Source organism: Devosia sp. P3_B2 (genome assembly GCF_056402875.1).
On record NZ_JBFUGO010000003.1, the window covers coordinates 110,658 to 168,328 of the forward strand.

The window sequence follows — 57,671 nt, forward strand, 5'->3', positions numbered from 1 at the left end:
GGCCGCGCTCGCGCTGCAGCTCGTCGAGGAGCTTCAGGATCTGGGCCTGCACGGTGACGTCGAGGGCGGAGACCGCCTCGTCGAGCACCAGCACTTTGGGGTCGAGGATCAGCGCGCGGGCGATGGCGACACGCTGACGCTGGCCGCCGGAGAGGGCGCGCGGGCGGCGGCCGCGGAGCGGTTCGGGCAGGCCGACGCGCTCGAGCAGGGCGTTGACCTTCCTAGCCCGGGCGGCGGCGTCTCGCTCGCCGAAATTGATCAGCGGCTCCTCGACGATCGAGAAGACGGTCTGGCGCGGATCGAGCGAGGAGAAGGGGTTCTGGTAGACCAGCTGGATGGTCTGCCGGAACTTGCGCAGCGCCTCGCCCTTCAGCGAGGCAATATCGGTGCCCTCGATACGGATGGCGCCGGCGGTGGGCCGGCCAAAGCCGACGACGTCGCGAACGGTGGTGGTCTTGCCCGAGCCGCTCTCGCCGACGATGGCATGGGTGGTGCCGCGGCGGACGGTGAAAGAGACGCCGTCGACAGCGCGAAAACCCTTCCGGCCATCGGCGTGATACTCGTGGACGAGGCTGTCGACGATGATGGCGTCGTCGCCCTCCAGCGGTGCGGTACGGAAACTGCCGGTGGCGAGCGAAGGGGCATCGGCGAGGAGCCGCTGCGCGTAGGGGCTGCGTGGGTTGGCCAGCAGCGCCTGGGTCTCGCCGGTCTCGTGGATGCGGCCGCCCTGCAGTACGACGATGCGGTCGGCACGGTCGGCAGCGACGCCCAGGTCGTGGGTCACGAGCAGCATGGCCGTGCCGTTCTCGCGGCGCAGTTCGTCGATTAGATCGAGGATGCGGCGCTGCACGGTGACGTCGAGCGCCGAGGTTGGCTCGTCGGCGATGATCAGCTGCGGCTCCAGCGCGATGGCGATGGCGATCAGCACGCGCTGCTTCATGCCGCCCGAGAGCTCATGCGGGTATTGCTTAGCCCGAAGCGCGGGCTCGGAAAGGCCGACGCGGGCGAGGAGCTCGATGACACGGGCCGCGATGATCTTGCTGTCGCGCTCGCCGTGGATGCGGAGGATTTCGCCGACCTGCGCGCCGACGGTCTTCACCGGGTTGAGCGAGCTGGTGGGGTCCTGCGGGATGAGGCTGATCTGCTTGCCGCGGATGGCATCGAAGCGCTTGCCGGACCAGCGCGAGATGTCCTCGCCGTTGAGCCGGATGCTGCCGGTTTCGATGCGGCCGTTCTCGGGCAGGAGCCCGATCACCGCCTGGGCGGTGGTGGTCTTGCCCGAGCCGGATTCGCCGACCAGCGCCACCACTTCGCCGGGAGCGATGGTGAAGCTCACTTCATGGGTGACGCGGGTGGCGTGGTCGCGCTCGTCGTAGGCGACGGAGAGGTTTTCGACGGCGAGAAGGGGCGTCGTCATCTCAGCGCCCCCTAGCTAGCGACTGGCTGATGCGATTGGCCGAGAGCACCACCAGCACGACGACGATGCCGGGCGCGGTGGTGAGCCACCACGCGGTCGAGATGTAGTTGCGGCCCTCCGCGATCAGCAGCCCCCATTCGGGCGTCGGCGGCGGCGCGCCATAGCCGAGAAAGCCGAGGGTCGAGATGGCGAGGATGGCGCTGCCGAACTGCAGCGCGGCAAAGGCCAGCACCGAGACCAGCGAGTTGGGCAGCACGTGGCGCCAGAGCACGGCAAAGAAAGTGCCGCCCGAGCCGAAGGCGGCCTCGACATAATCGGAGCGGCGAACGCGCACGACTTCGGAGCGCGACAGGCGGGCAAAGCTCGCGACCGAGGTGATGCCGACGGCGATCGCAGCGTTCACCGTGCCGAAGCCGAGAAGGATGATGATCGAGAGCATCAGCAGCAGGCCGGGGATCGACAGCAGCACGTCGACGAGCCGCATGATCGCCTCTTCCACGAGGCCGCCGGTCGAGCCGGCGACGACGCCGAGCGCGGTGCCAAGAACCAGCCCCACCGCCACGGCGACGAACGCGCCGGTGAGCGAGTGCACTGCGCCGTAGACGATGCGGGCAAAGAGGTCGCGGCCGAGCGCATCGGTGCCCAGGATGTGCAGCGCACTCGGGGCCTTCAGTTTTTCGGCCGGCAGGCCCTGCACCGGGTTGAAGCTGGTGAAGAGCTGCGGGAACAGCGCGAAGAGCACGACGACGGCAACGACGATCCAGGCAATGACGAGGGCGGGCTGGACCTGCCTGAGGCGGGCGACGAGGCTCGAACGTTCGCGGTTCCGGCTCGTAGCAACGAAGCCGTCGACGGTACCGATGCTGCTCATGCTGTTGCTCCCCTGGCCTTCCTGAGGCGTGGATCGAAGACGGGATAGAGAAGGTCGACGGCGAGATTGACGATCACGAAGGCGGCGGCCGAGAACACCACGACTGCTTGGATCACCGAGGAATCCTGGAAGCGCACCGAGCGTTCGGTGAGCCCGCCGATGCCGTTGAGGCCGAAGACGGTTTCGGTGATCACCGCGCCGGCGAGCAGCTCGCCAAAGAGGATGCCGGCGATAGTCAGTGTCGGCAGCAGGGCGTTCTTCGCCACGTGCTTCCACAGCACCCAACTGGGCGAAGCGCCCTTGGCGCGGGCCACGGCGACGAAGGGCTGCGTCGAGGCTTCATCGATATTGCGCATCAGGATCTGCGCCAGCGGTGCCGAGATCGGGATGGCGAGAGTGATCACCGGCAGGATCAGCCCTTCGATCTCGCCGGGGTTGATCACCGAGATCCACTTCAAGCGGAACGAGAAGATCTGGATCAGCATAATGCCCAGCCAGAACACCGGAACGGAGATGAACAGCGCCGGGATCGCCTGGATGGCGCCGCGCAGCCACTTGAAGGGCGCGAGCGTCGCGAGGAACGCGAGGGTGAAGGCGAGGAGCACGGCGAGGGTGAAGCCAAGGCTCGCGAGGCGGGCGGTGGCCGGGAGGTTAGCCAGCAGCTCCTGCGCCACCGGGATCGAGCCGACCACCGAGTAGCCGAACTGGCCGGTGAGGAAATTGCCGAGCGTCTGCAGGTACTGCGCCCAGAGCGGGCTATCGACGCCGTACGCCTCGCGCAGAGCGGCGATCTGCTCGGGACCGAGGCCAAGGTCGGGGCTCTGGAACTTGATCAGGATGGCGTCGCCGGGCAGCGCCTGCAGCAGCAGGAAGGCGGCGGTAAAGGCGACCCAGAGGACGAAGAGGGCCTGTCCGATCCGGCTCAGGATGTAGCGCGACATTGGCGGCGCTCCGAAAACAAGGGGGTGGCCCCGGGCGTTGCCGCCCGGGACTTTGGGGGGAGATCAGTGGGCAGCGAGCCACACGTTGTAGAAGCTCGGCCGGCCGACGGCCTCGAAGGCCAGCCCGTTCACGTAGGGGGCCGTGGCGAAGGCCTGCGGCTCCTCGAAGAACGGGATGATGTAGGCCTGGTCGAGCACGTAGCCCTGGATTTCGCCGGCGATGGCGAGGCGCTTGGCGCGGTCGGTCTCGGAGGCGAGGCCCTCGAGCAGGCCGTTCAGCTTGTCGTCGACGAAGCTCTGTACCTTGTCGCTCGAGCCGCCCTTCTGCAGCAGCCAGTCGCGGTTCTTGGGATAGAAGCCGGACTTGATCACGTCGGGATCGGCACGACCGACCATCGCCACCGTGACCGGGGTCTTCAGCGGATCGAGCTGGTCGAGCGTACGGCTGCCGGCGTCACCGGCCAGCACATTGAGCTTCACGCCGATCTGCGCCCACTGCTGGGCCACCAGCTGCAGCACGCCCTCGTTCTGCGGCTGCGGCAGCGACACGTAGATGGTCAACTCGAACTTCTTGCCGTCCTTCTCGAGAATGCCATCAGCGCCCGGCGTCCAGCCGACTTCGGCGAACAGCGCCTTGGCCTTCTCCTGGTCGAAGACGAGCTTGCTGGACTCATCGACATAGCCGGCGGCGTGCTGCGAGATCACCGAGGTCGCCAGCGGGTAGTTGGCCGAGAACAGCGTATCGACGATCTCCTGGCGGTTGGTCGCAAGCGTCAGCGCCTGCCGCACCTTCAGGTCGGCGACCAGCGGGTTGTCCGGACGGAAGGCAATCGAGTTGTTCACGCCGCGGGTGTTGGGCGCAAAGATCTCGAAGCCGGCGTCGTTCACCTGCGGCTCGTCATAGGCCTGGATCTGGCGGATGACGTCGGCCTGGCCGGCCAGCAGGGCGCCGATGCGGACGCTGTCCTCGGGGGTGATGATGTACTTGATGGCATCGAGATAGGCGCGGCCCTGGTGCTCGAACTTGGCCGGGCCCCAGTTGTAGTCGGGGCGTGCCCTAAGGTTCAGCTCCTTGCCCAGGGTCTCGCTCTCGACCACGAACGGGCCGGAGCCGACGATCTTGGTGGCGTCGCCAAGCGCATCATACGGCTGAGCCAGCGTCGCGACCGAGACGATGCCCGAGCCGATCACCGCGGTGCCCTGGAGGAAGCCCGGCGAGGGCTTCTTGAAATGGAACTTGATCGTCAGGTCGTCGACCACCTCGGAGTGGTCGTAGTTGTTGATGACCTCGGAGACCGGGTATTTCAGCTCTTTGTTGCCCAGCCCGAAGATGTCGAAATTGGCGGCCACCGCCTTGGCGTCGAGCGGGGTGCCATCGGAGAAGGTGATGCCGGGGCGGAGCTTGAAAGTGTACTCCGTGGCCGTGTCATTCACCTGCCAGCTTTCGGCCAGCCACGGCTCGATCTCGAGCGTCTGCGGGTTCTGGTAGGTCAGCTTGTCGGTGATCTGGTTGAGCACGCCGCCGTTCGGATAGAAGCCGCCAGCGGGGGGATAGAGGTTCGTGTGGGCCTGCTGCTCCAGGTAGATCAACGTGCCGCCGGTGACTGGCGCCGCTTCCTGTGCGAGGGCCGGAAAAGCCACCATGCCGGCCAGCAGCGTCCCCATGACGCCTTTCAGAGCCGAGCGGCGGGTGAGGTTGAGAACGGTGCGCGACAATGTTGCCTCCTTGTGAGCGTGCTCACCCGGCGGACCGGATGACACGCAGAAGGGTAGCGCCAATTCCTAGTTTCGCAATAAACTCTATCGAAAAAGTAGTCTATCTAAGGTGCGGGGTCCGGAAGAAGTATCCCTCGATCCCAGCCCGGGGAGCACGCGTACGCAAACCGGCGCTGCGGGGCGTCCGCTCTTGATGCGCCTCCGGTGACCGCTTGTGGCCCGAAGCGGACATTGGTCCAGGAGCGGCTAACCGTTCGCGTTTGCGAACTCTCTCGCAGCCTGGACAAAGGCACTGAAGGCTGCGGGTGGGTTCTTCCTGCCCGGGTAATAGAGCGAGAGTGGCGCCAGCGGCGGAGTCCAGTCATCCAGGACGCGCACGAGCCGACCCTCAGAGATGTCCTCGCGCACGTCCGCCTCCATCACGTATCCAAGACCAATCCCGTTCTGCGCGGCAATCCGGACCAGGCTCGGCTCGTCAAGGGTGATGGATCCCTGGACATCGATTTGGGCGGCGGTTCCTTCCTTCTCGAAGCGCCAGCGGAGCAAAGCGTTGTTCGGAAGACGCGCCCGGATACAGCGAAACCGATAAAGGTCGGCCGGAACGATAGGGTGCCCGTGCGTGCGCAGGAAATCCGGCGAAGCGACGACCGCGTTACGGCGCGGCAGTCCAAGCGAAACGGCGATCATGTCGCTGGGCACAAGGTCCGCCGGCCTCAGGCCGATGTCGAATCCGGCGGCGACAATGTCGACCAGCCGCCCCTCCGTGACCAGATCGATATGCACCTGCGGGTAGCGCCGCAGGAACGACAGGACGAGGGGAACCATCACTTCTCGCGCCGCCGATGCAAAGGCGTTGATACGCAGCGTACCGGTAGGCGTCTCCTGCAGCGATTGAACCGCCAGCATGGCGTCATGGATGTCGGTCATTGCTGGGCCAACCCGCTCGACAAAGGTCCTCCCGGCATCCGTGAGCGAAACGCTGCGCGTCGTGCGGTTGAACAGGCGAATGCCCAAGCGCTCCTCGAGCTTCGCAATGGCATTGCTCAGTGCCGTCGTGGACATGCCCAATTCAAGCGCCGCAGCCCGAAAGGAGCCCAAACGGGCAATGCTCAGAACCGCATCCAGATCGGCAAGAACAGATCGCGTCATTGTCCCTCTTTTCGAAATGCCGCATCCTGCTTTGTCCTAGTTATCGCGTCAATCGCTCAGGCATAGATTGACACTGCCGGCCCTTGAAGAGGTCGGGCACACGGCCAGCAAGGCCGCATAAGAAATCCTGGAGAGCCAAAATGACTGTCAAGTTGCCCAAGAGCATCGAAGCCTACTTCGTCGCCGACCGAGATCGCGGCGCCGATGCGGTCGCCGCCTGCTTCACCGAAGACGCCGTGGTCAAGGATGAAGGAAAGACCCATGTCGGCCTTGCCGCCATCCGCACGTGGAAGGCTGGGTCCGCCCAGAAATACAGCTACACCGTGGACCCCGTCTTCATCGCTACCGAGAGCGGGAAGACCCAGGTGACGGGCCACGTCGTGGGCGATTTCCCGGGGAGCCCGGTTGACCTGCGGTACCTCTTCGTCCTTGCGGACGACAAGATCGCAGAGCTGGAGATCACGGTATGACACCGTTCCTCACGGCAGGGGCGGCGGGCTGCTTCGCGAGAGGTTTCGCCGAAGGCTGGATCGACAGCCCGAAGTCCAACGGCCTGGCGTTACGCTTGGCCAAGCCAGCCGGCACTGACTACGCCAGCGGGGTGAGGATGATCATGAAGTCGCTCGGCGGCATCCCGCTGGGGCGACCTGCCGAGCCGGACGAAGTCGCCGACTTATTGCGTTCCTGGCTTCGAATCCCGCAACCTCGATCACCGGGACCGAGCATGTAATCGATGGGGGCACTATCCCGACTGCCTGACGACGACTGACGCGCCGAGCGGCGTCGAACTTGGCCGACCGGCGATCCAATCACGAAAACATCTATCGCGATAAATAATGCTGGACAGGCCACACTCAGTATGCGACACGATCTATATCGCGATAATGATTATCGCGATACTAAATGGAGATGAACTATGAGCCCGATCACCAAGACCCTTCTGGCTGCCACCGCCGCATCGGCAATTTCCCTACCGCCAATGACTCAGGCGCAGAGCCAAATTGCTGCGCCGCAGTCCGTCCGCAACGTCGTGCTCGTGCACGGTGCCTTCGCCGATGGTTCCGGCTGGCGCGGCGTCTACGACAACCTGACCGCGCGTGGCTACAAGGTCTCCATCGTGCAAAATCCTCTGACGTCGCTGGCCGACGACGTGGCAGCGACCCGGCGTGTGCTCGACCTACAGACCGGTCCGACCATTCTCGTGGGCCACTCGTGGGGCGGGACAGTGATCACCGAGGCGGGTGTTCACCCCAACGTTGCCGGTCTCGTCTACGTCTCCGCCTTGTCCCCCGATGCCGGCGAAACCACAGGCCAGCAGTACGAAGGCTTTGCCCCAACACCCAACTTTGTCATCGACGTCCGTCCGGATGGCTATGGCTTCATTAACCCCGGCAAGTTCAAGGCCGGCTTCGCGCACGATACCACCGACGAGGATGCCGCGTTCATGCGGGACTCGCAGGTGCCGATCAATATGTCCGTGTTTGCCACGCCGCTGGAAAACGCCGCCTGGCGGTCCAGGCCTAGCTGGGCAGTAATCGCCACCGAGGACCGGGCCTTCGACCTAGCGATGCTTCGGCATATGGCCAAACGGATCGGCGCCACCGTTGCAGAGGTTTCTGCCAGCCACGCGGTCTTCATGACCCAGCCAGAGGTCGTGTCGGACACGATCGACAAGGCGGCGCACAGCATTGGTGTGGTGGCCGCTCATTGAGTGCTGAATACCAGGGTGGGCACAGCTCCAAATGTGCCCACCTTGCCCTTGGTTCACCGGCTTGGACAACGTCGATTATCGCGATATATTTACGCCGGTTCCCCTGTGCGACTGGAAATTCATTGTGAACGATATACCCGACAATCCGCCGGTCGCTCTGGCCCACCAGCCCTGCTACGCGATCTACACAGCAGGCATCGCCATTCAGCGCCTCTACAAGCCCCTGCTGGACGAACTCGGACTAACCTATCCGCAGTTTCTTGTGCTCAACGTCCTATGGGCTGAAGACAGTCAGACCGTCGGCACCATCGCTGAAAAACTCGCGCTGGAATCGAGCACGCTGACGCCGTTGCTCAAGCGACTAGAAGCAGCAGGTCTCGTCGATCGTCGACGCAATGCCGCCAACGAGCGCCAGGTCATTGTCGCACTGACGGGCGAGGGCAAGGCGCTGCAGACGCGAGGTGGGTGCCTCGCCGATGCGCTACTGGAGAGCAGCGGTGAAACGGCCTTGGCGCTTGCGAAGATAAACGAAGAGGTGCGACGCCTGCGCGATCGGATCTACGAGCATGTTGGTGGCTGGGCCGCCCCTCTTTAGACATGATGACTGACCGCTTCTGGCACGAAGCGGACGTTCACGCGGCTACTTCGCGTCGAGAACCATCTGACAGGCCTTTGGCAAGTCGGCCAGCGTGAGCGGTGGGGACGGTGTGGTGGCCTTGTAGGGCTCTTCGGTGAACCAGTAGTCGAGCTCCTCGCCGCAGCCATCGCCTGAGGGTACCGGGTCCTGATTGAGACAGTTCGCAGCGCCTGCCGGGCAGGCGAGGCGGACGTGGAAATGGTCGTCATGACCGTACCAGGGACGCACCTTGTTGAGGAAGCTCGGGTCGCGCCACTTGGTCGCGCACAGCGACTTCTTGATGCCGGGGGCGACGAAGATGCGCGCGACGCCCGGCAGCTGCGCAGCGCGATAGATGAGCAGCCGCTCCGCTTCGCCGAACAGCTTGGGGTCGACGTTGCGCGTGCCCTTCCGCAGTACCGATACGGCGGAGAGGTCCTCGCGCTCCGCGGCGCTGAGCGTGTGATCGGGCATCGGTTGCAGCCAGATATCGACATCGAGGCCGATCTGGTGCGAGGCGTGTCCGCTTTTCATCGGCCCTCCCCGCGCCTGCCCCATATCGCCCACAAGGATACCCCGCCAGCCATCCTGCGCGGAGGATCGGGCGAGCGCCGCGATGTAGTCGACGAGTTCCGGCGTCCCCCATCGACGATCGCGCGACAGCCGCATCGCCTGCCAGCCCGGCCCATCCGTGGGGAGCTGCACCGCTCCCGCAATGCAGCCCTTGGCATAGCCGCCGACCGGGATGGAGGGGCCTGTAGTAGGGCCGGTTACGGCGCCGAAGAGGTCACGGGCAGGCTGCTGGGCGAGTGCTGGTGAGCCCAGCAGGAGGATGCCGAGTAGGCAGCAAAGGAGGCGGAGCATGATCGGGCCATCGCCGTTGTGAATCACCGTGATCATAGCAGCGTATGTGGCCTGCGGCTGCCGCCTGCACACACACCGTCTCCGGCTATTGCCACCCCGGGTGGCGCCGCCGGTGATGGCGGCCCGGCAAAAGGTGTGGCCGATCAACCCGGCAGATGCGATACGCTGGAAAGTGGGCTTGGGTCGGTGCCGGGGCCCATACTCCGTCAGGAAACCACCATGTCCACGATCGACGAAACGAGGCTCGCCGCCAGCAGACACCAGGTCCTGAGGGAGGCGATCGACCCGCGCCTGCCCGGCCTCTACCGCGGCAAGGTGCGCGACAATTACGACCTGCCGGACGGGCGGCGTATCCTTGTCACCTCCGACCGCCTGTCGGCCTTCGACCGGGTGCTGTGCTGCGTTCCGTTCAAGGGCCAGGTGCTGAATGGCATCGCCCGGTGGGCCTTCGATCAGACTGCCGATATCTGCCCCAACCACGTGCTGGACACCCCCGACCCGAACATCGTCGTCGGCCGGCGTCTCGAGATCCTGCCGGTGGAGATCGTCGTGCGCGGGTACCTGGCGGGCACCACCAGCACCTCGATCCTCACCATGTATCGGGCTGGCCGCCGGCAGATGTATGGGCAGTCGCTGCCCGACGGCCTCGTCGCCAACCAGGCGCTCGAGACGCCGATCATCACACCCACCAGCAAGGCCGCCGACGGTGCTCATGACGAGCCGCTGACTGAAGGCGAGATCCTCATGCGCGGTCTGCTTAGCGAAGCCCAGTGGCGGCAGGTGAGCGAAGCCGCCCTCGCGCTGTTCACCCGGGGCCAGGCGCTGGCCGCCGAACGCGGCCTGATCCTCGCCGACACCAAGTACGAGTTCGGGCTCGATGCCGAGGGAACCCTCCGCCTCGCCGACGAGATCCACACGCCCGATTCCAGCCGCTACTGGCGGGCCGACACCTATCCCCAGCGCCTCGCCGCCGGGGAGCGCCCGGACAGCTTCGACAAGGACGTGATCCGCGAGTGGGTCGCCGCGCGATGTGATCCGTACAAGGAGGATGTCCCGGAAATCCCCCCGGAACTGATCTGGAAGACCGCCCTGACCTATGTCGAGGCCTATGAGCGGATCACCGGGCGCACATTCGACCCGCCCCCGCCCACCCCGCCGGTGCACGAGCGCGTACTGGCGGCCCTGGAGGCTTTTCACGAGCGCTGAGATTCATCCTGAATAGCTGGAGCGTCTGCTAGGCCTCCCGGACGTCCTGGAAGCCGACCAGCGCGAGTGCGCCCACGGCAGCGGCAAAGGCCGCGATGCCGACCCAGAATGCGACGCCAAAGCCAGTCATATCGGCGAGGAGGCCACCAGCGGGAGCGCCAAAGACGATCATGGCGCGGTTCACGGAGCGCCTGGTGGCAACCACACGCGCCTGCAGGAGGTCGGGCATGGCGCGTTGCCAGATGCTCGCCTCGCTCGCGTTCTCCACCCCTATGCTCAGGCCGAACAGCGCCTGTCCAAGCGCCAGCACCGCAACCGACAACCACAACGTCGACTGATCCGGCAGGAGCGCCACAGGTATCCATGCGAGGCAGGCCAGTGCGCGACAGGCGATGACCGTCAAACCTTCACCGAGCCATCGGCCCACCCTCACTGCCACGAGGCTGCCTATCAAGCCTGCCACCCCGGCAGCAGCATAGATGAATCCGAGCCAGAAGGGGCCGAGGTGCAGCGCCTGCAGCGTGTAGGCGACCAATGCCGTGCCCACCAGTCCGTTGGCGAAGAACCAGACATGGGTCGATAGCGCCAGCGGCCCCAGCACCTTGTGTCCGTACATCCAGCGGACGGCCTCGCTGACCTCGGTGTGCAGGGTGCGCAAGGGGCCGTTCGGCCTCTGCGGCGGCTCGTCGAGGCGAATGGTTGCGATCGCGGCAGCGGACCCGAAGTAGGACGCGGCGTCGACGAGGACGGCCAGCGGAGCGCCAAGGAGCGCAATCAGCCCGCCGGCAACAAAACTGCCCGACGTCTGCGCAACGGTGGCCCCCTGGTCGATGCGGGCGTTCGCCGCGAGCAGGTAGCGCCTGGGGACCAGCCTTGGCAGCACCGACTGGCTCGCGGCCCGGTTCAATATGGTCAGGACGTTGGACACGAACATGATCGCCATCAGCGCGGGCGTGCTGAGGCCGCCGATGATCCACAGCAGCGGCAGGAGGCAAAGGACCAGGCCGCTTGCGATATCGGTGACAATGAGAACCTGAAGCCGCCGGAAGCGGTCGACGACAGCCCCCGCCATCGGGCCGAGGAACAGGTTCGGCAACAGCCCGGCCATCGTTACGAGGCCAACATCCGTCGCCGTGCCGCCGAGCAGCAATACAATTGTTGTCTGGATCGCGAGAGTGGTCACGTAGCTACCGAAGCCCGAGACCGTTTCCGCTGACCAGAATGCGAGAAAATGAGGAAGCCGGAATACATCGGCGACATTGGCCGATCCGGCATCAAGCGATGTATTGTCGCTGCCCATCGATAGTCCTCAGGGGCCTGTCACGGGACAGCTGCTCTTGCCTGCCGATTAACGCATATCCTTTGGTTTGCACAAAGGGCGAAGGCGAAGGAGCCGCCCCCTTCTGGCGCAAAGCGGACGACCGCTGCGGTCTTACCGTCGCATCTGCCCCAGCGAAGCCTACGCGTGGTACTGATCGCTTCCCCTAAATCACCTGGCGTCCTCTTCGCCGAACGCACCAACTGCGGGTAGCTACCGAATGCAGAACGCCGTCTTGTCACCGGACGAACTGGGTCCGACCGTCTGCGCCGGCGAGATCCTGGTCGAGATCGTTGCGACGACCGTCGGCGAGGGGTTCCTGGCAGCACAACCGCTGGTAGGTCCCTATCCAAGCGGAGCGCCGGCGATCTTCATTGATCAGTGCGGGCGCCTCGGCGGCCGCGCCGCCATGATTGGCGCTGTCGGCGACGACGACTTCGGTCGAGTTAACCTGGACCGGCTGCGGATGGACGGAGTCGATGTGTCCGCGGTAGCCATCGATCACGAGTACCCGACGGGCAGTGCATTTGTTCGCTACCGTGCGAGCGGCGAGCGGGATTTTGTCTACAACATCGCCAACTCGGCTGCGTCCAGGTTCGGCTGGGATGACGCGGTCGATGCCCTTGTCCGCCGCGCTGGCCACATTCACGTCATGGGCACAGCCCTCTCGATGCCGAGCGCCTGCAGCGTCATTGACCGAGCTGTCGATATCATCAAGGCGAGGGGTGGAACGCTGTCGGTCGACCCCAATCTTCGCAAGGAACTGCGGCCAGACGCGCGGATTGAACGCCAGTTCACCGAACTCGTGGCAAGGGCAGACCTCCTCCTGCCGAGCGGTGATGAACTCGAGCGCGCGGCCGGTGTCGCCGGCGAAGCGGCGGCGCTGCAGCGCCTTTTCGACCTCGGCGTCGGAGAGGTTGTGCTGAAGCGTGGGGTGGACGGGGCCACCTGCTTCAGCCGGGACGGATCCCGCCTAGACGCCGCGGCATTCGAGGTGACCGAGGTTGACCCTACTGGTGCGGGCGACTGCTTTGGCGGTGCCTATGTGGCCTGCCGCCGCCTGGGTATGGGGCCTGAGAAAGCCCTGACCTACGCCTGCGCGGCCGGAGCTCGCAATGTGACCGTTCGGGGGCCGATGGAAGGCGCTGGGACGCGGGCCGAACTCGACGCGTTTATCGCTGCTACCCCAAGGGGATCGTGACGCCGACTGAGCTTACCAGCGTCAAGTCATGCGGGTCGCTCCACGGCTCCCTCAGATAACCCGCTCAACCACCACATCGTCCAGCGACAACCCGTCCACCCCCGAAGCGAACACCCCAGGCAAACCGCCGGGGTAGTCGACGAGGCCGATCACCACGCCGTCCGCGCCCTTGGTCCAGGCATTGGCGCGGCCCGAGGCGGTGGCTGATGGGGCGAGGTCGGCCGGGGTGGGCCTCAGGTCGTAGCGGCGGGCGGTGCCGAGCGTGCCGAGGCGTTGGGCAATGGCGATGCGGCTGAGCCGCACGTCGTTGATCCCACCGGCAACCGTCGAGACGAGGTTGATCGCCCCTTCCATCGTGCCCGAAATGTCCTCGACGACGAGACCGGAAACCGCGCCCGCCGGCAGTTCCGGCCGGCGGGTGACCACCGTAACGGTCAGCGCCTCGCCCGAGCCCCAGAAGCCGTCCGGTGTCTCGTGGCACTCGAGCGCGATGCGCGAGAAGCGCACGTCGCTGATCCGGCCGCCGTCGCGGGAGAAGATCCCAAGCGCCCGGTTGGAATCGACCACCGTGCAGTCCTCGAACACGATGCCGGTGACATCGCCGAAACTCTCGGTACCGATCTTGAGGGCGCAGCTCTGGCTCGAGACCCGGCAATTGCGCACGGTGACGTTGCTGCAAGTGCCGATGCCTGCCGCGCGGCGGGTGGTCTTCAGGCACACGCCGTCATCGGCGGTGGAGATCTCTACCCCCTCGACCAGCACGTCATGGCAGCTGTCGATGACCAGCCCGTCGGTGTTGGGCAGCCGCCGGTCGTTCTCAACCCGCACGCGCGTCACCCGCACATCGCGGCAGGCGACGAGGTGCATCGTCCACATCGGCGAATCCGTGATCGTGACGCCGGAGATCTCGACGTCGCTGCAGTCCTCCAGCACCAGCACCCGCGGCCGGAGTTTGGCCGGGATCCAGGTGCCCACCTCCGGGTCGTCACCCGCGATATAGGCCCGCCCGGGCGCCGCGATTTCGCCCTCGCCGGTGATCGCGATGCCGGTGGCGCCCTGGGCGACGATCAGCCCGCGATCCGAACCCTCGGCGATGACGCTCACCACGTTGCCTGCCATCGCGTCGTAGTCCGGCGCCAACCGCAATACCGATCCTGCTTCGAGGTGCAGGCCGATCCGGTCACGCAGCCGCAGCGCCCCGCACGAATGCTCCCCCGCCTCGAGCACCACCCTGCCCCCGCCCTCCGCGGCGAGTGCGTCGATGGCGGACTGGATGAGCACGGTCTGGTCGGAGGTGGAGGCGGGGATGAGGGTCATACGACTGTCCAGAGATAAGTATGTATTTTCAGCTACTTATAAGATTTCTTCACCCACTGGCCTACCTTCTCCCCTTGTGGGAGAAGGTGCCCGAAGGGCGGATGAGGGGCATCTCTCCGCGAACTCTGTCGCTCGTCGCTTCGCTCCGATCGCGCAACGCAAGCGCTGCGGGACCCCTCATCCGGCGCTTCGCGCCACCTTCTCCCACAAGGGGAGAAGGCAAGCCGCGGCATCGCGCCCTCACTCCAGCGGCTTAAGCACCAGCCCAGTCGCCCCATCGAACACATGCACGAACTCGGCCGGCGCCTTGAGCGGTACCCGCTGTCCCGGCTCGAACGCCTTGTGCTCGGGCACGTGGAAGATCGTCTCCGTCTCGGTGCCTTCGAGCTTGCCGTACACATAGGTCTCGGTGCCGATGCTCTCGGCGTAGTCGACCACGAAGGTCACATCCGTGCCCTCGCCCACGAACCGCAGATGCTGGGGGCGAATCCCAAGCTCGATCGCCGCCCCTGGCGCCAGCGAGCCGGCATCGACCGCCAGTTCCACCGCCCCGAGACCGGGCACGGTCACCACCGCGCCGCGTTCGTTACGGCTGGTCAGCACGCCCGGATAGACGTTCATCCGCGGCGAGCCGATGAAGGTCGCGACGAACTTGTTTGCCGGCCGGCGGAACAGCTCAACCGGGTTGCCGAACTGTTCGAGCTTGCCGCCATTCAGCACCGCGATGCGGTCCGCCATGGTCATCGCTTCGATCTGGTCGTGCGTCACGTAGATCATGGTCGCGCCGAGCCGCTTGTGCAGGCGGCTGATCTCCGCGCGGGTCTGGACGCGCAGCGCTGCGTCGAGATTGCTCAGCGGCTCATCGAACAGGAACACGTCGGGGTCGCGCACGATGGCGCGGCCGATGGCGACGCGCTGTCGCTGGCCGCCCGACAGCTCCTTCGGCCGCCGATCGAGGTAAGGCTCCATCGCGAGGATGCGGGCCGCCTCCAGCACCTTGGCATCGATCTCGGCCTTGGGCAGCCTTTCGTTCTCGAGCCCGAAGCTCAGGTTCTTGGCCACCGTCATGTGCGGGTACAGCGCATAGGACTGGAACACCATGGCGATGCCACGCTCGGCCGGCGACAGCGCCGCGACATCGCGCCCGCCGATGACAATCTGTCCGCCGGTGGTCTTTTCGAGCCCCGAAATCATCCGCAGCAGCGTCGATTTCCCGCAGCCCGACGGCCCCACGAAAACGACAAACTCGCCGTCCGCCACATCGAGGTCGACGCCCTTGATGACCTTGGCGTCGCCGAAATCCTTGGTCACGCCCACCAGTTGCAGTGATGCCATCTACCCGCTCCGTCTCTCCCGTGAAGCTTCACGGCTGCTGGGAACCCATACTGCGGACGATTGCTTCATTCGTCAATATGACGAACAAACTCCGTCGATCGTGTGCCGCGCATCGACCACATTGGCAGAAGTTCATGGCCTAGCGCTGTACTTTTGCGCTGTTCCCGACCGGTCGAAGGCATGGATTTCCAGTCAGCGGCGGCCGGCGGGGACGTCGCGCTTGTTGGGGAGCTCGCGGGGGCTGAAGAGGGAGTTGTGGAGTTCGCCGAGCGCGATTGCGGCAGCGCCGACGACCGTGGCGCGGGGACCGAGGCGGCCGCATTCGATAGGGACCGGGTGGCGCGTGCAGGTGGGGAGGATCTTGCGGATCAGCTCGACCAGCTCGGGGCGGCCGCCGATATTGCCGCCCATCACGATCTTGGCCGGATCGATCACCGCCGTCACCGTGGCGACCAGCAGCGCCGCGAGGCGGGCCGACTCCTCGACGGTGACGATCGCGGCGCGCTGGCCCTCGTTGTAGCGGTCGAAGATGTCGCGAACCGGGGTGCCGGCCGGGCCGCCGGCGAGGTGGTAGCGCCCGGAAATACCGGCGGCGCCGAGCGCATTCTCGAGCGCCCCGCGCTCGACGCTGAGCGGCGCGAAGGGGTCGGAGCCGAGCGGCAGGTAGCCTACTTCGCCCGCCGCCTGGGCGGCGCCGCGCAGCAGCTTGCCGTCCACCAGGATGCCCAGGCCGACGCCGGTGCCGATCGAGATGAAGCCGAAATAGCCCTCGCTCGGCTGGTGCGTTTCCCAGTACTCGCCGATCGCGCCGGCATTCACGTCGTTCTCGAATGTAACTTTACAATCAAGCGCTTGCCGGATCGAAGAGGCGACGTCGATGGTGCCCATGTCATCGAGATTGGGCGCGAGACTCAGCCGCCCCGAGGCCGGATCCATGACGCCGGGAATGGCGACCGTGGCGTGTAGCAGCTTGCTCGCCGGCAGCCCGGCCTGCGCAAGAATCGAGGTCTTGAGCGCGCCGATCTGTTCGATCAGCCGCATGCCGCCGGCCGGGTCGGCCGGCACTTCGCTGTCGAGGACGATGGCGCCCGCGATGTTGGCGACCGTGGCGCGGATGGTGCTCGAGCCGAGGTCTATCCCGAGGACACACCCCGCTGCCGCGTCGACCTCATAGCGCACCGCCGAGCGGCCGACGCCGCCCGAAATCATGCCGCTCTCCCTGACCCAGCCGCGCTCGGTGAGCACCCGGATCACTTCCGACATGGTCTGCTTGGAGAGGCCGGTGGTGCGCGACAGTCCGGCCCGCGAGGCGGAGCCCTCGCGCAACAGCACGTCCATCACCGCCTGTACCGATAACTGCCGAAGCACCCGGGTTGGTGCGACCAGATCGTCCACCGGAAAGCCCGTCCAAATTTGTTAAGTCACCGACCTAACTGCGGACATTCGCCCAACCTGTCAAGTCAGCACCGCACCACCCCCACGCTCTCCAGCGCAAGCCGCGCGCACCCATGGAAATCGGCGTCTTCGACGCGCCCAAGTCCGGCAAAAGTCCAGCGTTAGATCATGAACTTCTGCCAGTCTTTCGCATGAACGCGCAATTCCGACCGTAGAATGAACGTTCCACCCGCTTGACAAACAGAACGTATCGTCATTCATTCGTCATGTTAACGAACAATTGGCGCCTGTATGTCCGACCAGCAGCTCATGGACGCTATCGATGCGGTGGCCGCCCGGCTCAGGGCCGGCGCGCCCCAGGCGTCGGTGCTGGATGGGATCGCCACTGGAGCCGACGCGCTGCGCCTGATGCGCGCCGCGGGCTGGATCGAAACGCGGGGCAGCGAGCTTGCCGTGTCCGGCCGGCGGGGTGCGGTGATCGGCCTGGACCTCGGCGGCACCAAGCTCAGAGGCGCGATCGGCAACGCCGCAGGCGAAATCCTCGCTGAATTCGACGAGCCTACCGCCAACCACGCCAAGGACAGCACGCTCGCCCAGATGGCGGACATGGCCCGCGGCCTTGCAGCGCGCGCAGGTATCGCGCTCGAGACAATCGAGCACGTCGCCGTCGGCGTGCCGGGGATCGTCGCGCCCGATGGCGGCGTTGCGCTGTCCCCCAATGTCAATTTCGACCGCAACACGCCGCTTGCCGAGACGCTCGGCAAGATGCTGAGCCTGCCGGTCAGCGTCGACAATGACGGCAACCTGTCGGCCTTCGGCGAGTACACGGCAGGCCGTGGCCGCGATCGGGGAACGCACTCCCTGGCGTTCCTCGCTCTCGGCACCGGTGTCGGCATGGGCCTCATCGTCGATGGCCACTTGCTGCACGGCAACTCGGGCGGCGCCGGAGAAATCGCTCTCCTCCCCTTCGGCGCCGACCCGTTTTCAGCAGCCCGCCTGCATCCTGGCGGCGCCTATGAGGCCGCGGTTGACACGGACGGTATCCGCAATGCCTACGCCAATGCCACGGGTAGCGACCTCGAGGTACGCGACATCTTCGATCGTGCCGAGCAGGGCGACGAAGCCGCATCGGCAGTCGTCGCCGACACTATCCGCAACATCGCGCTGGGTGTCGCGACGGTGATCGCTTTGCTCGACCCCGGTATTGTGGTCGTCGGCGGCGGCATCGGCGCCCGTCCAGGCCTCGCCGAGGCAATCGGTAAACTCACTGCGCAACTGGTGCCGACGGCGTGCGCGGTCGTCGCGAGTGCATTGGGCGACCGGGCCGGCGTTGTCGGAGCCCTCCAGTTCGCCAGCCGCCAGGCGCGGCTCAGCCTCATCGAAGGCACTACCAGTACGACCCGGGGAGCGGCGGCATGACCATCTCGGCCCGCTATCAGCACGGCAACAACGTGATGACGGCGCGGCCGGATGGCCTGATCGATTCCGCCGAGCCGGTGCTGCTGCCGATCATGGCGCCGCGGCTGCAGGGCGATTGCGAACCGGACGGGAAGATCACCCTAGCGTTGTGGGGCGCGGGCACGCTGGGCACCGTGAGCTTCACAGCCATTTCCGGGCCCTTCGTCTACGGACCGAACCGCGTCACCGGTAGATCGGGCGGCGTGTATGTTGCGCAATCCGCCCCGGTGATGGTGATCCGGGGCGTGACAGTTGTCCGGGCGGCCCCGTCCAGACGGGCGGCCTGGTGGCATACGGTCGACCCCAAGGACGTCGCCACCCGGACAAGCCGCAAAGGCTCCCTGCGGTTCACCGAGCTTGCCTGGGGCGCGTTCATCCTCGATCAGCGCGGCAACGATCTGGTGCTGAGCGTCGGCGCTTCCCGCGACGAAGCCGAGGCTGCCCTGCGGCTGACAATCGAAACCGTCGTTGCCGAAGCCGAAGCCTATGTGCGGCGTTGCGATCGCTTGCCCGAGGCCGATCCCGTACTGCGCTCGATGGTCAGCCAAGGCACGCACGCGGCCCTCTCCAGCATCCGGCAGGACGAGCGCGGGCGCTTCGCCGGCCTCGCCGCCGGACAGGCTTACAGCGCCCCTGCCCGCACGTACTATCGCGACGGCTATTGGACGCTGCAGCCGCTGTTGACGCTGGCGCCGGAAGCGGTGCGCGACCAGCTCCGCCTGCTGGCGGTCGGCGTCCAGCCCGATGGCGAGGCGCCGAGCGGCGTCATTCTCTCGGGGCAGGCACAAGCCGCCGCGTGGGACAAATTCCGTCGCGGCGACAAGGTCTATGCGGGCGAGCACCTCCGCCAGGGCGACTGGTGGAGCGACCACTTCGACAGCCCACTGTTCTTCATCCTGACCCTAGGCGACTACGTCGCAGCGACCGGCGATATTGAGGAGGCGCGGCGCCACTGGACCACCGTTCGATCCATCGTCGACCGCTATATCCGCGCCGCGGGAGCGGACGGGCTCCCCAAGAAGCCCAACCACGACCGCGACTGGGCCGACAACGTCTATCGCGAAGGGTACGTCTCCTACGATATCGGCCTGTGGGTCGGAGCGCTCGACGCCGTGGTTCGGCTGGGCAAGACGGTCGATCCAGTGCTCGCCGAAACGGCGCGGTTCCAGGCCGAGCTGGCACGGCTCAACATCGATAGTGCCCTCTGGGTGAAGTCGGCTGGCAACTACGCCGATTTCGTCAATTCCGACGGCTTCGCCGAAGACCACCTGACCCTCGATTCACTGACCCTGCTGCGCTACCGCGCGGTGTCAGATGCGCAGGCGAGGACGGTGGTTGCCGATGTCGCCAAGCGCCTCGAGAGCCGCCACAACACCGAGCAGCCCTATGGCGACTGGGGCATGCTGTGCGCCTATCCCCCGTTCAAGCGGGCAAAGGACGTGCGCGCCAAATCCGCTTTCGCCTTCCGCTATCACAACGGTTCGGACTGGCCCTACCTCGACGGTCTCTACGCCGAGCAGCGCCTACGCCTCGGTCTGAAGGGCGCGCGATACGCCCTCACCCGCTGGTGGGAGGCCTGCCTCGCGAGCGGCTGGCCGGGGGCCATTGAATACTATTCGCCGCCTTTCGGGCGGGGATCGCTGCTCCAGGGCTGGAGCGGACTGCCAGCGCACATCGCTGTACAATACCGCGATGAGCTCCTGGCAGAAGGGGACGAGCCCGCGTCAATCGCTCCCGTCATGGACGGAGTAATAGGAGGACCATCATGAGCTTCATTAGGAATGCCGCATTTGCCCTAGTGGCGGCGACGGCGATCGCAACGCCGGTCGTCGCTTCCGAACTGCAGTTGGGCTGGTATGTCGACGGCGACGAGCAGGAGCAGGCGCTCCGCGGACTGCTGGACGAATACACCAAGCTGCACCCCGAAACGACTTTCGACCTGCAGATCACGCCCTATGACGGCATGTCGGAAAAGTTCCGGCAGTATGCCGCTTCAGGCATCATGCCGGACGTGTCGCTGACCTCGTCGATGGAGCCGGTTGTTCGCCCGTTCCTCGTCGACTGGGCCGAGGTGAACGGCAAGGAATGGATCGACCAGTTCGTCAAGGGCTGGGCCGACGGCGCCAAGCTCGGCGACAAGGTGATCGCCGCACCGCTCGACGTCACCGCAGTCGGCATCTTCTACAACGCCGATGCCTTCGCCAAGGCCGGCATCCCGCTGCCGGCGCAGGGCGCCACCTGGGATGAGGTGCTTCCGGTGCTGAAGCAGGTCTCCGAAAAGGCCGGCGTCCGCTTCCCGCTGGTCTGGGACGTGTCGGCGCACCGCTACCTCACGTACCAGTTCCAGTACGGCAACCACATCTATTCGGAAGACGCCCCGGTCAAGGTGGCGATGGATGATGCGAGCTGGGTCACCGTGCTCAAGCAGTTCGTCAAGATCACCGAGGACTACATGCCGCCGGGGCTCTGGTCGGGTTCGAGCTCGGACAAGCCCTACGACATGTTCGTGAACCAGCAGGCCGTCGCCTATATGTCGGGTAGCTGGCAGATCGGCAGCTTCAATGACAACGCCAGCTTCAAGTGGCAGGCTGGCCCGACGCCCAAGGGCACCGTGTCGTCGTCCAACGTGGGCGGCAACTACCTCGTCGCCTTCAACACCTCCAAGCACCTCGACGAAGCCACGGCTTTCGTGACCTGGATCACCTCTCCGGACGTCCAGGCAGAATACGCCAAGGTCTTCGGCCTGCTCCCGGCCAACAAGCTGGCGCCGGCAGTTGCCTACTCGAGCGAAGATGCCGCCGCGGCGGTGAAGAACTTCCAGGTGGAGCTCGACAGCTCGCCGCGCTATGCCGCGACGGACCAGGCCTGGCCTGAAATGCAGGCCGGTGTCTGGGACGCCGTCAAGAACAGCGTCACCCAGGTGGTTGCTGGCCAGGTGACGCCAGAGGAAGCCGTTGCCAGCCTCCACGCAGCAGCTGAAGCTGCCATCACGGCGGGGAAGTAACGACATGAGCACGGGCGACCTGACGCAGCTCAACAGACCGGCAATGTCGATGTCGACGAGGCTGCTTCGCCTCGCTGGCCGCACGAGCTGGCCCTACCTGCTGCTGCTGCCGACGGTCGCCCTGCTTTTCGCCTTTACGCTCTATCCACTGGTGCAGGGCCTGTGGATGAGCCTGTTCCGGCGCGGCCTGGTGGTCGTGGAACAAGTGCCGGAATCGATCCCCGTCTTCGTGGGGTTCGACAACTACCTGCAACTGATGACCGACAAGGACTTCGTCCTGTCGCTGGTGCGCACCGTGGTCTTCGTCGTCGTCGCCGTGCCGCTGCAACTGGCAGCGGCGCTTGCACTGGCGATGCTGCTCGCACCGCAGTCGCGGTTCAATTCGGTGGTTCGCACCATCGTGTTCTTCCCCTCGATGATCTCGGGCCTGATCATCGGCGTCATCTGGGCCTGGCTGTTCGCGCGCAATAGCGGCCTCGTCAATTATGGGCTCTCGCTCGTCGGCGTCCCGGCCGTGCCGTGGCTGGAACAGGACCAACTGGCCCAGGCGGCGGTCGTCGTGGCCTGGATTTGGGGCGGCGCCGGCTTCAACATGATGATCCTGATCGCTGGCCTGACCTCGATCCCCCGGGATCTCTACGAGGCCGCCGCGATCGACGGCACCAGCCGCTGGCGGATCTTCACCCACATCACGCTGCCGCTGCTCCAGCCCTCCGTCGTCGTGGTGGTGGTGCTGGGCGTCATCGGAGCCTTCCAAGTCTACGAGATCGTGGTCTCGCTGACGACTGGGGGACCGGGTCGCGCCACGGTGTTCCTGGTCCAGAACATCTACGAGACGGCTTTCAAGAAGCCCAATCAGGCCGGCATCGCGGCGGCCCAGTCGGGCGTGCTGTTCCTCATCCTGATGGTGCTGACCATCATCCAACTGCGCGTGGCGCGGAGACGCTGATGACCCTGCTTCGCTCACCCGGACGGATCGCCGCCTTCGCCGTCGTGCTGGTCCTGTTCATCCTGCCGCCGCTCTGGCTGCTGCTGTCGGCGCTGAAGCCGCAGGCCGAGATCTTCCAGTGGCCGCCCTCGCTCTGGCCCGAACACCTGACGCTCGAGAACTTCCAGAAGACGGTCAGCCGGGCCAATTTCGGCACCTATTTCCTCAACTCGGCTATCGTCTCGATCAGCTCGGCTTTACTCTCGGTGACGATGAGCGTGATGGCCGGCTATGCGCTCGCCAAATTCCGCTTCAAGGGTGACACGGTCATCTTCCTCGTGATCATGTCGGCCGTGATGGTGCCACTGCAGATCGTGCTGATCCCGGTGTTCCTGGTGCTGCGCGACCTGGGGCTGCTCAACACCCTGTGGGGCCTGATCATTGCGCCGGCCGCGACGCCGACCGGCGTGTTCCTGATGCGGCAGTACATCACCGGCATTCCGGACAACCTGCTCGAGGCGGCGCGCATCGAGGGCACGCCGGAATGGCGGATCCTGCTGCGCATCGTCGTGCCGCTGTGCCTTCCGGCGATCGGTACGCTGCTCGCCTTCAACCTTGTATGGCGCTGGAACGATTATCTGTGGCCGTTCCTGATCGTCGCGAAGCAAGAGCAATGGACGGTGCAGCTCGCGATCGCCAATTCCATCGGGCGGTTCTCGATCAACTGGCCGCGCCTCTTGTCGATGACCGTGCTATCGATCCTGCCGATGCTGGTGATTTTCATCGCGCTGCAGAAGACACTGATGAACGGGCTGATGTCCGGCGCCACCAAGGAATAGCTCGTCTCCATATGCGCTCGATCGCGACCTACGACCGCTTGCTCGCCGTGCTGCGCGAGCGCATCTTCACGCCGCTTGATGCCGAGGTGCCGCTGCGGTTTCGCCGCGCGGAGAACGGTGACCGGGCCCGCGCTCTGACGGAGCCTCGTGCCGGCTGGACGCCGGTCGACCGCGATCTCGTTTGGGGGGAGCCCGACGGCTACTACTGGTTTGCGGGGACGGCCACGATCCCCGCCGAGGCGGCGGGGCAACGCGTGTTCTGCCGCATCGAGGCGCAGTTCGGCTCGGTGATGGGGCGATCCGACCCGCAGTGCCTGGTGCGGGTGAATGGGCAGATCGCGCAGGGGGCCGATGGAAACCACCGCGAGTTCCGGCTGGCCGATGTGGCGGTGCCGGGCGAGAGGTTCGAGATCGTCATCGAGGCGGGGACGATCGAGGACCGGCGGCAACTGGGGTTCGCGTGCCGGCTGCTGACGCATGATCCGCTGGCCGAGAAGCTCTACTTCGACCTCAAGGTACCGCTCGATGTGGCGCGGCTGCTGAAGCATGACGATGCGCGGCGGACGCGGATACTGAACCACATCGACGAAGCGCTGAAGGCGATCGACCTGCGGCCGGGGGATGCGCCGCGCTTTGCCGCGAGCCTGGGGGCCGCGGAGGTCATTGCCGATCGCATCTATGCCGACGCGGACGCGGACGCGATGCCGACCATCGTCGCGACCGGGCACACGCATATCGACGTCGCCTGGCTGTGGCGGGTGCGCGAGACGCGGCAGAAGATGGCGCGGAGCTTTGCCACGGCGCTGAGCCTGATGGACGAGTATCCGGATTACCGGTTCATGTACAACCAGGGGCTGCTGCTCGACTACCTTGAACAGGACTATCCTGAGCTGTTCGAGCGCATGCGCGGCAAGATCGACGGTGGCCAGTTCGAGATCGAGGGCGCGCTGTGGCTCGAGCCGGACGTCAACATCACCGGCGGCGAGGCGCTGGTGCGACATATCCTCCATGGCGTGCGGTATCATCAGCAGAAGTTCGGGGTGACGCCGCGGACCGTCTGGCTACCCGATACGTTCGGCTACAGCGCCGCCCTACCCCAGCTGATGAGCCTTGCCGGGCTCGACATGTTCGTGACCCACAAGCTCAGCTGGAACGACACCAACCGCATGCCCTATGAGGCGTTCCACTGGCAGGGCATCGACGGCACCAGGGTGCCGGCCTATTTCCTCACGACGCAGAAATACGAATACGACGGCATCAACACGACGTACTGCCCGGACCTCGTGCCGAGCCATGTGCTGGGGACGTGGAAGCGGTTCAGCCAGAAGGAGACGCTGGACGAGCTGTTCCTCGTCTATGGCCACGGCGATGGCGGCGGCGGGCCGACACGGGCGATGCTGGAGAATGTGCGGCGCATGGAGCGCGGCATCCCCGGCTGCCCGCGGCTCAAGCACGACAAGATGGGGCCGTTCTTCGCCCGGCTGAGCGACAAGTTCAGCGCCGATCCCTCAGCGTTCCCGACCTGGGTGGGTGAGCTCTATCTCGAGTATCACCGGGGCACGCTCACCTCGGTGGCCAAGAACAAGCGCAACAATCGGCTGGCGGAGACGACGCTGCGCGAGCTCGAGCTGCTGGCGGTACTGGCGATGGAGCGCGACGTGCCCTACCCCACGGCCAAGCTGTGGGAGCTGTGGCAGATCGTGCTGCTGAACCAGTTCCACGACATCCTGCCCGGCTCCTCGATCGGCGCCGTGTATGAGGACAGCGACCGGGACTATGCGCGGTTCTTCGCCGAGGCGGAGACACTGAAGCGCGAGTTGGCGGCGCCGCTCGCGGGTGAGAGCGAACATCTGCTGCTCAACCTGCTGGCTCGGCGACGCTCAGCCTACGCGACGCTCCCCGAGGGAATGCGGAGCGTCGTCGAAAACGGAACCGCTATCCCGGCGCAGCGGATCGTGCTGGCCGACGGCTCGGCCGCCCACATAGCACCCGTCGACGCTGTGCCCCCGCTCGGCGGGCGAGCCGTCGCGCTGAGCCCCGCTACCGTCGAGCTGCCCAAGACCATCGGCCTCTCAGTGTCGCCAACCTCGCTCGAAAACGCCCGCCTTCGGGTCGAACTCGACGCGCAGGGCCGCGTTGTTTCGCTGTTCGACAAGCAGAGTGGCCGGGAGACCATTGAGGCCGGAACTGCGGCGAACGCCCTCTTCGCCCACCAGGATATCCCGGTGGATTTCGACGCCTGGGATATCGATGCCTCGTTTGAGGACAAGGTCTGGCCGGTCGACCGGCTCGTCTCCTCCGAAGTGGTCGAGACCGGCCCCTATCGCGCCGCTATTCGCCTCGAGTGGCGCTATGAAAGCTCGAGCATCGTCCAGATCGTGGCGCTCGAGCGCGATTCCGCGCGGCTCGACATCGACTGCATGGTCGATTGGCACGAGCACCAGACCCTGCTGAAGGCCGCCTTCCCGCTCGCCGTCCGCACCGACAGCGTCGCTGCCGAAATCCAGTTCGGCCACGTGACGCGCCCGACGCATCGCAACACCAGCTGGGATGTCGCCCGCTTCGAAACCAGCATGCAGCGTTGGGTGGATATGTCCGAGCCGGGCTTCGGCGTCGCGCTCATCAACGACTGCAAGTATGGCTACGATGCCAAGGGCAACATCCTGCGGCTGACGCTGGTGAAGTCCCCGGTTTTCCCGTGGCCCGACGCTGACCAGGGCCTCCATCGTTTCCGCTACGCCCTGTTCGTCCACGACGGCGACCGCGGCGCCGTCCACGACGAGGCGGAGGCCTTCAACCTGCCGCTGCAACTGATCGCAGGCGCCGCCGCTGGGCTGTCGCCGAATTCGGTCAGTCTGTTCGAAGTCCTCGGCGACGGGGTCTCTGTCGAAGCGGTGAAGAAAGCCGAGGATGGGAACGCTTTCGTGGTCCGGCTGTGCGAAACGCGCGGCCGCAGGCAAGCCGTGACCCTCGACTTCGGCGCCACCGGTCGAAAGGTCCGCGAGGCGAACCTGCTTGAAGCGCCCAGCGCGCAGCTGGCGGACAACGTCCATACGCTTGCGCTCACCCTCGGACCTTTCGAGATCCGCACGCTACTGCTCGGCTAGCGGTGGAACTGGAGCACGTCGCGCCGCCTACTGCCTGAAGCTGTGGTCCAGCGATGCCGTGATCGGGGCAACGAGGTAGTCGAACAAGGTCTGCTCGTCGCCCATCAGCATGATCTCAGCCGGCATGCCGGGGAGCATCTTGATGCCCGCGCCCAAGGCCTCGAGGCTGGCGCGATCGACTTCGACCTTGGCGAGGAAGTACGAGCCGCCGGACCGTTCATCGATCAGGCTATCGGCGGAGATCGAACGCAGCACGCCGTGAATCTGGGGCAGGTTGCGCTGCCGGTAGGCAGTCAGGACCACGCGCGCCGACATGCCGGGATGGACCGCGTCGATATCGATGGGCCGAAGCCGCGCGTCGATCACGAGCTTGGAGCCTTCGGGCACGATCTCGAGGATCGGCTCGCCCGATTTGACGACGCCGGACACCGTCGTGACGCGCACATGCATGACCGTGCCCGATATCGGAGCGACGATGACGGTTCGCGCCAGGATGTCCTCGCGGGAGGCAAGCTGGCTCGAAAGCTCCGCCAGTTCGCCGCGGACCGTGCTGAGGTCTTCGCTGGCCTTTTCGACAATGTCGTCACGCAGCGCCAGGAGCTGCATCTGGGTTTCGCCGATGAGCTGCCGGTTCTGGGCGATCGCCGCACGGTTGGCGGCGCGCTGAGCTTCAACATTGGCCGCTTCGCGCTGCAACTCGAGCAGGCGGGGCAAGCGCTCGAGGCCCTTGTCGTAGAGCTTCTTTACGCTCTGGGCCTCCTGCTCCAGCAAGCTGATCTGCTCTTCTTCTGCGGTGATCATTTCGGTGAGCCCGGCGATCTGCTCTTCGACCTGCTTGGTGCGCTGGCCGAGGATCTGCTCGCGGCCGGTCTGGGAGGTGCGACGGCTCAGGAACAGGGCTTTCTGGTCGTCGATGGCCCGCGCGTAGTCGACCTCTGGCATGGCGAGGAGTTCGGACGGAACGACGATCGCGTCGCGCCCCAGCGTCTCGGCGAGAAGGCGCGCCTCCAGCGCGCGCAGGTCGATATATCGGGCCCGTAGTTCCTGTCGGCGTGCCAGGGCCTGCGTGTCGTCGAGGGTCACCAGCGGATCGCCAGCGTTGACGATGTCGCCTTCCCTGACGTGGATGGTGCGGACGATCCCGCCTTCGAGGTGCTGGATGGTCTTTCGGTAGCCGTCGGGGCTGACAACGCCGGGGGCGATGGCGGCGCTGGCGAGCCGGGCGCCATAGGCCCAGGTGCCGAAGCCGCCGATCAGCGCCAGGGCCGCGATGTAGCCGAGGAGCCGGGGACCACGCGTCACGCGGGCCAGCTCGACCCGAGGCTTGGGTCGGCGGCGGCGGGTGCCGAGCATCAGGAGCAGCAAGCCGAGGACGCCGAGCGTCACCCCAGCGGTGGCGACGCCCTCGGGGGAGAGGCCCAGGTCCCGCACGGCTGCCCAGCTCTGGTCGATGAAGGGCACGGCTTGGCGCTGCCACCATTCGAGGGTCAACTGCCAGATCCTGGTCGGACTTTCAAACATTGCAGCACCTCCTACGGAGAGGCCTGGGGTAGCTTCCGTGTCGGCTCGGCAAGCCGCCGCGCACCTTGAGCCTCGGCGGGAACGGCGGCAGGCCGCAGCACCTCATCGCGATCGGCGAAGCGGACGACGCTGCCATTGCGCATGATGAGGATCCGGTCGACGGCCTGCAGGTCGACCGGCCGGTGGGTGACAACCACCACCGTGCGACGTCGGCGCTTCAGCTCGGCCAGCGCCTTGGTCAGCGCGAGGTCGCCGTCGCTGTCGAGGTTGGAATTGGGCTCGTCGAGCACCAGCACGGCAGGGTCGCCGTAGACGGCGCGGGCAAGTGCGATGCGTTGGCGCTGGCCCTGCGAAATCCGGCTGCCCTGCGTCCCGATATCGGTCTCGTAGCCGCCCGGCAGCCCCAGGATCAACTGGTGCACGCCGGCCAACTGTGCCGCCTCGACCAGCTTGTCGCTATCGAGCAGATGGAAGCGGGCGATGTTCTGGCCGATGGTGCCTGGGAACAGCTCGACCTGCTGCGGCAGGTAGCCGATGTGGCGGCCCAGGTCGTCCGAATTCCAACCGAACACGTCCGCGCCGTCGATGCGTACATGGCCGTAGCTCGGCCGTGCCGCGCCGACCAGCAGGCGGCAGAGCGTCGATTTGCCGGCGCCGGACGGGCCGACAATGGCGCAACTGGTGCCCGGCTCGAGGCTGAAGTTGATGTTGTTGAGGATCGGCTCGTGCCGCAACTGCGCTGCCGCATAGCTCACCGTCTCGACGGCGAGGCCGCCGAGCGGCCGGGGCAGTTGAACCGCCTCGAGGTCTCCGGCCGATCCTTCGAACAACGCCTTGAGGTTGCGATGCGCGGTCAAGGCGGCGAGCAACCGGCGCCAGGCGCTGATCGAGCGCTCGATCGGCGAGAGGGCTCGGGCGAGGACGATCGAGGCGGCGATCATGGCGCCACCGGTCAGCTGTCCCTGGATCACATAGTAGGCGCCGGTGCCGAGGATCAGCACCTGCAGCGACATGCGAATGGCGCGCGAGATGCTGACCACTGTCGCGGTGCCCTCAGCCAGATGCTGCTGGCGATCGCTGGCGGCGGCCTCGCGCTCCTGCCAGCGTTCGATGATCGGCTGGGCCATGCCGAGCGGCCCGAGCGTCTCGCCGCCGTCGATATAGCGGAGCGCGGCGTCGTGGTTGGCGCGCAGCTCGGCGGTCGTACGCTTCTGCGCCGGCCGCGTCGCGATGTCGTTGCCGACGGCGAGGCCGAACAGCACCAGCGCGCCGCCGATGGCGATGAGGCCCAGTGCCGGATGGAGCTGCCAGATGAAGGCGATGAAGATGAGCGCCCAAGGCGTGTCGAGCAGCGCCAGCGGTCCATCGCCCTCGAAGAAGGAGCGGAGGTCCGTGACGTCGCGTGGTCCCGCTTCGAGCCCGGCGCCGGCGAGGCGCGCCTCCATCGCCCGGCGGATCACCGGGCCGGACAGCTCGAGATTGATCCAAGCCCCGGTGCGGGTCAGCATCAGCCGCCGCGCGTGTTCTATGAGGCCGTAGACGATGATGGCCCCGAGAGTGCCGAGCGTCAGCCAGATGAGGGTATCGAGCGAGTCCGTCGACAGCACCCGGTCATAGACCTGGAGCATGTAGAAGACCGTGACGAGAAGCAGGAGGTTGGCGAGGCAACTGAAGAGGATGAGCGTGGGAAGCTGGCGCCTCACCCGCTCGATGATGGTCTGGTAGAGGGTCTTGTGCATTGCACAACCGCCTTGGCAGGACTCTTGCCGCAAAAGGCGCCGGCCGGGTTATCTCCCGGCCGGCGAGGCTTGGTTGTCGTCAGACGATGACGTTGCCGTCGTGGTCGCCGTCGATGCCGACGGTGAAATTGTCCACCGCGGTATCGCCGTTGGTGTCGAAGTCCTCGATCGTGACTTCGAAGTTGAGTTCCGCATCAGGAACGGTCGTCGACTCGGCGATGGCGAACTTGCCAACGTCGAACTTGCCCGCCGTTGCCTCGATCAAGGCCCGGTTGTGGAAGTCGTCGGTCGTCCACTCGACCGTGTAGCCATTCTTGAGGCCAGTCACGGTCGCGGTCGCGGTACCCAGGCCCGAAACATCGATGCCCATCACGGCCGGATCGGCATCCGCGTCGAACACGATGGGGTTGGCCTGGCCCGGCACGAAGACGCGGACCAGGATGATGTCAGGCGAAGGACCACCGCTGGTGGGATCGTTCAGCAGGTCACGGCCCTGGTCGGGATCACCCAGCCATGTCGTGATCTTCATCCCGGCCAGGACCTTGGGGCCGGCCTGAGTCTGCGAGACGGTGATCGATGCGGTATGCACATCCACGGTGCCACCCGTGTATTGGACATTGTCGGCATCGTCCGCCTCGGTCGAGGTCAGGCCTCCCGGTGCGCCGGAGAGGTAGTCGGCCACCGGATCGTCCACGTAGACGAAGTACGCAGCTTCCTTGGCGTCGAACATCTGGTTGTTCACACCGATGGTCGCTCCGGTACCGCCCTGCGAAGTGTGGATCACATCGCTCTTGTTGGTGTAGTTGCCGGCGGAGTTAAAGACCGGAGTCTTGCCGAACACGATGATCGCCGGATCGGTCGCGGATTCGCCTACGACACCAAAGAGGTTGGCGCCGGACGGCAGGTTGTCGAAGTCGAAGTCGATGTTGACCACGTTCGGGTCGTGCAACACGTCGAAGACGTAGTTCCAGTTGGCGGGGTCGGTATCGCTGTCATCCAGAGCCAGCTGGAAGTATGCAGTGTCCCCGGCGTCACCGATGGTCCCGTTGCCGTTCGTGTTCTCGTAGTAGACGACAGTCTGGTCGTCCTCCTGCACGCCGACCACCGTGGTGAAACCAAAATCGAAGCTCGGAGTGAAATCGGTGATCTTGACGCTCGCGCCGTCGTTACCCGGCACGGCGCCGAGCACGTTGCTGACGGAGCTGCCGATAGAGAAATCGACGGTGTCGCTGCTGATATCGCCGATGGCCGGACCGTCGTCCTCGAAGCTGAAGGTGTCGCCGATACCGACTGTGTGGTCGCCGGTGTCGCCGTCATCATCGGCGGCCGTGGCGGTCAGCGTGATGAGGTCGGCGGAAGCCAGCTTGGAGGGCTCGCCGGCTCCGTCCTCCTCAGGGTCGGCCGCGTCGTCGTGGGCGACTGCGCGGCTCTGGTCGAGCGTGACCTCGCCGGTGTTGAGGTCGACAGAGATGCGGAACACCTCGAAGCCGTCGGTTGCGGTGGTGCCGACTACGTCGCCGTTGTCCGCGTGGAGGAGGACCGCGTCGCCGGTCAACGAGTCGACGAGACCACTGTCATCGCCGTCCCCGCTGATGCCCAGCGCGTAGGTGACAGCATCGTCGTCGACAGTGCCGTCGTTGTCGCTGTCCTTGCCGCCGTCAGTGCCGAAGTCGACATCGAAGAGGTTGGCATAGCTCAGGGAGTCGTCAGCGGTGAAGTCGCTGTCGTCGACTGTGAGGGCAGGAGTGCCCTGGCCATCACCAACGGTAGGGCCGTCATCCTCGAACACGATCCGGTCGCCGACCGGCATGTGGCTGCTGGTGCCTTCGGTGATGGTAAAGCCGCCGATGTCGAACTTGCCGGCGGTACCTTCGATCTTGACGCGGTTGTGATCCGTGTCGGTTATGAACTCGATGGCGTAGCCATCATCGACCCCGGTGAGCGTGACCGTGGCCGTGCCCAGGCCCGAAACGTCGAAGCCGCTCACGGCAGGATCGGAGTCACTGTCGAATGAGGTGGTCACGCCGGCGATGGTGACGTTGACCATGATGATGTTCGGCGAAGTGGCCCCATCCGTCGGACCGGTCAGCAGATCACGCGCCGTGTCGGCGGCGCCGAGATAGGTCGTGAGCTTCATGCTGCCAGTGGTGTTGCCCTGGATTTGGGCAATCGTGAACTTGGCCGACTTCACGTCCAGGGTGCCGCCGGTATAGAGGGCGTTGTCGGCATCATCGGCCTCGGTTCCGGTGAGACCGTTGGGCTCCCAGCCCGACAGATAATCCGCGTTGACGTCGTTGACGTACGCGAAGAACGCCGCGTCCCCGGGATTGAACATCTGGTTGTTCATGCCGATGGTGGCATGGGGGCCGGCCTGCGACATGAACATCATGTCGCTGGTGTTGGTCGGCGCTCCGGTGCCCTTCAGATGAATATCGGCGCCGAAAATGAGGATTGCCGGACCGTCGGGGGATGGCCCCAGGGTCGCAAACAGGTTGCTGCTGGACGGCAGGTCGTCGAAATCGAAGTCGATCGTGCCGCTGCCGGCTACGTCGAGCAGCCCGCTGAGGTCGACCGGATCATCGTGGTTACTACTGTCGGGGTTGGTGATGGCCTCGAACTGGACCGTGGAGATCGTTCCGTCCGACTCGAGGTAGCCGGCGAGCACGATGTCGCCGTTCTCATCGACGCCGAGGAACATGAAGGCGCCGAGGCCGGAGGCTACGTCGGCGAAGAGGTAGATCGCCTCGCCATCGACGGTGGTAAAGTCTGCAAGGACGCCGGTGGTCGGGTCGGTCGGTACGCCGGCATCATAGGCCAGCAACGGGTCGCCATTGCTCATGACGAACCCGGTCAGGGTTGAACCGTCGGTGAGTGAAATGAAGTCGTTCTGTGCCGCGCCGTTGGCCTGGGCAAATGCATTGCTCAGGCTGAGCTGGCCGGCATCGAAGAGGCGCGTGGAAAAGGCTGCCGGCAGGTCGGTGTATACAATGTCGCTGTCGTTGTTGTCCTCATTGGCCCCCGGTGTTCCACTGTTTTGTAGCCCTGACGACTCGTCGAGAGTGACGTATTGGTCGTCTGTCAGAACGATTGCCATGATGACTGCTCCCTAAAGCGTTAGTGTGATTGCTCCTCGTTCCTATCTTTGACGCTTGGTAGTCGATGCGAGACACTTTGCATTCAACAGTCACCACCAAATAAAACATCGCCCCGGCGCCGATATCATCGGCACCGGAACTACACTTACGATGTGGCCTCTGGATTGTTTCAGAATACATCCGGCGTAGATCGGATGGTGCGGCCGAGAGATGTAGTCGTGCGTCTTGTGCTCGTTCCGCGATGCGGGCGCAGGCGCTCTCTCGGTATTCTTGGTTCACGCCGAACTACACGTATCTGCGCGAGATATACGAAAAATTAACCACGATTGCAATAGTGGCCGCATTTAGGCGGCCGCCTGGGTCGCGCGGCGGCTAGGAGCCGGGCCAATTCGGCGGCCGGTGAGACCCGGGCCCCGGGCTGCGGATCGGTAAGGCGCCAGGGCCGCTATTTCAAACTCGCTCGCACACTCCTACCCTTTGACCGCGCCTGCGGTCATGCCCGCGATGATCTGCCGGTTGAAGAATAGGAAGACGAGGAGCGGTGGAATGGTGATCAAGAGGATGTTGGTGAAGAGCAGGTTGTAGGACGTCTCGAACTGGCTCTGGAAGTTGTAGAGGGTCAGCTGCACCGTCGCGAACTGGTTACCCGGCAGGTAGTAGAGCGGATTGGTGAAGTCGTTGAAGATGGTGACGGTCTGCACCACGATGATCGTCACAGTCACCGGCCAGAGCAGCGGCAGGATCACCCGGAAGAAGACATCGAGCGGCCGCGCGCCGTCGATGATGGCAGCCTCATCGAGTTCGCGCGGGATCGTGGCGATGAAGGCTTTGTAGAGCAGCACACAGAACGAAAGGTGGTAGGCGACCTCGATCAGGATGAGCCCGTGCAGCTTGCCGAACAGGCCCAGCCCCTGCAGCACCCAGATGGTGGGGACGACCGCCGGCGGGATCATCAGGCCGGCAAGGATGAGGAACTCCACCAGCTTGTTGAAGCGGCTCCTCCTGCGGGAGAGCACAAAGCCGACCATGGCCGAGAAGATCACCAGCAGCGTCACGCCGGCGACCGTCAGGATCGTCGAGTTGAGGAAGGCGGTGATGAGCATCCAGTTACGCGTCGACGCGACCTCGACAATGTTCGCCCACAGGTTGTTCACCTGAGGCCAGGAGAAATCGAGAAGGGACGATTGCTGCTGGTCCTTGAAGGCCATCAGCACGATGAAGGCGAAGGGCACCAGGAACACCGCCGTCGTCACGATGATGGCGAGGACGCCGAGCCAATATTCCTTGATCAGCTTCATTCGTGGCCCTCCCGCCGGTTGAAGTATGCCGTCAGCGGGACGACCAGCAGTACGATGAACAGGAACAGGACCACGTTGCCCGCGGTGGAGAGCCCGTAGAAGCCCGACTGGTACTGTTTGTAGATGACCGAGGCGATGACGTCGGACGAAAAGCCAGGACCGCCTCGTGTCATCGTCCACACCAGCTCGAAGGTTCTGAGCCCGCCGATCAGGCTGAGCGTGACGATCGTCACTGTGGCCGGGCGGCAGAGCGGCAGCGTCACGTAGAGGAAGTTCTGGAGCTTCGACGCCCCGTCGATCCGGGCGGCCTCGAAGTAGTCCTTGGGGATCGAGACGATCCCCGCGATGTAGATCACGGTCGCCATGCCGACGCCCTTCCACACATCGACCAACGCGACGGAGATGAGCGCCAGGCGGGGATTGGTCAGCCAGTCGGGGCCCACGATGCCGATCGCCGCCAGGGCTTGGTTGATGGCGCCCTCAGTGGGGTGCATGAGCACGGTGAAGGTGATGCCGACGCCCACCGTCGACACGACCACCGGAAAGAAGATCACTGCCCGCAGATAGCCCCTGGCGATGATCTGCGAGGTCAGCAGCACCGCACAGCCGAGGCCGAGTACGACCTTCAGGCTGGCGCTGACCGCCGCGAAGACCAGCGTGTTGACCAGGCCCTGCAGCAGGAAGGGCTCGCGCAGGAACTGCGCGAAGTTGTCGAGACCGATGAAGGTGGCGTCGAACAGCGACCACCGCATCAGGCTGAAATAGAAGGACGAGGCGGTCGGCAGCAGGAACAGGATCACGTAGATCGCCGCCGCGGGCGCATAGAACCAATAGGGGTACAGCCCACCGGATTTGAATCGCCGCCTGGGCGTCGAACGTTGCGCCGCAAGGCCTGTCATCGACAAATCACTCATCGTCCACCAACTGCTTCACAAGGAGCAGCTCCGGACGGGTCCGGAGCTGCTGTCAGGCGGGATGATCACCAGCCGGCGAGACCGAGCTGCTGAGCCTGCTTACGGACGTCTTCGTCGTAGAGCTTGGCCCCCTCTTCGGCCGTCATGATGCCGGAGCCGACCGAGACAGTGATCTGCTCGAGCGCCGGCCCCTTGATGGGCGAGAGGAACTCGAGGGCCGGGGAGTTGTTGCCGCTGTCCCAGAACGGAAGCATGTCGGAGACGGCCGGCGCCGCGCCCTCGAGCACGCAGCCCTTGACCAGGAAGGGACCAGTGCCGCCGCCGGTGCTCTTGAGAATCTCGCAGCCTTCGGGGCTGACAACGAAGGCCAGGAATTTCTTGGCAGCATCGAGATTGGGCGAGTTCTTCGACACATATAGCGCCTGCGGCATCCACGCTGTAAGGCCGTTGTGCGAGGCATCATCGCTCGGCACGGGGAAGTAGCCGACGTCCTTCAACTGATCCGGATAGGTCGCTCCCATAGCACGCAGCGCACCGCTGATGATCGGGTAGTGCGCTCCCTCTCCAGTCGCCAGCATGCGGATGCCATCCTGGTAGCCGGCCGAGGCGAAGTCCTTGTTGAACAGGCCGGCCTTGAAGACCTGCTGCAGCTTCTGGAAGCTGCGCAGCGCTGCCGGGTCCGTCGCGAACTTTGCCTTGCCCTCAGTGTAGAGTGTGGCGAAATCCGGCTCGGCAGCCTGGACGTTGTAGAAGTCGGCGAGGATCAGTATCTGGCTGGTCCAGCTGTCCTTGTAGGTCTGGATGATCGGGGCGACCTTGCCGTCCTTGAGGATCGCCTCATTGTTCGCGATGAACTCGTCCCAAGTCTTGGGAACCGAGAGGCCAAGACGCTCATAGATCGGCTTGTTGTAGAGGATGCCGCCAGCCGAGGCCGTGCTGAACGGCGCTCCCACGATTGCGCCCTCCGGCGTCGAGACAACACGCTTGAACGTCTCTTGCACATCGGCCTGCCAGGGCTCGTTGCTGAGATCGGCCATGAACTGCCCGGGATTGAGCGCCCTCAGCAGCGAGCCCGAGTTGTAGGTGAACAGGTCGGTGATCGTGCCGGTCGCGAGGCGGGTCTTCACTAGGTTGCCCCCTTCCTCGCCGCCTGGCCTGGTTTCGATCTCGACATTGACGTCGGGGTTCGCGGCTTCAAAGCCGGCCACCAAGGCCTCGAACCTCGTCAGCACCTCGGGTGAGTTGTCGACGAGCAGCGATACGGTCACCTGCTGCGCGTGCGCACCTCCCGCGATCAGCGTCATCGCCAACAAGCTGGCGCCTGCCAGCATGTTGCGGATCAGTGGTCTAGCCATTCAATTCCTCCGTTGTCTCCTCGCGCCCCCGTTCGGCCCAGGGTCGGTCGCAGTTGCGGTTGCCGCGGGCGCACCGAGGCGCCCATCCCTGCTCCACCCCACGCTTCTTATCGAGCGCATACCTGCTTGGCTTAGCCTACAAACTCAAAGTGTGCAAGGTTGCACATTCAACGTTGCACGTGATTTGCGTCAGGGCATGTTGGCGGCAAGCAGGGACTCACCGACCAGTTGCCTGCCAGGTATGGCGTATTTGAACACGGCAACATGCTTGCCCGGTCCGACGATGGCGTCGACGCCCGCCATGATCGACGTGCCATCGAGTTCGGCATCGCGGTATTCGAGCGATAGCCGCAGCGTGCCGCGCGCCCCTTCGGGCACGACGAACTCGTAACGGACCTCGTCGCCAACCAGCGTCCAGGAGGCCGAAATCCGGCCCCGCACCGAGTCGTAATGGGCAGTAACCGGGGACAATCCATCCACGATGGTCGGAGAAAAGACGATGCTCTCAAAGCCCGGCGCTGTGTCGTCGGGGCGGAACCCGGCGACACCCTCGAGAAGCCACTCGCACACCGCCCCGAAGGCGTAGTGGTTGAACGAGTTCATCTGCGGATCGTAGATCGTGCCGTCGGCGCGGATGGCATCCCAGCGCTCCCAGACGGTCGTTGCCCCCATGCGCACCTGATAGAGCCAGCCGGGCACGTCCTCCTGCAGGAACACCTCACCGGCAAGGGCGCCCTCCCCTACCTTCACCAAGGCCGGAAGGAGGGCCGGCGTGCCGATGAACCCGGTTCCGAGCCGGCCGCCGGTCCGCATGATGGCGCTCCGGAAATATCCCGTCGCCGCGGCGATCTTGTCGCTTGGGACCAAGCCATGGAGCAGCGCCAGCGCGTAGGACGTCTGGTCGTCGTAGGCGAGTCGGCCGGATGGCGTGACGAACTCGTCGCGGAAGGCAGTTTCGACCTCCGAACGCAGCGTCGTCAACCGCGAGGCGATACTGGGTTCGCCGACGAGCTCGGCCGCGCGAACGGCAATACCGAGGCTGATGTAGAGATAGAGCGTTGCAGCTGCATCATCGCCGATGGTCGGCAGCGGCTTGGAGCTGGGTCCCTTGGGCTGCAGCCAATCGCCGAGGCAGAAGCCCCGTGCTCCCGGGGTCGCAGGCGGCCGCACGATCCCGTCCCGGGTCAGCGACCAGACGAAATCGATCCACTTGACCATGGCAGGCAGCGTTTCGGCGAGGATGTCCCTGTCGCCATATTGGAGGTAGAGCCGCCACGGGATGACGGTGATGGCGTCGCCCCAGCCGGTCGAGCCGTACTGCATGCGCTTGCCCGGCTTCACGCGCACAATGTGTGGGGACGTGTGCGAGATGGCGCCATCCGGCGCTTGGTCGATCATCAGCTCGCGCACATACTTGACGAGGAAGTCGTGGCTGTCCGCGAGATAGCAGGCGGTGCCCGCGAACACCTGCGCGTCGCCGCTAAAGCCCAGCCGCTCGTCGCGTTGCGGGCAGTCGGTCGGCACGTCGATGAAGTTGGAGCGGTGGGACCAGATGGCGTTCTGGAAGAAGCGGTTCACCAATGGGTTGCCGCTCGAAAAAGAGGCGGTTGCCTGGGGGACCGAAGATATCGGCACGGACTGGATGCGCGTGATGCGCGCGGAGCCTTTGATCGTGACCCGGGCGTAGCGAAAGCCCTGATAGGTGAAGTGCGGGCTATAGCCAGCGAGCCCGCGCTCATTGACCTGCAGCCTGATGATGGCCTCGGCGCTCCGGTAGTTGCCATTGTAGAACTGCCCGTGCTTGTCGAGCACTTCGGCGTGCTCAATCAGGACCTCGGACGGCCCATCGGCCGCGAGCGTAAGGCGGACATATCCGGCCGTGTTCTGCCCGAAGTCGTAGAGGGTGCGGCCCTCGCGATCCTGCCATTCCTTAACCGGATCGAGCGGCTCAAGCTCTCGCACCGGCTCGCATTCATGCGCGATGAGCTTGCCGGGATCGAAATCGACAACTTCGACGCCTTGCTTCACCTTCGGCGTCAGCGTCGCATCGAAGATCTCGCCGAAATAGATCTGGGACTTGCGGATGGGCGTCTCTCCGCTCGTCCACTGCCCGTCCGTGCACACCACTACGTCGGCGAGACCTGTCCCGCCCCTGATCTCGGCGATCGCCGAAACCCTGGTGCCCCAGATGTTCTTGCGCCGCTCCTCGATCCACATCAGCGGGGATCGATACCAACCGTCGCCGATCCAGATCGTGATGGTATTGGCGCCCTCCTTGAGCAGGTGGGCGACATCGTAGACCTGGTAGGAGAGCCTCGCGTCGTAGTTCGTCCAGCCGGGCGTCAGCGCATCCTCGCCCACCCGTTGGCCATTGATGAATGCCCGGTAGAGTCCCAGCGCCGAGATGCGGAGCACCTCGTTTCCGTTGAGCCGAGAGACGCTGAATTCGCGCGCGACCTGGCTCGCCGGGGTGCCCTCTCCGCCATCGGCCAGGGGGCGGATCATCCTGGCTGCCCAACCTATGGCCTCAATGCCCTTCGCCCCTCTGATCAACTCGACCTCCCAACCACTCAAAATGAGAAAACGTGCAAGGTTGCACATTTGGTCGTGTAACGTCGTTCGGGTGGGATTACAACGGGTCCAGTCCCTGGGACGGCAACGGACGCCGTCAGGGCTCGCCATTTGCTGAGAATCCACCGGGTCTGCTATCGACAGCGGAGGGGACCCGAGATGAACAAGATCGAGCAGAAGCGAGGCGGCCCGGCAAAGAGCAAGCCGAAGCGTGTCACCATTCTTCAGGTGGCCGCCGATGCCGGCGTGTCGTTTGCCGCCGTATCCAAGGTTCTGCGCAATGCCTATGGCGTGAGCGACTCGCTTCGCGAGCGGGTGAACGCTTCGATCAAGAAGCTGGGCTACACCCCCAACACCGCTGCCCGCGGGCTGCGCGGACGATCCTTCGTCGTCGGTGTTGTCTTTCCCGACATGCGCAACCCCTTCCTCGCCGATATCTTTGCCGGCATCAGCGCGGGCTTCGAACGTACGCCCTACCAGACGGTGCAAGGCATCGCCTCGCAGTCGAGCGAAAGCGACCTCACGCAGGCAATGATCGACATGCAGATGGACGGGCTCATACTCGTTTCGAGCAGCCTGTCGTCCGAGCAACTCACCGAGCTTGGGAGCCGTATCCCCATGGTGGCCATCGGCAATCGTCCGCTCGCTGCGACGACGTTTGACACGGTGAACAATAACGACGAGCAAAGCGGACGATTGGTGGTCCAGCATCTCGTAAAGCAGGGTGCTGAGCGCATCGCCATGCTGAGCCTTGAACACCCCACGGCCATGCGGATGCGAGAAAGCGGCTACCGGCACGAGATGGAGGCCCAGGGGCTCGCCGCCCGCATCAACACTGTCCGCACCGAGCAGACCCCCAGGGGGATCTATGGCGGCATGGAAAAACTGCTGGAGAGCGCACCGCAGGCGATCTTCTGCTGGTGCGACGCGGTGGCCTTCGAAGCGATCAGCCATGCGCGCTCAAGTGGACTCCGTGTTCCAGAGGACCTGGCCATCGTCGGCCACGACAACACCGTGTACTGCGCACTCGATCAGAACAGCCTGACGAGCGTCGACCAGTCGGGCGAACAGATCGGCACACACGCTGCGAGGTTGCTCGTCGAGAGATTCGAGGGGCGCACCGAAACCGAACAGATCCTGCTGCAGCCGCGGTTGGTGGTGCGCCGGAGCAGCACCCTGGGCGGATGAACAGGGACTGCAGGCCGGCCACAACAGTGCGGTCTCGTCGCGGCGTCCCGAATGGGCTGGCGATTTTCGGGCCCACGATCCTGACACCTGGTGCGCCGGAGGAGCGAGCCGACTAGAGGTCGGATCCCCTTCTTTCATCGACCAGCCTGATCTTGCGCTGGTTGATCTCCCGCACGGCAGAGATGACCCGCGTGCGGGTTTCATCGCTCACGCTGGTGCCCTTGAGGGCGCGATGCACCGTGCTCTCGGCGACGCCGACGAGTTGAGCGATTTCCTTGATCGTCCCAAGGCGCTCGATGCCCAGCGCGGGTTCGAACATGGCCCCCTCCGCCTACTTCTTCCGGCGCTGCCGGTACTGGTCGACGATGACCGCACCCACGATGATCACGCCCTTGATCATCTCCTGGTAGAACGCGTCGACCCTCAGGAATGTGAAGCCGGAGATCATCGTGCCGAGGATGATCATGCCGATCACCGTGCCGAGGATGGAACCGCGCCCGCCGGCCAGTGACGTGCCGCCGATCACCGCCATGGTGATGGCGTCGAGCTCGTTCATCACCCCCATGCCGGCCTGGCCGCTTTGGGCACGGGCCGCGGTCATCACGCCGGCGAGCCCCGCCAGCAGCCCGGCGATGGCGTAGACCTTGACCAGGTGCCGCTCGATGTTGATGCCCGAGACGCGCGCCGCCTGCGGGTTGGCGCCGATGGCATAGGTGAACTTGCCGTAGCGGGTATAGCGCAGCTCCACGTGGAAGATGGCCGCGACGACGAGCAGCACGACGACCGGCCAGATCCAGGTACCGATAAAGGTGAACTGCTCGGTGAGACCGGAAACCGGCTTGCCGGTGGTGTACCACTTGGCGACGCCGCGAGCCGACACCATCATGCCCAGCGTGGCGATGAATGGCGGTATCCTGGTGTAGGCGATGAGGGCGCCGTTGATGACGCCGGCGAGGAGCCCGAACAGCAGCCCTGCCCCGATCGGGATGACGAACGGCAGGTCCACCAGCCCGGGGTAGACCGGTGTCGGCCACGTCGACGACTGCGCAAGGCTGGCTGCGACCATGGCGGTGGCGCCGACCACCGACCCGGAACTGAGGTCGATGCCGCCGGCAATGATCACCTGCGTCACACCGACGGCGATGATGCCGAGCACCGAGACCTGCAGGATCATGATCTGCAGCCGGGCGGGGTTACCGAGGAAGCTCTGGTGGACGAAGATCCAGCCCAGAGCCTCGAAGATCAGCGCGATGCCGACCAGCACCAGAAAGATGCTCAGTTCGGTGGGCAACCGCCGCCTGCGCTGCGCCGCTGGCCTTGTGGCGGCCGTCGCACTCGCGTTCTCAATGCTCATCGTTTTCCTCCCTCTCGAGCGCCCGCCTCAGCGCGACGCGAGATCCATGACCTTGACCTGGTCGGCGTCGGCGCGATCGACGAAGCCGGTGACCCGCCCCTCGTGCATCACCATGATGCGGTCGCTCATCCCCAGCACCTCCGGCATTTCGGACGAGATCATCAGCACCGCGACGCCCTGCCGGACGAGGCCGGAGACCAGCCGATGGATTTCCGCCTTGGCTCCGACATCGATGCCGCGCGTCGGCTCGTCGAGGATCAGGATCTTGGGATTGGTGAGCAGCCAGCGACCGATCAGCACCTTCTGCTGGTTGCCGCCCGACAGGTTCTCGACCGTCTCGTTGAGGCTCGGGGTCTTGACCCTGAGCGTCTCGGCCATCTTCTCGCAGGCGTCGATCACGCCCCGCTCGTCGACAAAGCCGAGCCTGACAAAACGATCCTGCAGCACGGCGACCTGCATGTTCTCGAGCACGTCGAGAATGAGCAGGCACCCGGTCTCCTTGCGGTCCTCGGTGAGGAAGGCCATGCCGTGCCGGATCGCCTCGTTGGGCGAGCTGATCGACAGCTGCTTGCCATTGATCGCGATCGTGCCGGCCGTGGCCGGCGTGACGCCGAACAGCGTTTCGGCGACGTTGGAGCGGCCGGAGCCGACAAGGCCGGCGAGGCCGAGGATTTCACCCGAGCGGATATCGAAGCTCACGTTGGAAAATACGCCGTTGAGCGTGAGGCCCTTGACCGAGAGCACCACCTCCCCGATTGGCACATCCTCCTTGGGGAACATCTGGGTGATCTCGCGACCCACCATCATGCGGATGATGTCGTCGCGGGTGATCTCGCTCGAGGCGTGCGTGCCGATGTAGCGGCCGTCGCGGAACACCGATACCTCGTCGGCGATCTCGAACAGCTCGTTCATCTTGTGCGTGATGTAGACGATGCCCTTACCCTCGGACCGCAGCGCGCGGATGATCTCGAACAGGTGCTCCACCTCGCGCTCAGTGAGCGCCGAAGTCGGCTCGTCCATGATCAGCACATCGGATTGGTAGGAGACGGCCTTGGCGATCTCGACCATCTGGCGGCTCGCGACCGAGAGCTCCTGCACCTTGATCTCGGGATCGATCGGGATGCGGAGCCGCTCCAGCAGCTCGCGCGTCATGTCGCGCATCTTCTTGTGGTCGACCATGCCGAAGGCGCCGAGCGGCTCGCGGCGGATCCAGATGTTCTCCGCCACCGTCATGTAGGCCATCAGGTTGAGCTCCTGATGGATCATGGCAATGCCGTTCTCGAGCGCATCGAGCGGGGATACGAGCCGGATGTCCTGGCCCTTGAGCCGCACCTCGCCCGTATCGGGCTGATAGATGCCGGCGAGTATCTTCATCAGCGTCGACTTGCCCGCGCCGTTCTCGCCCATCAGTGCATGCACCGTGCCGCGCTTCAGTTTGAACTGGACGTCGTCGAGGGCCAGCACACCCGGGAATTCCTTGCGGATCCCGCTCACCTCCAGCAGGAACTCGGATTGCGGAACCGCGCCGCTCTCGCGGACTGCCCTCATGGTCGTCGGACTGAGCATGGAATTTCCTTTCCATCCAGGCGGGGAAAGAAGGGACGCATGCGGCTCGCACGCGTCCCCAGTGCGGGAGGAGAGATCCCGTTAGTTCTTGGCCTGGTAGTCCGCGAGATTGGCGGGGGTCACGAGCTCGAACGGGATCCAGACTTTCTGGTCCACGGCTTCGCCACGCGCCAGCTTGAGGGCGGCATCGACCGAGCCCTGGCCCTGGCCGGCAGCGTTCTGGAACACGGTGACGTCGAGATCGCCCGCCGCCATGGCCGCCAGCGCGTCCTGCGTGGCATCGACGCCGCCGATCACCACCGAGTCCATGGCTCGGCCGGAGGCCTTGAGCGCCTGGATGGCGCCGATCGCCATTTCGTCATTGTTTGCGACGACCGCATCGAACTGCAGGCCGGCCGAAAGCCAGTTGGTCATCAGGTCGGAGCCCTGGGTCCGCGACCAGTTGGCGGTCTGCTCCTCGACGATCTTGAGGCCCGAGCACTCGGGCGCCGCCAGCACATCGTGCACGTCGGCGGTGCGCTGTACCGCGGCCTGATTAGAGAGCTCGCCCATCATGACGACGATGTTGCCCTTGCCACCAAGAAGCTTGCAGACCTCCTTGGTCTCGAGCGTGCCGCTATCGACTTCGTTCGAGGCGACGAACGCGGCGTTGTCGGGCAGCGCGTCGACGTCGATCGGTTGGCGGTTCACATAGACCAGCGGGATCTTGGCGTCGGCGGCAAGCTTGGTCATCGCCGCGGTGGCCGAAGTATCCACCGGGTTGACGATGATGGCGTCGACGCCGGAGGCGATGAAGTTCTGGATCTGGCTCAACTGCTTGGCCACATCGTTCTGCGCGTCCTCGACCTGCAGGTTCACCCCGTCGAGCGTTTTCGCATAGTCGATCATGCCGTTGCGCAGCACGGTGAGGAAGTTGTCGTCGAACAGAGCCATGCTGACGCCGACATTCTCGGCCATCGCGGTTCCGGTCATCAGTGCCAGCGCGAGGCCGGCCAGAATGGTCTTCTTCAATTCGATATCCTCCACTTTGCGGCGTCCGGCGGCGCCTGAACATGCCGGAGGCCCCCCTCCCTGAGGGCCCGGTCGTGAGGCAGCTAGGCCGCCTGGGCGGCGAGTTGCCCCCTGACGAACTCGATGCTCTTGCTGATGGCAGCGGCCGGATCGGTCAGCGTTCTCAGCTCGTCGGCGAACGGCTCGAACGAGAAGGGACCGCGATAGCCGGCGGCGGTGAGGGCAGCGATCTGCTCGACGTTGCCAATGCGATCGCGTGCATCGACGAGGACGCGGTGAGCGTCGCGCATGTTGCGGATCGCGACGTTCGGATCATCGACGCCGGAGATGTGGACGAGGCCGGTGAATTCCGGGAACAGGTCCGGCTCACCCGCCAGACGGTGGTGGAACGTGTCGTGAGTGACGCGGAATACGTTCTCGCCCAGCACTGTCCGGATGGCTTGCACCGCCTCGCGCTTCGAACGCAGGCTGCAAATCTCGAAGCCCAGCGGCTCGACGAGCCCGATGATCCCGGCATCTTCCAGCATCGGCTTCAGCGTGGTCAGTGCGGTGCGGACATTGGCCTGGCGCTCGCCGTCACCGCGGCCAGAGCCATCGTTAACGGGCACAAGGATCAGCGCCGCCGCGCCGCAATCCCGAGCGTATTGGATGAGAGCCCGCGCCTCGCGCTCACGCTCCGAGGTCCAGTCGTTGAAACGCTGCAGCGCGTTGATGGTGAGGATCGAGACGCCAGCCGCTTCAGCCTTTGCCCGCACGGTCGCAGCCGAGGCGCCGTCGAGGATCGCCTGGCCGGCGATGTCGTTGCGGATTTCGACGCCAGTCAGGCCCAGCGATCGCGCCAGCCTGAAGAAAGAGACCAGGTCGAGCTGCGGCGCGACCATATGATTGAGGGCGAAGTCGATCGTTGACGACATGGCGGCAGTCCTCCCCTCCGGCTGCGCGTTCTTGTGCGCGTTCTGCCGGCCAAGATGGAACGTTTGTAACATTCCAATTGGTGTTTAGACTGCCCGTTCCATTCCGGAAGTGTCAAATCGGAAGATTGTTTCCTATCACGAACCTATCATTGCCCATCATTTTGGCGATGATAGGCGATGACGGAAACTTCAGGGTTCAGATGTTCTCGCTGATATAGAGGTCTGCCGGTAGCAGGACCTGGGTCATGCCGCGCTGCGGCTCGGACACGGCCTGCGCCATGACCTCGACCGTTCGCTGGGCCAGCGCCGGAACCGGCGTTCCCAGGACCAGGTCGATAACGCCATCGATGAGCGCCTGCCGGGTTACCGGCGTGAGCTCGTTGCAGACCGTGACGATGCGCCGTCCCCTGGCCTCTTCGCGCAGGGCCCGCACCAGCCCCTCCTCGCCGCCGCCACAGCAGTAGATCCCGACGAGATCCGGATGCGAGGTCACGAGGTCGATGACCGCCTCGTAGCAGAGCTGGTGGTCATCGAGATTCACCACCGGCTCGAGCAGAGTGAATTGCGGCGCATTCTCCCGCATGTAGCTGCGAAAGCTGATCTCCGACGTCTCCTGGCTGAGATAGCGATGACTGCCGATCACGATGCCGACCTTGCCTGCCTCCGGCGACAGCCGGGAGATCGCCCAGGCGGCAGTGCGCCCCGACTTATGCCGATCGGCCATCAGGCAGCCGGCCCGGTTGGGCGCCGTCACGTCGGTGATCAGCGTCACCACCGGCTTGCCACTGGCAGCGAGTTCGCCGATCGCCTCGTTGATGATCGGATGGTCGACGGCAACGACAGCGACGGCATCCACGCGTGGCGCGATCTCGCGCAGGCGTGCGGCGATGCTCGACGGCACGATCTCGTCTATATGCTCGACGATGGCGCGGCCCTGGATAAAGCTGGCGCTGCGCGTCGCCTCGATGAGAGCCTCCGCAAGCGCTGTGTAGTAGGCGTTGCGGCGCTGCAGCAGGAACCCGAACGTGCGCTGCGGCACCTCGTTCAGCCGCTGCTTCAACAGGCCCGTTGCGTGATAGCCGATCGCTTCAGCCGCCTCGACCACGCGCAGCGCTGTCGCCTCGCGGACGGGTAGGCGTCGGTTCAGCACACGGTCCACGGTGGCCACGCTCACGCCGGCGACATCGGCGAGATCGGCAATGGTTGGTCGCTTCATCGTGGCACGTTCCGCTCATTGGCTGATGGGGCAGATGATTGTTTCTGATAGAATACATCATGGCGGCGTTGCGCCACAACGACTATTGCGGGTAGCCGTTGCTCGACGTTGCCGGTCCATCCGGCAGTGTGGAGGAGACGATGACGAACCCAACAACGACCAGGCGCGACTACAGCCTGTTCGGGCCTGACGCCCAACGCGCCGTGGAAAGCGGCCTCGCTGCCGCCGAGTGGTACCACACCGATGTGCCGCGCAAGCAGATGAAGGAGCTGATGCAGCGCTCGGATGCGCCCGCCATCCGCGACACCATCATATGGCTGGGCCTGATGGCTATCTTTGCGGCCGGCGGCATCTACTTCTGGGGCTCGTGGTGGGCCGTGCCGTTCTTTCTCGCCTATGGCGTGCTCTACGGCTCGGCCACCGACTCCCGCTGGCACGAATGCGGCCACGGCACGGCGTTCAAGACGCAGTGGATGAACCGCGCCGTCTATCAGCTCGCGTGCTTCATGATCATGCGCAACCCGGTCACCTGGCGCTGGAGCCACGCCCGGCACCACACCGACACGGTTATCGTCGGGCGCGATCCCGAGATCGCGGTGATGCGGCCGCCGGACCTGTTCCGGCTCATCGCCAACTTCGTCGGCCTCTACGACGCCTGGTTCGCGATCGGCGACATGCTGCGCAACGCCGCCGGCAACCTCAGCTCGGCCGAAAAGAGCTTCATCCCTGAGATGGAGCAGCACAAGGTGATCCGCGTCGCCCGGATCTGGCTCGCGATCTACGCCGTGGTGATCGGCCTCGCCCTGTACATGCAGTCGATCCTGCCGCTGATGCTGGTCGGGCTGCCCCGGCTCTACGGCGCCTGGCACCACGTGATGACCGGGCTGTTGCAGCATGGCGGGCTGGCCGAGAACGTCACCGACCACCGGCTCAATTCGCGCAGCGTCCTGATGAACCCGATCAGCCGGTTCATCTACTGGAACATGAACTACCACGTGGAGCACCACATGTTCCCGATGGTGCCCTACCACGCGCTGCCCAGGCTGCACGAGGCGATCAAGCATGACCTGCCGGCGCCGACGCCATCGATCCTCGAGGGCTATCGCGAGATGATCCCGGCCTTCCTGCGCCAGCTGAAATACGAGGACTATTTCCTCAAGCGCGAGCTGCCGCCGACGGCCAAACCCTACCGCGAAGAACTGCACGCGGCGCCAGTGCCGGCCGCGGCCGAATAGACGAACTGATTGGGAGGAGAGCCCGATGGGCCAGTGGGTACAAGCCTGCAGCGTGGACGATGTCGACGAGGAGGACCTGATCCGCTTTGATCACGCCGGGCGGGTGTTCGCCATCTACAAGAGCCCCGACGGCGAGTTCTTCGCCACCGACGGTATCTGCACGCACGAGCATGCGTTCCTGTCGGACGGGCTTGTCATGGGCGACGTGATCGAGTGCCCCAAGCACAATGGCCGCTTCAACTACAAGACCGGCGTGGCGAAGAGCGCCCCGGCCTGCGTCAACCTCGTGACCTATCCGGTGAAAGTCGAGGACGACGCGGTCCTCCTCGAGATCGGCTGAGCCATGCGCGCCGGGATGGTCATCGTCGGGGCGGGCGAATGTGGGATGCGCGCCGCTCTTGCGTTGCGAAACAAGGGCTATGATGGCCCCATCGATCTTATTGGCGCCGAACCGCACCTCCCTTACGAGCGGCCGCCGCTGTCGAAGGCTGTCCTCGCCACAGACGATGCGCCGGCGCGGTTCGTGACGCATCGCGACCAACTGGCTGAGGCGCGGATCACGCATCGGGTAAGCCTCGTCACCGCCATCGACCGACACCGCAAACGGATCAGCCTCGGCGACGGCGACAGCCTTGCATACGATCGGCTGCTGCTTGCCACCGGAGCGCGACCGCGCAAGCTCATGCACGAAGGGATCTACATCCCCGGCATCGCCTATCTGCGCACGATCGACGACTGCGTCTCGCTACGCGATCGCCTGCCGAAAGGCGCGGAGCTCCTTGTCCTCGGCGGCGGCTTTCTCGGTCTCGAGATCGCTGCGACGGCTCGCGACCGCGGTGCGAAAGTGACCGTTATCGAGACGCAGCCGCGCATCCTCATGCGCGGCGTCCCCGAGGCGATCGCTGAAGTGGTTGCGGCGCGACACGCTGCAGCCGGGGTGGAGATCCACTGCGGCACAGCCGTCGAGCGCATCGATACCGGCGCCGCTGGGGCGGCCGTCACGCTCGCCGATGGCCGCGCATACCTCGGCGACCTGCTGGTCGCGAGTATCGGTGCAGTCCCCAATACCGAGCTAGCGGCGGCGGCAGGCCTCACCGTCGATAACGGCATCGTCGTCGATACCCGGCTTGCGACGACCGACCCCGACATCTTTGCCGCCGGCGATTGCTGCGCCTTTCCGCTCGCCAGTCGCGACGGCCGGGTGGTGCGCCTCGAATCCTGGCGCAACGCCACCGACCAGGCCGAAATCGCCGCCGCCAACATGCTGGGCGAGGCGACACCGCATTCGGCCGTGCCGTGGTTCTGGTCCGATCAGTACGACCTCACGCTGCAGGTCGCCGGCCTCGCCGATCCGGACCACAAGACTGTCCGCCGCGATCTCGGCGATGGCGCCTTCATTCTGTTCCATCTCGACGAGGGCGGCCGGCTGCTGGCCGCCAGTGGCATCGGGGTGGGCGGCGCTGTCGCGCGCGACATCCGGCTCGCGGAAATGCTGATCGCACGCGGTGCGCGGCCGGATCCGATGCTGTTGGCCAGCGCCGACGCGAAACTGAAAACGATGCTCGCCGCCTGACGAAGATCGGGGGAGTTCGACAAACGGGAGAGTTGAGACATGCAGTTCGCCAAGTTCAGGGATGACGCCACCCGCGTCAGCCGGCTGGGGTTCGGCGCAATGGGCTTTGCGGGCTGGTTCGGCGCGCAAAGCGACAGAGAACACGTGCACGCCCTGCACCTCGCCATGGAGCGCGGAGTGAACTTCATCGACACGGCACGTGCCTACGGTGAATCCGAGCGCATCGTCGGTGTCGCCATCAAGGAGTGGAGCGGCCTCCGACCGTTCGTCGCCACCAAGGTCGCGGGCTTGGCCGGGCAGCGCCAATGGGGCACGCCGGTCGACGTGAACGCGGCTTATCCAAAAGGTCACTGCACCGCCGATTGCGAGCGGTCGCTCAGGACGCTGGGGCTCGAGCAGATCGACCTCCTGCAGCTGCACACCTATTGGGCCTCCTGGGGCACTTCCGGTCATTGGCTGGACGAGCTGCAGAGGCTCAAGGAGCAGGGCAAGGTGCGCTATATCGGGGTATCGATCCCCGATCACCGCTCCGACATGGCGCTGGCACTGGCGCAAAACGGCGCGATCGACAGCATCCAGACCATCATCAACATCTTCGATCCGCTGGCGCTCGAGATGCTGGTGCCGGCCTGTGCCGCCAACTCCGTGGCAGTGATTGCGCGCTGCGTCCTCGATGAGGGCGGGCTCACGGGCTATCTGCAGCGCGACACCCGGTTCGAGCCGGGCGATTTCCGCGATGGCTATTTCGATCTATCGGTGCCGCGAGAGGCCTACATTGCCAAGGTCGATCGCCTGCGCCGCTACATCCCGAAATACGCCTCTTCTCTTGCCGCCCTCGCTCTACGCTTCGTGCTGCAGCACCCCGGCGTCACCACCGCCATTTCCTCGATGCATGTGCCGCAGCATGCGCAGATGAATATCGACGCGGTCGCCGAGGGCCCGCTACCCGACGAGGTCTTCACCGAGCTGTTCGAAAAGCACCGCTGGACGAAGAACTTCGCCGACTTCAAGAACTTCGGCTTGCTCGAGGACGCCTGACGGATTGTCCCGTCGACCGAGGGCTAGCTCAGCGGGCCGCCTTGTTCCTTGACCATCTGGACCAGTCGCTTGAAGACACTGGCGCTCTGACGGATGCCGTCGTGCTCGAACTCGTTGGTGATCCACGGCGTGAGGTTGCCGACCTCCGAAGCGGTCTCGAGCGACAGCCCAGCATCGACATAGAGATCGTCGTGATAGACGACCGCTGCGACGGGAACGTCGTTCGCCGTGAGGCGAGCGGCGTCGTAGAGCGGTGGATATGTCTCTCGTTTTGCGAGGGCCTCGGTGGCAGCGCGGAAGGGACGGAGAGAGCGGATTTCCTCGAACATCCACGGGAACATCATCTCACCGGTGAACAGCAGCGGCCGGGCCGCCGGCGAGAACTCGGGATGGTTGAGGCGTTCGCGTTCGGCGGCCCAATTGGTGGCGCCGGCGTCGTGGCCGTAGATGCTTTCCTGCAAGGCGGCGAAGAGCGGGCCACCGTCGTAGCTGGTCTCGCTCATGAGCGTCGCAAGGAAATGGTCCGAGAGATGCTCGGGTGAAGAGAATGCCTCGTCGATCAACCAATGGATGTTCTCGAGCCCGGGTCCCATGCCCAGGTCGATGCCGACGATCTGGAGGCGCCTGACCGTCAGCCGGTCGCCGTCCGGCAACCGCACATCATTGGCATCGATGAAATCGGCCAGAGCGGCAACGCGGGCCACATCGTCGGGGTAGCGCTTGTAGAAGCGCGCCGATTTGGCCGCGGCGCGTGGGTAGGTGCGACGATAGACTTCGTCGGCCGATGGCCTGAGGCTCCCGAGACCGCCGGCGACGTAGCAGGCGCCAAGGGCGTCGGGGTAGCGCGACAGGTAGGTGAGGGTCAGAAAGCCGCCATAGCTTTGCCCGAGCGACTCCCAGCGCTTGCCGGCGAAAAGCGTCTTCCGCACATGCTCGAAGTCATCGACGATCGAGTCGGCGCGGAACTTGATGAGATGGTCCGCACCGGCTGCGCCATCGGCGAACTGCGCCATCGTCGCAGCTTCGATGCGGCTCGAGCGGCCGGTGCCACGCTGATCAGGCAGGATGACGCGATGGGTCTTCAGCGCTTCGGCGAGCCATGATGGGCTGCCGGCGGTGGGACGTGGCGACTTGCCCCCGGGGCCACCCTGGAGAAACACCAGCAGCGGCAGGTTGTCGCCCTTCCGGGTCGGGTCGACGACTTCGCGCACGAAGACTTCGATCTTCAGCGAGCGGTCCGGATCGGCCCAGTCGAGCGGCACCGGAACCAGATGGTCGCGAATGTGCATGCCGGGAATGGTGTATTCGGCGACGGGCATGTCGGTCTTTCCTAGCGGACGCGTGGGTCGAGCAAAACGTAGATGAGGTCGACGACGATGTTGGCAATGACGATGAAGAAGCCGCCCAGGAGGACGACGCCGATGATGATGGGCCGATCGAGATTGGCCACCGCCTGCACGGCCAACGCGCCTACGCCCTGAAGCCCATAAACCTGCTCGATGACGATGGCACCGCCCAGCAGCAGCGCGACATCGGCGCCGAGCTGGCTGACGAGCGGCGTCAGCGTCGCGCGCATGGCGTGCTTCCAGACGACCTTGCGCTCACTGAGGCCCTTGGCGCGGGCGGTGCGGATGTAGTCCTCGCCCATCACCTCGAGCATCTGCCCGCGCGTCAATCGCGCATAGACGGCCGAGGTAGTGAGAGCGAGTGTCGACCATGGCAGGATCAGGTGCCAGGCCCAGATTGCAGGGTTGGGCAGGAATGGCTTGAAACCGCCCGCAGGGAGCAAAGTGAAGCCCGCCTGTCGCGGCAGGAAATAGAACAGGTAGAGCGACATCATGCCGAGGACGAAGGTTGGAAAGCTCAGCCCGATGAGGATGAAGCCCTGCCCCACCCGATCGCGCAGACCTCCCGCATGCCGCGCCGACATGATGCCGACGGGAATGCCCACTGCAAGCCAGACGATGACGCCGCCGATGACCAGCGAAAGGGTCGCCGGCAGCCGGTTGATGATCAGTTTCGCGACCGGCTGCTGGTTGCGATACGAGAAGCCGAGATCGCCGTGGAGCGCATTGCCGATGAAGCGGACATATTGCTCGGTGATGGGGCGATCGAGTCCGAGATTGGTGCGGATCTGGATGAGCTGCGTTTCGGTCGCCTTGTCGCCGGCGATCATGCGGGCGGGATCGCCGGGCGCGATGAAGAACAGGAAGAAGACGAAGACGCTGAGCGCGAACAGCACCAGTGCGCCGAACATCACGCGGCCGGCGAGAAAGCGGATCATGGCTTCGTCCTCACCTGGCCTACCACCCGCCTGCCCTTCGGATCGAGCGCATCGCGGAGCCCATCGCCGAGGATGTTGAAGGCCAGCGTGGTGAGGAGCAGGGCCAGACCGGGAATCAGCACCAGCCACCAGGCGACGAGATAGATCGAGTTCGCGGCGGCATCGGCGAGCATCCCGCCCCAGCTTGGCGCCGGAGGCACGATCCCCATGCCGAGGAAGGACAGCGTGGCCTCGAAGACGATCGAGCCGGGGATCATCATGGTCGTGTAGACGATGATGGGCACGCTGAGATTGGGCAGGATGTCGACGAACATGATCGACAGCGGCCCTGCCCCCAGCGAGCGGCTCGCTTCCACGAACTCCTGCCGGCGCAGCGAGATCACCTGGCCGCGGATGACGCGGCCCATCGTGGTCCAGCTGAAAAAGACGATAACGCCGATGCTGAGAGAGAGGCTGGGCCCGAAGACGGAAACCAGCGCGAGGGCGCAGAGCAGGAACGGCACGCTCATCACGAGGTCCATGGCGCGGCTCAGCACCGTGTCGACCCAGCCACCGAAGAAGCCGGCGACCATGCCGACCGTGACGCCAACGACGGCGGCGGCAAGTGCCGCGAGAATGCCGACGGTCAGCGATACGCTCGCCCCATACGCGAGGCGCACCAGCACGTCGCGGCCGAGATGATCGGTACCGAAGACGAACTCGCTGTTGGGCGCGACCGGCAGGCCCATGGGTGACAGGCCGGTGTCGCGATACTGCTCGATCGGCGAGTGGCCGGTGGCAGAAGCGATCAGCGGCGCGGAGAAGGCGAAGATCACCGTGAGGATGATGAAGCAGAAGGCGGCAACGCTCGCCGGATCGCGCAAGAGGCGGCGCAGGGTGAGCGCGAGCGAGCTGCGCTGGACAACGGGGGAGGCCGCGCCGACGCTCATGCCAGCTCCGTGGCGACGGAGGTGACGAGGCGGCGACCGGCAACCGGATGGCGCGGCGGCGGTGAGACCGATGCGGCAAGCAGCGTGCGCGTATAAGGATGCTGGGGCGCGGCGTAGAGCGTTTCGGTGTCCGCCATCTCGACGATCCGGCCCGCCTCCATCACCGCGACACGGTCGCAGACATGCCGCACCACGGCGAGGTCGTGCGAGATGAAGAGGTAGGTCAGGCCCAGCTGTTCTTGCAGTGAGCGCATGAGGTTGAGGATCTGCGCCTGGATGGAGACATCGAGCGCGGAGACCGGCTCGTCGTAGATGATCAGGGCGGGGTTGAGCGCCAGCGCCCGGGCGATGCCGATGCGCTGCCGCTGGCCGCCGGAGAATTCGGATGGGAAGCGGTTGTAGTGCTCCGGATTGAGGCCCACCAGTTCCATCAGGCGCTGTACTTCGGCCTTGCGCTCGGGACCCGAGGCGATGCCGTGGATGCGGAAGGGATCGCCGATGATGGCGCCGATGCGCCGGCGTGGATTGAGGGCGCCGTAGGGGTTCTGGAACACGAGCTGGACTTGCCGCCGCAGCGCCTGCCAGGCGGCAGTATCGAGCGTTGAGATGTCCTGTCCGAGCAGCGTGACGCGACCGGCGGTCATTGGGATAAGCCCCGCGATGACGCGCGCCAGCGTGGACTTGCCGCAGCCGCTCTCGCCCACCAGTCCCAATGTCGCTCCGCGCCGCAGTTCGAGGTTGATGCCCTTGAGGACTTCGACCTCCTGCCCCCGCCAGAGCGGCCCGCCGCCCCGGAAGCTCAGGCGCACCTCTTCCACGGTGACGACGACATCGGAGGATTCGACTTTGCCTTGGCTTGCCGACGCTGGGACGGCGGCGGGCACGGGCGTGGTTTCGAGCCAGCATAAGGCTTCGAGGCCGTCGCTATAGACGCGAAGCGGCGGCGGCATGCTGCAGGCCGGCATCGCGCTCGAGCAGCGCGGCGCGAATACGCAGCCGGTCGGGTTCTGCAGCAGGCTCGGTGGGCGGCCCGGGATCGGCACCAGCTCGGCACCGGCCGCGTAGTTGGATGGCGACGAGGCAAGCAGGCCCGCCGTGTAGGGATGGCTTGGTGCCGCAAAGAGCGGCGCACTCGGCCCGATCTCCATGCGGCGCCCGGCATACATCACCATGATGTGGTCGGCGACACTCGACAGCAGCCCGAGATCGTGGGTGATCATGATCACCGTGGTACCCAGCTCGCGGCGCATCTCGTCGAGCAGCGCCACGACCTGTGCCTGCACGGTGACGTCGAGCGCCGTGGTCGGTTCGTCGGCGATCACCAGCGGCGGCCGCAGCACCAGCGCCATGGCGATCATCACGCGCTGCCGCATGCCGCCGGAGAACTGATGCGGAAAATGGTCGTACCGCTCGTCGGGCGAAGTGATGCCGACGCGCGCAAGGATATCGACGACGCGCCGGCGCGCCGCTTCGCGCGACACCTTCTCATGGGCGTGGATCATCTCGGCGACCTGGCTGCCCACCGAGTAGTAGGGATGAAGGCTCGACATCGGATCCTGAAAGATCATGCCGATGCGGGAGCCTCGTATCGACTGCTGCTCACGCTGCGATAGATCGAGGAGACTTCGACCTTCGAACAGCACCTCGCCGCTGACGCGCGCCATGGGCAACAGGCCGAGGATCGACTGGGCCAGAACGCTCTTTCCGGAGCCGGACTCGCCGGCGATACCGAACAGCTCGCCAGCCTCGATCGAGAACGAGACATCGCGGACCGCGTGGATGATGCCGTCTTCGGTTGGGATATCGACGCTGAGATGCCGCGCTTCCAGAACAGCCAAGCCACGCACTCCGCTAGCGAGGAGAGACCCGCGCACCTCATGGGCGCGCGGGCGTGCCTTCAGATCAGAGCCTAGCGTTGCAGCCAGACATTGGTCCAGTCACCCTGGACGCCCAACGAGTAGGGCTCGAAGCCCTGCACCGCGGCTCCATGATAGAGCACGATGAGGTTGGCGATGAGCGGAACTACGGGCGCGTCGGCCATGACCAGTTCGTCGACCTGCCCCCAGAGCTTGCCGACTTCTTCGGCGGTCGGCGCATTGATGGCCTGGTCGGCCAGCGCGTTCGCCTTGTCGTTGTTGTAGTCGGTGTAGTTGTAGGTCTGGTGCGTGCCGTCGTAGCTGAACTGGGGCTGGAACACGGAGCGCGCGGCGCCACCGGCCCAGTCGGGCGTCCAGCCCACGGGCGCGATGTCCCAGGTGCCGTCCTTGGTGTTCACCGGGTTGGTCATGAACTTCGAATAGTAGTCGGAAGCGGTGACCGGGGTGAGCTCGAGGGTAATGCCCGCACGTGCCATCGAGGCCTGGATGGTCTGGGCGATGTTGGGCTCGATGCCCTTGTTGCGGTACGGCATCTTGAGGGTGATGCCGTTGGGGAAGCCGGCCTCGGCGAGCAGCGCCTTGGCCTTTTCCGGATCACCCTTGTCGCCATCGGACGGATAGAGGTTGAACTCGTGATAGCCCAGCACACCGACACCGAAGATGCCGTTGACCGGCTTGGCGATCTCGGGGCCGCCCTGCTGTTGCACCACCGCCGCCTTGTCCACGGCATAGTTCAGCGCCTGGCGGACCCGCAGGTCCTTGAGCGCGCCATTGTTATTGCCCGAGACGGTGTTGATGAAGATGAAATTGGTATTGCCTGACGACACCGTCACCAGCTTGTCGTCGCCTGCAGCGATCAGCGTCTGCAGCACGGCCGGCGGAATGGTGACGTCATAGGTCATGTCGCCATCGCCCGACTGCAATTGCTGCATGATGGCATCGACGGTGAGCCCGAAGGTGAGTTGGATCTCATCGACATAGGCTTTGCGCAGCGGATCGCTGTCGGCTTTCCAGGATGGATTGCGCACCAGCTGCATCGAGCTGTCCGGCGTGTATTCGGCCGGGGTATAGGGGCCGCTGGCGATGAAGTTGGCGCGGTAGTCCGGGCCATCCGGCATGTAGTCGAGAACTTCGACCGGAGCCGGCGCGGAAGTGGGCAGCGACAGCATGAAGATGAAGTCGCCGGCACGCTGCTTGAGCTTGATGACGATGGTTTCGTCGTCCGGCGTCTCGATGCCGGCGATGTCGTTGCCTTCGATATAGGCCTTCATGGCCTCGACGGTCGGCTCGACCTTGGCAAACCCGTCGCAGAACTCGGCGAGGCCCGCGATCAGACCCGTATAGTAGGTCAGCGCCGCCGAGCCCAGGGCCGGGTTGCACATGCGTTTGACGCCACGCTCGAAATCGGCCGAGGTGATCTGGCGGGCGCCGGACGCCGCATTCCACATCGCGCCCTGGCGCAGCTTGAACGTGTAGGTCAGCCCATCGTCGGTGGGCTGCGGGACTTCCGTCGCGAGGTCACCCTCGGGCGTCACGCGGACCAGCTCGTCATTGGACGATTTGTAGGAGATCAGCTGGCGCGTCGTGGCGCGCAGGAAGTTATTCGACGTGACGAGAGCCGCCGAGGTTGGATCGAAATGGTCAATATCCTCGGTGCCCAGAATGCGCAGTACCCCACCCGCTTCCTGTGCGGAGGCCGTTAGCGCCGGGATTGAACAGGCGCCAGCCAGCAGCCCTACGAGCGCCAGCCGCGACAACAGTCTCGAACGTCCCATGAAGACCCTCCTGTGTTTTTCGGCGCGATCGTCCCTGCTGGGCCGTCGCTGCCGGTCGCATACTTGTCCGCTCCCAAATTCACGTCAAGCGTATTGTCGACATCTTGCCGACAGAAGATCGCGGCCCTATGAGTGGGGGCTCGTGACCGTTGTCGAACGGTGCCTTCACAGTCCCGAGGTTCAGATGAACAAGAGCGATTTTCGCGGCGTACTTCCCGCCCTCACCACCAAGCTCAAGGCCGATCAGGAGGTGGATTATGCGGGCGTGAGAGCCGACGTCGCCTTCCAGATCGAGGCGGGCGTCGACGGCGTCATCATGTGCGGATCGCTCGGCGAAGCGAGCAGCCTCGTGCGCGAAGAAAAGCTGGCGATCGCGCGGGCGGCGATCGAGGAAGCGGCCGGTCGGGTCCCTGTGCTGCTAACGATTGCCGAGGATTCGACGCGCGCCGGCGCCGAACTCGCCGCCGAGGCAGCCAAGGCCGGCATCGAGGGTCTGATGGTGCTGCCCGCCATGCGCTACCTCGCCGATGACCGCGAGGTGGTCACCCACTACCGCGCCATCGCCGCGGCCTCGCCATTGCCCATCATCATCTACAACAACCCCCTCGCTTACGGCATCGATATCAATGCCGCGATGCTGCAGGAGATGTCGGACGAACCCAAATTCGTCGCCATCAAAGAGTCGACCGGTGACACGCGGCGCATCAACGAAACACTCAACGCCGTCGGCGATCGCTACCAACTTCTCACAGGCGTCGATGACCTTGCGCTCGAGAGTCTTATCCTCGGCTGCAGCGGGTGGATTGCCGGCCTCGTCGTCGCCTT

45 protein-coding genes and 1 pseudogene (2 of these 46 cut by a window edge) are annotated in these 57,671 nt (G+C 65.1%); 18 read left to right on the forward strand and 28 right to left on the reverse strand.

Features of this window, described 5'->3' with window-relative positions:
- The 5 genes from AC1DV8_RS06100 to AC1DV8_RS06120 all read right to left on the reverse strand — a co-directional run.
- Nucleotides 1-1,417, reverse strand: the 5' portion of a protein-coding gene (locus AC1DV8_RS06100; RefSeq protein WP_477156835.1) for a dipeptide ABC transporter ATP-binding protein. The gene continues 188 nt to the left of window position 1, outside the view; only the first 1,417 of its 1,605 coding nucleotides appear in the window; it begins with the start codon at nt 1,415-1,417; its stop codon lies off the left edge, out of view.
- A gap of 1 nt (nt 1,418) precedes the next feature.
- The gene (locus tag AC1DV8_RS06105) at nt 1,419-2,288 is read right to left on the reverse strand and encodes an ABC transporter permease (protein ID WP_477150902.1); all 870 of its coding nucleotides are present in this window, start codon (nt 2,286-2,288) and stop codon (nt 1,419-1,421) included.
- Complete coding sequence (locus tag AC1DV8_RS06110) at nt 2,285-3,229, reverse strand: ABC transporter permease (protein WP_477156836.1); 945 nt, start codon at nt 3,227-3,229, stop codon at nt 2,285-2,287. Before AC1DV8_RS06110 ends, AC1DV8_RS06105 begins: the two co-directional genes overlap by 4 nt.
- 63 nt (nt 3,230-3,292) lie before the next feature.
- Nucleotides 3,293-4,894: a TIGR04028 family ABC transporter substrate-binding protein gene (locus AC1DV8_RS06115; protein WP_477156991.1), complete on the reverse strand. Its 1,602-nt coding sequence runs from the start codon at nt 4,892-4,894 to the stop codon at nt 3,293-3,295.
- Nucleotides 4,895-5,191: 297 nt separating this feature from the next.
- Nucleotides 5,192-6,094, reverse strand: a complete 903-nt coding sequence (locus AC1DV8_RS06120) for a LysR family transcriptional regulator (RefSeq protein ID WP_477156837.1) — start codon at nt 6,092-6,094, stop codon at nt 5,192-5,194.
- 140 nt (nt 6,095-6,234) lie between these two features.
- Here AC1DV8_RS06120 and AC1DV8_RS06125 point away from each other — a divergent pair, with 140 nt between their 5' ends.
- The 4 genes and pseudogenes from AC1DV8_RS06125 to AC1DV8_RS06140 all read left to right on the forward strand — a co-directional run bounded on the left by AC1DV8_RS06125 (nt 6,235) and on the right by AC1DV8_RS06140 (nt 8,400).
- Nucleotides 6,235-6,564: a nuclear transport factor 2 family protein gene (locus AC1DV8_RS06125; RefSeq protein ID WP_477156838.1), complete on the forward strand. Its 330-nt coding sequence runs from the start codon at nt 6,235-6,237 to the stop codon at nt 6,562-6,564.
- A 53-nt stretch (nt 6,565-6,617) separates the two neighbouring features.
- Nucleotides 6,618-6,853 (forward strand): annotated as a pseudogene (locus AC1DV8_RS06130) (SDR family oxidoreductase); the annotation flags it as partial.
- Between the two features lie 157 nt (nt 6,854-7,010).
- Entirely contained in the window at nt 7,011-7,805 is a 795-nt protein-coding gene (locus AC1DV8_RS06135; protein WP_477156839.1) for an alpha/beta fold hydrolase, read from the forward strand.
- Between the two features lie 133 nt (nt 7,806-7,938).
- Nucleotides 7,939-8,400, forward strand: a complete 462-nt coding sequence (locus AC1DV8_RS06140; protein WP_477156992.1) for a MarR family winged helix-turn-helix transcriptional regulator — start codon at nt 7,939-7,941, stop codon at nt 8,398-8,400.
- Nucleotides 8,401-8,445: 45 nt separating this feature from the next.
- Here the strand turns inward: AC1DV8_RS06140 and mepA are convergent, their stop codons facing one another.
- Nucleotides 8,446-9,285, reverse strand: a complete 840-nt coding sequence (gene mepA / locus AC1DV8_RS06145) for a penicillin-insensitive murein endopeptidase (RefSeq protein WP_477156840.1) — start codon at nt 9,283-9,285, stop codon at nt 8,446-8,448.
- Nucleotides 9,286-9,504: 219 nt separating this feature from the next.
- Between mepA and AC1DV8_RS06150 the strand changes: the two genes are divergently transcribed.
- Nucleotides 9,505-10,491, forward strand: a complete 987-nt coding sequence (locus tag AC1DV8_RS06150; protein ID WP_477156841.1) for a phosphoribosylaminoimidazolesuccinocarboxamide synthase — start codon at nt 9,505-9,507, stop codon at nt 10,489-10,491.
- A 28-nt stretch (nt 10,492-10,519) separates the two neighbouring features.
- Here the strand turns inward: AC1DV8_RS06150 and AC1DV8_RS06155 are convergent, their stop codons facing one another.
- Nucleotides 10,520-11,791 carry an MFS transporter gene (locus AC1DV8_RS06155; RefSeq protein WP_477156842.1) on the reverse strand — a complete coding sequence of 424 codons (1,272 nt, stop codon included), beginning with the start codon at nt 11,789-11,791 and terminating at the stop codon, nt 10,520-10,522.
- Nucleotides 11,792-12,029: 238 nt separating this feature from the next.
- Between AC1DV8_RS06155 and AC1DV8_RS06160 the strand changes: the two genes are divergently transcribed.
- Nucleotides 12,030-13,010, forward strand: a complete 981-nt coding sequence (locus AC1DV8_RS06160) for a tagatose kinase (RefSeq protein WP_477156843.1) — start codon at nt 12,030-12,032, stop codon at nt 13,008-13,010.
- Between the two features lie 51 nt (nt 13,011-13,061).
- On the opposite strand, the gene pglB is transcribed toward AC1DV8_RS06160, so the two are convergent.
- The 3 genes from pglB to AC1DV8_RS06175 all read right to left on the reverse strand — a co-directional run bounded on the left by pglB (nt 13,062) and on the right by AC1DV8_RS06175 (nt 17,057).
- On the reverse strand, nt 13,062-14,327 hold the full coding sequence (gene pglB, locus AC1DV8_RS06165; protein WP_477156844.1) for a polygalacturonase PglB: 1,266 nt from the start codon (nt 14,325-14,327) through the stop codon (nt 13,062-13,064).
- Between the two features lie 240 nt (nt 14,328-14,567).
- Complete coding sequence (locus AC1DV8_RS06170; RefSeq protein WP_477156845.1) at nt 14,568-15,662, reverse strand: ABC transporter ATP-binding protein; 1,095 nt, start codon at nt 15,660-15,662, stop codon at nt 14,568-14,570.
- 192 nt (nt 15,663-15,854) lie between these two features.
- Entirely contained in the window at nt 15,855-17,057 is a 1,203-nt protein-coding gene (locus tag AC1DV8_RS06175; protein ID WP_477156846.1) for an ROK family transcriptional regulator, read from the reverse strand.
- A 291-nt stretch (nt 17,058-17,348) separates the two neighbouring features.
- Between AC1DV8_RS06175 and AC1DV8_RS06180 the strand changes: the two genes are divergently transcribed.
- The 6 genes from AC1DV8_RS06180 to AC1DV8_RS06205 are packed head-to-tail and all read left to right on the forward strand — an operon-like array spanning nt 17,349 to nt 26,393.
- Nucleotides 17,349-18,476, forward strand: coding sequence for an ROK family protein (locus AC1DV8_RS06180; RefSeq protein ID WP_477156847.1), 1,128 nt, complete (start codon nt 17,349-17,351; stop codon nt 18,474-18,476).
- On the forward strand, nt 18,473-20,284 hold the full coding sequence (locus AC1DV8_RS06185; protein ID WP_477156848.1) for an amylo-alpha-1,6-glucosidase: 1,812 nt from the start codon (nt 18,473-18,475) through the stop codon (nt 20,282-20,284). Before AC1DV8_RS06180 ends, AC1DV8_RS06185 begins: the two co-directional genes overlap by 4 nt.
- Nucleotides 20,281-21,519 (forward strand): ABC transporter substrate-binding protein, encoded by a 1,239-nt coding sequence (locus AC1DV8_RS06190; RefSeq protein ID WP_477156849.1) that lies wholly within the window; start codon nt 20,281-20,283, stop codon nt 21,517-21,519. Before AC1DV8_RS06185 ends, AC1DV8_RS06190 begins: the two co-directional genes overlap by 4 nt.
- Nucleotides 21,520-21,523: 4 nt before the next feature.
- Nucleotides 21,524-22,468, forward strand: coding sequence for a carbohydrate ABC transporter permease (locus AC1DV8_RS06195; RefSeq protein WP_477150887.1), 945 nt, complete (start codon nt 21,524-21,526; stop codon nt 22,466-22,468).
- Nucleotides 22,468-23,286, forward strand: coding sequence for a carbohydrate ABC transporter permease (locus AC1DV8_RS06200; RefSeq protein WP_477156850.1), 819 nt, complete (start codon nt 22,468-22,470; stop codon nt 23,284-23,286). Before AC1DV8_RS06195 ends, AC1DV8_RS06200 begins: the two co-directional genes overlap by 1 nt.
- Nucleotides 23,287-23,297: 11 nt before the next feature.
- Nucleotides 23,298-26,393, forward strand: coding sequence for an alpha-mannosidase (locus AC1DV8_RS06205; RefSeq protein WP_477156851.1), 3,096 nt, complete (start codon nt 23,298-23,300; stop codon nt 26,391-26,393).
- Nucleotides 26,394-26,420: 27 nt separating this feature from the next.
- Here the strand turns inward: AC1DV8_RS06205 and AC1DV8_RS06210 are convergent, their stop codons facing one another.
- The 7 genes from AC1DV8_RS06210 to AC1DV8_RS06240 all read right to left on the reverse strand — a co-directional run bounded on the left by AC1DV8_RS06210 (nt 26,421) and on the right by AC1DV8_RS06240 (nt 38,820).
- Complete coding sequence (locus AC1DV8_RS06210; protein ID WP_477156852.1) at nt 26,421-27,914, reverse strand: HlyD family type I secretion periplasmic adaptor subunit; 1,494 nt, start codon at nt 27,912-27,914, stop codon at nt 26,421-26,423.
- 11 nt (nt 27,915-27,925) lie between these two features.
- Entirely contained in the window at nt 27,926-29,653 is a 1,728-nt protein-coding gene (locus AC1DV8_RS06215; protein WP_477156853.1) for a type I secretion system permease/ATPase, read from the reverse strand.
- 79 nt (nt 29,654-29,732) lie between these two features.
- A complete protein-coding gene (locus tag AC1DV8_RS06220; RefSeq protein WP_477156854.1) occupies nt 29,733-32,747 on the reverse strand; it encodes a DUF5801 repeats-in-toxin domain-containing protein in 3,015 nt (1,004 codons plus the stop codon).
- A gap of 471 nt (nt 32,748-33,218) precedes the next feature.
- A complete protein-coding gene (locus AC1DV8_RS06225) occupies nt 33,219-34,046 on the reverse strand; it encodes a carbohydrate ABC transporter permease (RefSeq protein WP_477156855.1) in 828 nt (275 codons plus the stop codon).
- A complete protein-coding gene (locus tag AC1DV8_RS06230) occupies nt 34,043-34,945 on the reverse strand; it encodes a carbohydrate ABC transporter permease (protein WP_477150880.1) in 903 nt (300 codons plus the stop codon). Before AC1DV8_RS06230 ends, AC1DV8_RS06225 begins: the two co-directional genes overlap by 4 nt.
- Nucleotides 34,946-35,025: 80 nt before the next feature.
- Nucleotides 35,026-36,315 (reverse strand): ABC transporter substrate-binding protein, encoded by a 1,290-nt coding sequence (locus AC1DV8_RS06235; protein ID WP_477156856.1) that lies wholly within the window; start codon nt 36,313-36,315, stop codon nt 35,026-35,028.
- 189 nt (nt 36,316-36,504) lie between these two features.
- Nucleotides 36,505-38,820, reverse strand: coding sequence for a family 78 glycoside hydrolase catalytic domain (locus AC1DV8_RS06240; protein WP_477156857.1), 2,316 nt, complete (start codon nt 38,818-38,820; stop codon nt 36,505-36,507).
- Between the two features lie 225 nt (nt 38,821-39,045).
- Here AC1DV8_RS06240 and AC1DV8_RS06245 point away from each other — a divergent pair, with 225 nt between their 5' ends.
- Entirely contained in the window at nt 39,046-40,074 is a 1,029-nt protein-coding gene (locus AC1DV8_RS06245) for a LacI family DNA-binding transcriptional regulator (protein WP_477150877.1), read from the forward strand.
- A gap of 112 nt (nt 40,075-40,186) precedes the next feature.
- Here the strand turns inward: AC1DV8_RS06245 and AC1DV8_RS06250 are convergent, their stop codons facing one another.
- The 6 genes from AC1DV8_RS06250 to AC1DV8_RS06275 form a co-directional block, all read right to left on the reverse strand.
- Complete coding sequence (locus AC1DV8_RS06250; protein WP_477150876.1) at nt 40,187-40,393, reverse strand: LacI family DNA-binding transcriptional regulator; 207 nt, start codon at nt 40,391-40,393, stop codon at nt 40,187-40,189.
- A 12-nt stretch (nt 40,394-40,405) separates the two neighbouring features.
- Entirely contained in the window at nt 40,406-41,428 is a 1,023-nt protein-coding gene (locus AC1DV8_RS06255; RefSeq protein ID WP_477156858.1) for an ABC transporter permease, read from the reverse strand.
- A 27-nt stretch (nt 41,429-41,455) separates the two neighbouring features.
- The gene (locus tag AC1DV8_RS06260; protein WP_477156859.1) at nt 41,456-42,994 is read right to left on the reverse strand and encodes a sugar ABC transporter ATP-binding protein; all 1,539 of its coding nucleotides are present in this window, start codon (nt 42,992-42,994) and stop codon (nt 41,456-41,458) included.
- An 81-nt stretch (nt 42,995-43,075) separates the two neighbouring features.
- Entirely contained in the window at nt 43,076-44,005 is a 930-nt protein-coding gene (locus tag AC1DV8_RS06265) for a sugar ABC transporter substrate-binding protein (protein ID WP_477156860.1), read from the reverse strand.
- Nucleotides 44,006-44,088: 83 nt separating this feature from the next.
- Nucleotides 44,089-44,919 (reverse strand): TIM barrel protein, encoded by an 831-nt coding sequence (locus tag AC1DV8_RS06270; RefSeq protein ID WP_477156861.1) that lies wholly within the window; start codon nt 44,917-44,919, stop codon nt 44,089-44,091.
- Between the two features lie 196 nt (nt 44,920-45,115).
- Entirely contained in the window at nt 45,116-46,135 is a 1,020-nt protein-coding gene (locus AC1DV8_RS06275) for a LacI family DNA-binding transcriptional regulator (RefSeq protein ID WP_477156862.1), read from the reverse strand.
- Nucleotides 46,136-46,275: 140 nt separating this feature from the next.
- Between AC1DV8_RS06275 and AC1DV8_RS06280 the strand changes: the two genes are divergently transcribed.
- From AC1DV8_RS06280 to AC1DV8_RS06295, 4 genes are read left to right on the forward strand one after another with little or no spacing between them, the layout of a single operon-like run.
- A complete protein-coding gene (locus AC1DV8_RS06280; protein ID WP_477156863.1) occupies nt 46,276-47,370 on the forward strand; it encodes a fatty acid desaturase family protein in 1,095 nt (364 codons plus the stop codon).
- A 25-nt stretch (nt 47,371-47,395) separates the two neighbouring features.
- Nucleotides 47,396-47,710 (forward strand): MocE family 2Fe-2S type ferredoxin, encoded by a 315-nt coding sequence (locus tag AC1DV8_RS06285; protein WP_477156864.1) that lies wholly within the window; start codon nt 47,396-47,398, stop codon nt 47,708-47,710.
- Nucleotides 47,711-47,725: 15 nt separating this feature from the next.
- Nucleotides 47,726-48,943: an NAD(P)/FAD-dependent oxidoreductase gene (locus tag AC1DV8_RS06290; RefSeq protein ID WP_477156993.1), complete on the forward strand. Its 1,218-nt coding sequence runs from the start codon at nt 47,726-47,728 to the stop codon at nt 48,941-48,943.
- A gap of 39 nt (nt 48,944-48,982) precedes the next feature.
- On the forward strand, nt 48,983-49,981 hold the full coding sequence (locus AC1DV8_RS06295; RefSeq protein ID WP_477150867.1) for an aldo/keto reductase: 999 nt from the start codon (nt 48,983-48,985) through the stop codon (nt 49,979-49,981).
- A gap of 23 nt (nt 49,982-50,004) precedes the next feature.
- On the opposite strand, the gene AC1DV8_RS06300 is transcribed toward AC1DV8_RS06295, so the two are convergent.
- The 5 genes from AC1DV8_RS06300 to AC1DV8_RS06320 all read right to left on the reverse strand — a co-directional run bounded on the left by AC1DV8_RS06300 (nt 50,005) and on the right by AC1DV8_RS06320 (nt 56,846).
- On the reverse strand, nt 50,005-51,300 hold the full coding sequence (locus AC1DV8_RS06300) for an alpha/beta fold hydrolase (RefSeq protein WP_477156865.1): 1,296 nt from the start codon (nt 51,298-51,300) through the stop codon (nt 50,005-50,007).
- An 11-nt stretch (nt 51,301-51,311) separates the two neighbouring features.
- Nucleotides 51,312-52,265, reverse strand: coding sequence for an ABC transporter permease (locus tag AC1DV8_RS06305; RefSeq protein ID WP_477156866.1), 954 nt, complete (start codon nt 52,263-52,265; stop codon nt 51,312-51,314).
- Entirely contained in the window at nt 52,262-53,194 is a 933-nt protein-coding gene (locus tag AC1DV8_RS06310) for an ABC transporter permease (RefSeq protein WP_477150864.1), read from the reverse strand. Before AC1DV8_RS06310 ends, AC1DV8_RS06305 begins: the two co-directional genes overlap by 4 nt.
- Nucleotides 53,191-55,032, reverse strand: coding sequence for an ABC transporter ATP-binding protein (locus AC1DV8_RS06315; RefSeq protein WP_477156867.1), 1,842 nt, complete (start codon nt 55,030-55,032; stop codon nt 53,191-53,193). The genes AC1DV8_RS06310 and AC1DV8_RS06315 overlap by 4 nt, the downstream gene beginning before the upstream one ends.
- 71 nt (nt 55,033-55,103) lie before the next feature.
- Nucleotides 55,104-56,846 carry an ABC transporter substrate-binding protein gene (locus AC1DV8_RS06320; protein WP_477156868.1) on the reverse strand — a complete coding sequence of 581 codons (1,743 nt, stop codon included), beginning with the start codon at nt 56,844-56,846 and terminating at the stop codon, nt 55,104-55,106.
- 184 nt (nt 56,847-57,030) lie between these two features.
- On the opposite strand from AC1DV8_RS06320, the gene AC1DV8_RS06325 reads away from it, so the two are divergent.
- Nucleotides 57,031-57,671, forward strand: partial view of a dihydrodipicolinate synthase family protein gene (locus tag AC1DV8_RS06325; protein ID WP_477150861.1) — the 5' portion only. It continues 274 nt past the right edge of the window; only the first 641 of its 915 coding nucleotides appear in the window; its start codon is at nt 57,031-57,033; its stop codon lies off the right edge, out of view.

Coding starts and splice junctions, on each gene's coding strand:
- mepA (WP_477156840.1), bottom strand. CDS start 9,285: ATGCTCCGCCTCCTTTGCTGCCTACTCGGCATCCTCCTGCTGGGCTCA.
- AC1DV8_RS06180 (WP_477156847.1), top strand. CDS start 17,349: ATGTCCGACCAGCAGCTCATGGACGCTATCGATGCGGTGGCCGCCCGG.
- AC1DV8_RS06310 (WP_477150864.1), bottom strand. CDS start 53,194: ATGAGCGTCGGCGCGGCCTCCCCCGTTGTCCAGCGCAGCTCGCTCGCG.
- AC1DV8_RS06320 (WP_477156868.1), bottom strand. CDS start 56,846: ATGGGACGTTCGAGACTGTTGTCGCGGCTGGCGCTCGTAGGGCTGCTG.
- AC1DV8_RS06150 (WP_477156841.1), top strand. CDS start 9,505: ATGTCCACGATCGACGAAACGAGGCTCGCCGCCAGCAGACACCAGGTC.
- AC1DV8_RS06125 (WP_477156838.1), top strand. CDS start 6,235: ATGACTGTCAAGTTGCCCAAGAGCATCGAAGCCTACTTCGTCGCCGAC.
- AC1DV8_RS06290 (WP_477156993.1), top strand. CDS start 47,726: ATGGTCATCGTCGGGGCGGGCGAATGTGGGATGCGCGCCGCTCTTGCG.
- AC1DV8_RS06195 (WP_477150887.1), top strand. CDS start 21,524: ATGAGCACGGGCGACCTGACGCAGCTCAACAGACCGGCAATGTCGATG.
- AC1DV8_RS06230 (WP_477150880.1), bottom strand. CDS start 34,945: ATGACAGGCCTTGCGGCGCAACGTTCGACGCCCAGGCGGCGATTCAAA.
- AC1DV8_RS06160 (WP_477156843.1), top strand. CDS start 12,030: ATGCAGAACGCCGTCTTGTCACCGGACGAACTGGGTCCGACCGTCTGC.
- AC1DV8_RS06260 (WP_477156859.1), bottom strand. CDS start 42,994: ATGCTCAGTCCGACGACCATGAGGGCAGTCCGCGAGAGCGGCGCGGTT.
- AC1DV8_RS06135 (WP_477156839.1), top strand. CDS start 7,011: ATGAGCCCGATCACCAAGACCCTTCTGGCTGCCACCGCCGCATCGGCA.
- AC1DV8_RS06255 (WP_477156858.1), bottom strand. CDS start 41,428: ATGAGCATTGAGAACGCGAGTGCGACGGCCGCCACAAGGCCAGCGGCG.
- AC1DV8_RS06200 (WP_477156850.1), top strand. CDS start 22,468: ATGACCCTGCTTCGCTCACCCGGACGGATCGCCGCCTTCGCCGTCGTG.
- AC1DV8_RS06280 (WP_477156863.1), top strand. CDS start 46,276: ATGACGAACCCAACAACGACCAGGCGCGACTACAGCCTGTTCGGGCCT.
- AC1DV8_RS06250 (WP_477150876.1), bottom strand. CDS start 40,393: ATGTTCGAACCCGCGCTGGGCATCGAGCGCCTTGGGACGATCAAGGAA.
- AC1DV8_RS06235 (WP_477156856.1), bottom strand. CDS start 36,315: ATGGCTAGACCACTGATCCGCAACATGCTGGCAGGCGCCAGCTTGTTG.
- AC1DV8_RS06110 (WP_477156836.1), bottom strand. CDS start 3,229: ATGTCGCGCTACATCCTGAGCCGGATCGGACAGGCCCTCTTCGTCCTC.
- AC1DV8_RS06190 (WP_477156849.1), top strand. CDS start 20,281: ATGAGCTTCATTAGGAATGCCGCATTTGCCCTAGTGGCGGCGACGGCG.
- AC1DV8_RS06210 (WP_477156852.1), bottom strand. CDS start 27,914: ATGTTTGAAAGTCCGACCAGGATCTGGCAGTTGACCCTCGAATGGTGG.
- AC1DV8_RS06285 (WP_477156864.1), top strand. CDS start 47,396: ATGGGCCAGTGGGTACAAGCCTGCAGCGTGGACGATGTCGACGAGGAG.
- AC1DV8_RS06155 (WP_477156842.1), bottom strand. CDS start 11,791: ATGGGCAGCGACAATACATCGCTTGATGCCGGATCGGCCAATGTCGCC.
- pglB (WP_477156844.1), bottom strand. CDS start 14,327: ATGACCCTCATCCCCGCCTCCACCTCCGACCAGACCGTGCTCATCCAG.
- AC1DV8_RS06305 (WP_477156866.1), bottom strand. CDS start 52,265: ATGATCCGCTTTCTCGCCGGCCGCGTGATGTTCGGCGCACTGGTGCTG.
- AC1DV8_RS06170 (WP_477156845.1), bottom strand. CDS start 15,662: ATGGCATCACTGCAACTGGTGGGCGTGACCAAGGATTTCGGCGACGCC.
- AC1DV8_RS06105 (WP_477150902.1), bottom strand. CDS start 2,288: ATGAGCAGCATCGGTACCGTCGACGGCTTCGTTGCTACGAGCCGGAAC.
- AC1DV8_RS06240 (WP_477156857.1), bottom strand. CDS start 38,820: ATGATCCGCCCCCTGGCCGATGGCGGAGAGGGCACCCCGGCGAGCCAG.
- AC1DV8_RS06295 (WP_477150867.1), top strand. CDS start 48,983: ATGCAGTTCGCCAAGTTCAGGGATGACGCCACCCGCGTCAGCCGGCTG.
- AC1DV8_RS06270 (WP_477156861.1), bottom strand. CDS start 44,919: ATGTCGTCAACGATCGACTTCGCCCTCAATCATATGGTCGCGCCGCAG.
- AC1DV8_RS06115 (WP_477156991.1), bottom strand. CDS start 4,894: ATGGGGACGCTGCTGGCCGGCATGGTGGCTTTTCCGGCCCTCGCACAG.
- AC1DV8_RS06205 (WP_477156851.1), top strand. CDS start 23,298: ATGCGCTCGATCGCGACCTACGACCGCTTGCTCGCCGTGCTGCGCGAG.
- AC1DV8_RS06120 (WP_477156837.1), bottom strand. CDS start 6,094: ATGACGCGATCTGTTCTTGCCGATCTGGATGCGGTTCTGAGCATTGCC.
- AC1DV8_RS06220 (WP_477156854.1), bottom strand. CDS start 32,747: ATGGCAATCGTTCTGACAGACGACCAATACGTCACTCTCGACGAGTCG.
- AC1DV8_RS06185 (WP_477156848.1), top strand. CDS start 18,473: ATGACCATCTCGGCCCGCTATCAGCACGGCAACAACGTGATGACGGCG.
- AC1DV8_RS06215 (WP_477156853.1), bottom strand. CDS start 29,653: ATGCACAAGACCCTCTACCAGACCATCATCGAGCGGGTGAGGCGCCAG.
- AC1DV8_RS06245 (WP_477150877.1), top strand. CDS start 39,046: ATGAACAAGATCGAGCAGAAGCGAGGCGGCCCGGCAAAGAGCAAGCCG.
- AC1DV8_RS06300 (WP_477156865.1), bottom strand. CDS start 51,300: ATGCCCGTCGCCGAATACACCATTCCCGGCATGCACATTCGCGACCAT.
- AC1DV8_RS06275 (WP_477156862.1), bottom strand. CDS start 46,135: ATGAAGCGACCAACCATTGCCGATCTCGCCGATGTCGCCGGCGTGAGC.
- AC1DV8_RS06225 (WP_477156855.1), bottom strand. CDS start 34,046: ATGAAGCTGATCAAGGAATATTGGCTCGGCGTCCTCGCCATCATCGTG.